A 57671-nucleotide genomic window follows, 5' to 3' on the forward strand; every position below is an offset into this window, starting at 1 on the left:
ATGACGGTATCCTCCCGCCATCTCCAGAATCACAATGCGCCGAGCCGAAGCAAGCAATTAATGGGTCCTGACCCTAGACTACGCTCCTAGCGTAGGCAGCTAAAGAGATTTGTGTGGACGAGGGGTCGCTTTACAGCTGCTCCAGCTCGGCCTTCGCCACGCGTCCCATCTGGTCCAGCTCCAGGTGGCAGCGGATGCCGTGGTCGCCTTCGCGCTGGATGAGGGCTGGTTCCTGAGTCTCGCAGATGGCGCCGATCTTGCGGGGGCACCGGGTGTGGAAGACGCAGCCGGAGGGCGGGTTCATCGCGCTCGGGATCTCACCATGGAGGCGCCGGGTGCCCTCGCTGTCGGTCTGCGCGGCGGCGGCGAGCAGGCTTTCGGTATAGGGGTGGTGCGGTCCGCCGAAGACCCGCTCGGCCGGGCCGATCTCCATCAGGCGCCCGAGATACAGCACGGCGATGCGGTCGGAGATGTAGCGCACGACACGCAGGTCGTGGGAGACGAAGAGGTAGCTCACCCCCTGCTCGGCCTGGAGATCGGCGAGCAGGTTGAGGATCGCCGCCTGGACCGAAACGTCGAGCGCGGAAGTCGGCTCGTCGCAGACGACGACTCTCGGGTCGCCCGCGAAGGCGCGGCCGATGGCGACGCGCTGCTTGAGGCCGCCCGAAAGCTGGCGGGGCCGCATCGGCAGATAGCGCTCGGCGAGACGGATATGGCCCATCAGCGCGGTCAATTTCGTCGCCAGCGCGGCGCCACGATAGCGGCCGAGCTTGCGCATCGGGCGAGACATGATGCGGCGGATGGTCTGGCTGCGGTTGAGCGCCGCGTCTGGGTTCTGGAAGATGATCTGCAGCGCTTCGAGTTCGGCGGGCTGGCGCTTCACGGCGGCGGCGGCGAGCTTGTTGCCGTCGAGTTCGATGACACCGTTGAGATCGGGCGCGGAGAGGCCGAGCAACAGCTTGGCGAGAGTGGTTTTTCCGCTGCCGGATTCGCCGACCAGACCGAGCGTCTCGCCCGGCCAAAGCTCCAGCGAAATGTCATGCAAAGCACGGATCGGGGTGAGCGCGCTGCCGAAGGTCTTGCTCACCTCGGCGGCCCTCAGTACGGGGCGCAGGGCGGCGCGGCTGGCGGTGCTTTTCGGCGGCGAGGGCGGGGTCGCCCGCGGCAGCGCCGGCGCCTCTTCGTGGAAGTGGCAGCGGCTGAAACGGCCGCCGGGGAGGGCGATGAGCGGCGGCTCCTCCTGCCTGCATAGGTCGCGGGCGAGGCCGCAGCGGTCGGCGAAGACACAGCCTTTGAGACCCGCAAGGGATGTCGGCAGGAATCCCGGAATGGTATCGAGCCGCGTCTCATGTTTGGAGAGGCCGGCTTGCGGCAGGCAGCGCAGCAGTCCCACAGTGTAAGGGTGCCGTGGCGCCGCGAAGACTTGCCGCGTGGGTCCTTCCTCGACCAGCGTTCCGGCGTAAAGCACTCCGACGCGGGCGCACATGCGGCTGATGACCGCCAGGTTGTGGCCGATGAACAGCACGGAGCTGCCGAATTCCTGGCGGAGTTGCTGGATGAGGTCGAGCACCTCCGCCTCGACCGTGGCGTCCAGCGCCGTCGTCGGCTCGTCGAGAATGAGCAACGTGGGATCGACGGCGAGCGCCATGGCGATCACCACGCGCTGCAGCATGCCGCCCGAAAGTTCGTGCGGGTAGCGGTGCATGACACGCCCGGCATCGACAATGCGAACGCGTTTGAGCATCGCCTCGGCACGGTCCAAGCGTTCGGCGGCGGGCACGCCCGCCACCTCGAAGACCTCGGCGAGCTGGCGGCCGATGCGTAAGGAGGGGTTCAGCGCCCGGCCGGGGTCCTGGTAGACCATCGAGATACTGCGCGTGCGGAGGCGCCTGAGTGCGACGGCATCCATCGCCAGCGCATCCTCGCCCGCGATGCGGATGGCACCGGCGCGCACGCGGCCGTTGCTCGGCAGATAGCGGGTGACCGCGAGGGCGACGGTCGATTTGCCGCAGCCGGATTCGCCGACGAGGCCGAAGGTTTCGCCGCGGCCGATGCGGAAGGAGACGCCGCGGATGACTTGCCTGTCCCGGCCACGCACCCGATAGGCGATGTCGAGATCCTGCACGTCCAGCGCATCAGCGGCCGCTGCGGAGGTGCCGAGGGTTGTGGCGTCAGGCATCGACCACCCCATGGATCCCTTCAGCGGCCAGATTGACGCCGACAACAAGCGAGCCGATGGCGAGGGCGTCGAACAGCACCGTCCACCAATAGCCGCCACCGATCAGCCCGTAATTCTGCGAGATGGCGAGACCCCAATCCGATGAAGGCGGCTGAATGCCCAGGCCGAGGAAACTCAGCGAGGCGACGGTAAAGATGGCGTAGCCAAGGCGAACGGTCGCTTCCACGAGGATGGGCGGCAGGACGTTCGGCAAGATTTCGACGGTCATGATGTAGAGCGGATTTTCGCCGCGCAGATTGGCGGCGGCCACGTAATCGAGGTCGCGTTCGCTCAACACGGCGGCGCGTACTGTGCGAGCGATGACGAGACCGAAGGACAGGCCGATGACGATGATGACCGTGGTATTCGAGATGCCGAGCGCGGTGATCACCAGCATCGCGATGATGAGCAGTGGCAGCGCGAGAAACGCTTCCATGATTCGGCTCACGACATCATCGGTCAGGCCGCGCGCATAGCCGGTGAGCAGGCCCAGGAATGTTCCGACTATGGTGCCGAGCAGCGTCGCGAGCGGGGCCACAATCAGGATGTCACGCGAGCCGACGATGACGCGGGAGAGCACGTCGCGGCCATATTGGTCGGTGCCGAACCAATGATCGCCGGAGGGTGGTGTGAGGGTATTGAGCAGGTCGGTGTCGTTCGAGCCGTAAGGCGCGATGAACGGTCCGGCGATCGCCATGACGATCCAGAAGATAAGGATGACTGCGCCAATAACGAAAGACGGCGAGCGCAGCAGCAGTCCGAGGCGTTGGCGGCGGATGACGCTGGGCGTGTCGAGCGAGGGTGCGTTCGGCGGAACGGGCGCGGCCTCGACGTCCGGCGTGAGGGCCGTGCTCATTCGCGTCGTCCGAAGGAAATGCGCGGATTGAGCGCGGAATACAGCATGTCGGCGACTAGGTTCGCGACGATGTAGGTTAGACCGATGACCAGGATGCCGGCGGCGAGCATCGGGAAATCCTTCGCCTTCGCCGCCGCGAAGATCAGGCCGCCAATGCCGTGGTAGTTGAAGAGCGTCTCGACCACGACGAGTCCGCCGATCAGATAGCCGCTCTGCACAGCGACAACGGTGATGGTAGGCAACAGCGCATTGCGTAACACGTGCCGCCAGATCACTTGGCGATAGGTAAGCCCCTTGAGTACGGCGGTGCGCGTATAGTCGGAGGCGAGGGCTTCGACCATGCCGGCGCGCGCCATGCGAGCGATATAGCCGAAGATGATCATGAAGAGCGGGATTGCCGGCATCAGCAGGTAATAGAGTTGGGTGAGTCCTCCGGCGCTGTTCGGCGCCGTTGCTGTAAGCGGGAAGACGTGCAGCCAGATGCTGAACACCATGATGAGCACAATGCCCGACACGAATTCGGGCACTACGGTCGCCGACAATCCGGACAGCACGATGGCGCGGTCAATCCAGGTGCCGAGCCGCAACGCCGCCACGACACCGCCGAGGATGCCGAGCGGCACGACAAAGACGAAGGCCACGCCGGCTAGTTTCAGCGAATTGACCAGCGCATGGCCGATGAACGGGCCGACCGGCGCGCGGTAGGTATAGGACATGCCCATATTGCCCTGCACCATGCCGCTGACCCAATGCCAATACTGGAGGAGAAGCGGCTGATCGACGCCGAGCTGGTGGTTCAAAACGGCGACCGCCCGCGCATCGGCGAGCGGTCCCAGAATGGCGCGGCCCACATCGCCGGGCAGCACCTGGCAGCCCGCGAAAACGATGATGCTGAGCAGCACAAGGGTAATGACCGCGAGCAATAGACGGTAGGCGAGGGCCTGTGCGAATCTCATCCTGCCTGCGGTCTCCCCTATGGTCAGGTTTTCGCGATGCTCACACGATCGAGGAACGGACGGTCCGCCACGGCAGGCAGGCCCGAGACGTTCTTCGAGGTTGCATAGAGATAGTTGTAGAAATAGCCGAAGATGATCGGCGTCTCGTCGAGCAGCAGGCTCTCGATCTTGCCGGAAACGGCGCGCTGCCCGCTGAGATCCAGCGCCTTCACATAATCGACAACGAGGCCGTCATAGGTCTTGCTGTTGAAATGCGCCGCGTTCCACGGACCGCCGGTTACCAGCGGCGCACCAAGGAACACATTCGGCACACCACGATTGCCGTAATCGGTTATGCCGAGCGGGCTGTCGAGCCAGTCGGATTGACCGAAGACCGCCTTGCCGTAATAGGCGCCCTGATCCTCGACATGCAGCTTGATGTCGATGCCGATCTTCTTCGCGAAGCTCTGGATGAGCACGGCGTAATCGGGAATTTCGAGGAACTGTTCGGTGGTCAGCGTGACAGAGAAGCCGTTGGACACTCCGGCGGCGCCTAGCAGCTCGCGCGCTTTCTTCAAATCCTGGTCGCGCTGCGGAATCGAGGTGTCGGTCGATGGGAAAGCGGGGCAGAAGGGACTGTCATTGCCGACATCCGCATGGCCCTGGAACAACCCGCGCACGAGCGCCTTGCGGTTGATCGAGAGCGCGAGCGCCTGACGCACGCGCTTGTCGCGGAACGAGCCCTGGTCGCAACGCATATGCACCTGCTGATGCGCGCTCGACTTGCAGCTGACGATCTTGAAATCAGGATTGTTGAGGATCGCGCGGCCGGCGGCGACGGGCATCTGCGCCAGCATATCGACCTGGCCGCCCTGCAACGCCAGAACCTGAGGCTGCATGTCGGAGTAGAAGGTGAATTCGAGCCGGTCGGGAAGCGCCTTCGGCCCCCAATAGCTGTCGTTTCGGGTGTAGGAGCAGCCGACCTTCGGGATGTATTTTTCGAGCTTGAACGGCCCGGTGCCGATGAAGCTCTGCTCGAACCCGCCCGTGTAATTCGCCGGCAGGATGTAGCAGTTATAGTTGTCGGAGGAGAGAATATAAGGGAAGTTTCCGCTGGGCGCGTCGAGATGGAATTCGACGGTCAGATCGTCAACCTTGTGCGATGCGCCGACCGAGAGCACGCCCTTGAAGGCGGATAGCGCGTTGGAGGCGTTCTTAGGATTGGCCAGCCGCTCCACGCTCGCGATCACCGCATCCGCGTTCATCGGTTCGCCATTGGTGAACTTCACGCCCGAGCGCAGCTTGAAGGTCCAGACCGAGCCGTCCGTGTTGGGAGACCAGCTCGTTGCCAGAACCGGACGGAGGGTGAAGTCGGGATTGAGGGCGCAGAGGTATTCGGCGCTTTGCATCGCAACCATCAACCCGCCATCGTCGGCGATTGTAACGGGATCGATCGCGCCGGCCGGCATCGTCATGGCGACGCGCAAAGTGCCGCCCGAGGTTCCATCCGCTCGCGCACCGCGGCTGCCGGCCATGCCCATGGCGCCCGCAAGCGTTCCGAGCAGCGGCAGGGACAGGCCGAGGCGCGTGCCGTGAATGAGAAACCCGCGGCGATCGACCCGCCCGGCCAGGGCGTTGTCCATCAGGTCGTTGTCGACTTCCGACAGGTTGCGCCGAATGGCGGAGATCAGGCTATCGCGCTGGGACATCATATCCTCTTTTATTGTGGCCGCGTGGCAGGAAGGGGCCGATCCTCTAAAGTGGCCGCCGGTGTCCCCGGCCATTGGGCGAGCCACAGGCATACACTCCACGGCATGAATGACGGACGGAAAATCTAGCTTTGTCAAATCCCGCGGACCCGCCAATCCGGATCTTTTGGCGTTACAACTTACGATCTTGCCTAGTTGCCGGGCAGGTGGTGCTTATCGAGGCAATCCGGCCGGAGGAACGCGGGAGATGAGCGGGCGATCGGGACGCATCGATCGGCGCTGGCTGCCGCTGAACGCGTTGCGCGCTTTCGAGATGGTCGGGCGCCATTTGAGCTTCACCGGCGCCGCGCAATCCATGCATGTTTCGCAGAGCGCACTTAGTCGTCATGTCGCGATGTTGGAGGATCTGCTCGGCCAACCTTTGCTTTCGCGCCGGCCGCACGGGCTGGCGTTGACGGAAGCCGGGGCAGCGCTGCTTCCCGCGATCGGCAAGTCCTTCGATCGGTTGGAGCAGGTGCTGAACGATATCGTTCGGCGGGATGGGCGGCAGCGCCGGCTGCGCGTTCATATGGCGCCGTCGTTCCTCCATCAGGTCGCACTACCTATTTTGGCTGAATTTCGCCGCGACTTCCCCGATGTGGTGATTGACCTGTCCAGCGCCTTGGCGGCCGGGCTGCCCGCGACGGAGGTGGATGTCGCGGTGGTCTATGATCGTCCGCAGGCCGGGGACACGGTGCGGGACCTGTTGTGGCTGGTGCGGGTAACGCCGGTTTGCGCGCCTTCGGTCGCGGCACGTTTCGCGGGTCGTGCGCTCGGCGAGTTCCTGGCGGAGAACGAGTTGCTCCACGTCAAGCTTCAGGGCGAGCCGACGGGCGCGCCCTGGGCGCGTTTCGCGCGGCAGACGGGGCTGGCGCTGGATGTTGGCGGCGGCATCGCCTTCGAAACGGTCACGCTCGCGGCGCAATATGCAATGGGCGGCCAGGGTATCGTTCTGGCGGATGTCGAGATGTTCGCCGCCGAACTGGCCAGTGGACGGCTGGTCGCGCCCTATGATGCGGTGACCGAGGATGGCTATGGCTACTACCTCGCACTGCATCCCGAGGATCTTGCGGATCCGGCGATCAGTCTTTTCCGCTCGTGGATGATTGGGCGGCTCGGGCGGCCCTCGAAACCCAGGGAACTGCCCGCGGGGACGGTGGACGCGGTCTCGCCCTAGCCGCTTCGTCGCCCGCCGCCTATTCTGCCGCCTCATGATGGGGTGCAGCGTCAATGCCTGAGGCCTTGCGGGTCGCGGTCCAGATGGATCCGATCGAAAGCATCAATATCGACGCGGACTCGACCTTCGTGCTGATGCTGGAGGCCCAGGCACGCGGCCACCAGCTATGGCACTACGAGGTCCGGCACCTTTCGCTGTCGGGCAGCCGCACCGTCTCGGCGCGGGGGCGGCCGGTGACCTTGCGGCGTGAGAAGGGCAACCACGTCACCGCCGGGGCGTTCGAGCGGATCGATCTCGGCACCATGGACGTGATCCTGATGCGGCAGGACCCGCCCTTCGACATGAGCTATATCAGCGCCACTCACCTGCTGGAGCATATCCACCCCAGGACGCTGGTCGTGAACGACCCGGCCTCAGTGCGCAACGCACCCGAGAAATTGCTGGTGACGAGCTTCCCGGAGCTTATGCCGCCCACCCTCGTCACCTGGGATCGCGCCGCGATGATCGCCTTCCGGGCGGAATATCGCGACATCATCATCAAGCCGCTGTTCGGCAATGGCGGCACCGGCGTCTTCCGCCTCAAGGAAGACGACGAGAATTTCAGTGCGCTGGTCGACACCCATTTCGCGCGCTCGACCGAGCCGCTCATGCTGCAGCGCTACGAGCCCGCGGTGCGGGCTGGGGACAAGCGCATCATCCTGGTCGATGGCGAGCCGATGGGTGCGATCAACCGCGTGCCGGCCGCAGGCGATGCGCGCGCCAATATGCATGCGGGTGGCCGTGCCGAGGGCAGCGTCATGACGGCGCGGGATCGCGAGATCTGCGAGCGTATCGGACCCTATCTCCGCGAGCATGGGCTGCTGTTCACCGGCATCGACGTGATCGGCGACTACCTCACCGAGATCAACGTGACCTCACCGACCGGCTTGCAGGAAGTTGCCCGCTTCGACGGCGTTCAGCTTGAAAAGCCGATTTGGGACCGGATCGAGGCACGGCTTGCCGGGCGATAGCTGCTCAGCTCCCTCACCGCGCCGATGAAGGCTTGGCGCGGCGCGAAGCCTTGGCCGAGGCCGCTGCCCTTGGATGGCCCATGGCCTGGCCCGAAGGCTCTAACCGGCCTCGGGCGTGTGCTGATGCGAACAGGCGCTTTCCTGCTCTGGACGGCGATCTGCGTGCCGGTTCAAGCGCTGTTTCTGGTGTTGCCGGGCCGAGGAAAGGCCTGGTTCACGACAATCTATTGGTCGGGCGTCTGCGTGCTGCTCAGTTTGCGCGTGCGGGTTATCGGCACGCCCGCGACCGGACCGGAGCCTGTTGTCTTCGTCTCGAACCATTCCTCCTGGCTCGATATCCCGGCGCTGGGCGCCAAGCTCCAGGCCTCCTTCATCGCCAAGAATGAAGTAGGGCAGTGGCCGGGCGTTTCGGTGGTCGCGCGGCTGGGGCGCACGATCTATGTCAGCCGCCGCATGACGGGCGCGCGGCGGGAGAACCTGGAGATCCGCAACCGCATCGCGGCCGGCGATAGCCTCGTGCTGTTTCCGGAAGGCACGACCTCGGACGGCGCCCGCGTCATGCCCTTTCGCTCTGCCTTCCTGGCGATCGCCGAGACCGACCAGCCGCACATCATCCAGCCCGTCTCGATCGTCTATGACGAACTCGACTATCTGCCGGTCCGGCGGGAGCAGCGGGCCTTGTTCGCCTGGTTTGGGGATATGGAGCTCGCCTCCCATTTCGCGCGCATCGGGCGGCATCGCGGCCTTCGTGTCACCATCCTGTTCCATCCGCCCTTCGACGCAGCGCATCGGCCTAGCCGCAAGCGCCTGGCTCAGGAAAGCTGGCGCCAAGTCGCGGAGGGTGCCGCCATGCTCCGCCATAACTGGCGCGACCCTGAGCTGCTTTCGCGAATAGAAGAGACGACGTCCGCCGCCGCCGCTGGCGCGGGCAGCTAAAGAGAAGCGCGGGAGGACCGGCACCATGCATCCCCAGCATCTCGAAACCAGAATCCAGACCATCGTCGCCGCTGGCCCGAGCTGGCTGCCCCCTGCGGTCTGGAGCACCGTGATACTCCTTGTCGCGGCGGGGCTTGCCTTGCTGCTGCATGGCGCCAGCCTGGAAGTGTTCAAACACCTCTCGCCGCCGAGGAAGGTTCGCAGCTTCTGGGAAGCGCTGATCGAGAACACGATCGGACCGAGCCGCCTCGCCTACGTCGTCTTCCTGGTCGGCGCGGCGCTTCCCTCCACCAATTTCACGCTGCCGACGACTCTCGCCATCGCCCATGGCCTGCTGGTCGCCTTTATCTTGCTCGTTGGCTGGAGCTCGATGCGCAGCCTGGAAATCGCGGCGACACTCTACCTCCACCACTTCCGCACGGATGTGGACGACAATCTGCGGGCGCGGAAACACCTCACCCAGATCCGCATCCTCAAGCGGGCCGGCGATATCCTCATTGGCGTTGTCACTGTCGCGGTCGCACTAATGACGTTCGACCAGGTGCGGCAATACGGGCTGAGTCTTTTCGCCTCCGCCGGCGCCGCGAGCCTTGTTCTCGGCCTGGCGGCCCGGCCACTGCTGACCAACCTTATCGCCGGTGTGCAGATCGCGATCACCCAGCCGATCCGGTTGGAGGACGCGGTGATCGTGGAGGGTGAATGGGGCTGGGTCGAGGAAATCACCAGTACTTATGTTGTGGTGCGACTATGGGATTGGCGTCGGATGATTCTGCCGATCGCCTATTTCCTGGAAAAGCCGTTCCAAAACTGGACCCGCGAATCCGCCTCGCTTATCGGCTCCGTCTATCTCTATCTGGACTACAGCGTGCCGGTGGAAGCGGTGCGCACCAAGCTCTCGGAGATTGCCGCCGAGAGCAAGCTTTGCGACGGCAAAGTCATCAACCTTCAGATGAGCGACGCGCGCGAACGGGTGGTGGAGTTGCGAGCGCTGGTGAGCGCCCGGACGGCGCCGCAATGTTGGGACCTGCGCTGCGAGGTGCGGGAGAAGCTCGTCGCTTTCATTCGCGAAAACTACCCCGAGGCGCTGCCGCAAACCCGCGTGCAACTGGACGCCATCGCACAGCCCATCTCCCAGGGCAATCCTGCCATGCGCGGGGCGATGATGTAGGCGGCCCTGCCCAGGTCGAAGGTAATTCGGTAATTTGACCAAATATTTGACGTTCCGCTGGAATGGCCTGAAGCAGTAGGGATTAACAAAAATGAGCGTCGCCGCCTCTTCACAACCGAGCGGCACCGCCGCACGCAATAAAGCCGCCTTCACCGCGGGAATGGCGGCGCTGGCCGGTCTCATGTTTGGCCTTGATATCGGGGTCATTTCAGGCGCGCTCAGATTCATCGGCGATACCTTCCACGCTTCTGATCAGGCGAAAGAGTGGATCGTCAGCAGCATGATGATCGGCGCCGCGATCGGGGCTTTGGGGGCAGGCGTTCTGTCCTACCGACTTGGCCGCAAAGTCTCGCTTATTCTTTCCGCACTACTCTTCGTTATTGGATCATTGCTCTGCGCCTTCGCCTGGTCGGTCTTGACCTTGATCATCGCGCGGATCCTTCTTGGCCTTGCCATCGGGACGGCGAGTTTCACAGCGCCGCTCTATATCGCGGAGATCGCGCCGCCCAAGAAACGCGGCTCGATGATCGCGACCTATCAGCTGATGCTTACCATTGGCATTCTCGCGGCCTTTATCTCGGACACTCTGTTCGCCTATGGCGGCCACTGGCGCTGGATGCTTGGAATTGTCGCGGTTCCAGGCGGCATGTTTCTGGCCGGGGTGTTCCTGCTGCCGAACAGTCCGCGGTGGCTCATGATGCGGGGACGCAAGCCCGAGGCGCTGGTGGTATTGCTCACTCTGCGCGAGAGCCGGCACGAGGTCGACGAGGAAGTGCGCGAGATCGAGGAGCAGCTGGGGCGCCCGCAAGTCGGCTGGGAGCTGTTTCGCGCCAACTCCAATTTCCGCCGCTCGGTCGGCTTCGGCCTACTGCTCCAGGCGGTTCAGCAATTCACCGGCATCAACGTCGTGATGTATTACGCGCCCCGCATTTTCGAGGAGGCCGGCTTTGGCCTGCACGCCTCGTTGTGGGGCACGGCGATCGTCGGCTTGGTCAATGTTCTGGCGACGTTTATCGCGATCGGCGTTGTCGATCGTTTGGGACGGCGGCCAGTGCTGCTGATTGGCTTTGCGGTGATGGCGGTGGGCCTGGGTGCTCTCGGGATCCTGCTCAATATCGGCACGCATGACCTCACCATGCGGCTGATCGCGGTGGCCACGCTGCTCATCTTCATCGCTGGCTTCGCGATGTCTGCGGGGCCGCTGATCTGGATCCTGTGCTCGGAGGTGCAGCCCACGCGTGGACGGGACTTCGGCGTTTCGGCCTCCACCTTCATGAACTGGGCGGCGAATTTCGTGGTCGGGCTGACCTTCCTCTCGCTGCTCAACGGTCTGGGCACGGGCGCTACCTTCTGGCTCTACGCGGCGCTGAATGCAGCTTTCATCGTAATGACATTTTTCCTCGTGCCGGAGACCAAGGGCGTTTCGCTAGAGGCGATCGAAGCGAATTTGATGGCGGGCAAGCCGCTGCGGCGTATTGGCGCGTAGAAACACGGCTTGACCAAGAAGGCGGCGGATCGTCTCTGGCGGCGGCAGATAGGGGATGGTTCATGAGCGGTGCTGAGCGGCGGAGTGCGATCCGGCTGGTGGTGAGCGACATCGACGGCACGCTGGTGCGTCATGACAAGACCCTCCATCCGGAGACGATCGCCGCCGCCCGGCAACTGCGCGAGGCGGGGATCCTCTTCTGCCTAGTCAGCAGCCGGCCGCCGCGCGGGATGGACATGTATCTCGCGCCCCTCGGCATCGACACGCCACGCGCCGGCTTCAACGGCGGCGCGATTGTGGGCGCCGATGACGCGATGCTGGAAGAGCTGGTCATTCCGGGCGACGCGGCGCGCCAGGCGGTCAAGGATATGGAGAGCGCCGGGCTCGATGCCTGGGTTTTCGCCGGCAATGGCTGGTACGTGAAAAGCGCCAATGGGCCTTACGTCGCGCATGAGGCGGAGGTGACGCGGAATACCTTCGTGGTGGTGGAGGATTTCGGCGAGCATCTGGACCACGCCAATAAGATCATGGCCTCATCGAAGAACTTCGATGCCGTCGCGGCGGTGGAGAGCGATCTCCAGGCGCGGCTGGCGGGCGTGGCCTCGGTCAACCGCTCCTCGCCCTATTACGTGGACGTGACGCATCCCGACGCAAACAAGGGCCACGCAGCTTTGGCCTTGGCGAAGATCGTCGGCGTGCCGCCCGAGGCGATGGCTTGCCTGGGCGACATGCCGGTCGATATCTCCATGCTCAAGATCGCCGGCGTCTCCATCGCGATGGGCAATGCACCTGATAGCGTGAAGGCGGCGGCGAGGTTCGTGACGGGCACGAATGACGAGGCGGGATGGGCGGATGCTGTGCGACGGTATGTGTTGAGTCCGACGGATAGCTAGCTCCATCCGCCGAGGCGCTTGTCTTTCATAGGCTCAGATTTTTGCGACGAGCCAGCCCGTCGTGTTGGTGTCCGGTGTATCAGGGGAAGTCTGCATGTAATGCGCGAAGTTGGGTCGAGTCAGCTCGGGCATGCTTCCGTAGCCAATCTGATAGTTGCTTTGCTCGGGATTGAATCGTGTTGGCGGTCGCCGGTTCACAAGCGTTAGCGCTACAGGTTGCGGTTCCTCGACAGAGGGCCTGGTTTGACCGAGCTGGACGATTGCGAAGCTGGCGCGTGGGATTGGGCCCAGGGATTCGACTGAAGCAGTATGGCGAATCGGGAAAGGCGGGTGATTTGATGTCTGCTGATCAGCATACCATTGTAGATCCGACGCACTAAAACTGCGAGTTATCTGTGACACATTTGACTCCATCTGCGGGTCGAAACAGAAGATTGCAAAATCCGATTAATATCAGCTTTGCACGCATCATCGTCGACTCTGTCTCTGAAGCTTCGGCTGAAGCGGGCCGACTGGCCTATGCTGGCAAGCGCGTCTGAGCAAGCACGACTTAGCCACCCACGCATTGACCAAATGGATTGAGTTGTAACTAATTGCGAAAGGTCTGATCATGATCACGAGCATTGGATCGCGTTCACCGAGATCGGCTACAATCGGCTAATGCTAGCCGCACTATTCTGGCTTACGGCCTATTGCGGAGCCGGGAGGAAGTCCATTGGGCCTGCAAATATAAATGAATCAAGATCCGGAGAATCTCTTCCTGCATTTTCGTGGGACGGTTGGGAGGGCTGCCGATGCAAGGGCAGTGTTATTTTGAAGATGGCGTGCGTTAATGCATCGACATTGAACGCATCGGCTTTGGGCAGAAGCGGGTTCTGGCCGTTCCACCAAGTCGGCTCGTCAGGCCCCGCTTGAAACCCGTAGGGCTGATAGCCTGGAGGCTGGTAAACAAAATTTGCTCCGTTTGGGAATCTGGTTACACTCATAGCCGCTCCTGTTTGTTGCCTCGCACGTTTCCCACAAAGGAGCGGGCGAGAAGAGAAGCTACAGAAGCAGGAAATGTCTTGAAGGCGCCTAATCAAACCACGATCAAAGGACTAATGTCGATCGCCTACCGTCGCGATTCGGATCGCGGATGCGGGGTAGTGAGCCACCCGGACTCAATACCTGGATCGACCAAGGCTATCGCCGCAGCGCTAATTCGCGCGGCGGCGTAGGCTCGGCTTGGCGCTGTCGCCATAGCTGCGCGGCTTGGTGCTGCGGTGCGGGCGATCCTCGCGCCGCGCATGGGTCTGCGCGGGCGGTGGGCCGTCGGCGGCTTCGATGCGAATTTCGTTTTCGCCCGCATTTCCGAGTGCGGCGGCGAAGGCCTCGGACGCCGTCTCGGTGATCTGAAAGCGCGTTTCGTGCTCGGAGATGCGGATTGCGCCGACATCCTTTTTCGTGACCTGACCCAGGCGGCAGATCAGCGGCAGCAGCCATTTCGGATCGGCCTTGTTCTTGCGGCCGACGCTGGTGCGATACCAGACCATCGGCACATCCTCGGCGCGGAAGCTCTCGCGTGGAACATAGGGACGCTCCGCACGCTCGGCGCCTTCGCTGCGGGTGCGGGGCTGGGACTCGTCCGGCGTGGCGCGGGCGCCGGCGATCTCGACCGGGCTCGGCAGCAACTGGCGGCGCAGGCGGATGAAGGCGGCGGCGAGAGCTTCCGCGCCATGCCGCTCGGCAAGCTGATAGGCGAGTTCGACATCGCCATCCGAGGGCGGCGCGCTCAGCATCGGGTCGGCGAGCAGATGGGCACGGTCCTGGGCACGGATTTGCTCGGCGGTGGGTGCCGTGCCCCAGCTTGCCGTCAGCCCGGCCCAGCTCAGCAGCAGCTCGGCTTTGCGGCGGCGAGGATGCGGCACCAGCAGCACGGCGATGCCCTTGCGCCCCGCGCGGCCAGTGCGGCCCGAACGATGGAGCAGCGTGTCCTTGTTGGTCGGCAGATCGGCATGGATAACCAGGCCGAGATCCGGCAGGTCGAGCCCGCGCGCCGCGACATCGGTCGCGACGCAGACCTGCGCCCGCCCGTCCCGCACCGCCTGGAGCGCCGTATTTCGTTCGTGCTGCGACAGCTCGCCGGACAGGGCGACGGCGGTGAAGCCGCGGGCGATCAGCGCATCGGCCAGGCCGCGCACGCTCTCGCGCCGGGCGCAGAAAATGATGGCGCTGCGCGGGGAGATGAGGCGCAGCGTATTGACGATGGCGCCCTCGACCTGATCGGGATCGATGCGCATCGCGCGGTATTCGATGTCCTGATGCGGCTGGTTGCGATCGACCGTGTCGATGCGCAGCGCATTGCGCTGGTAGCGCTTCGCCAGCATCGCGATGTCGCGCGGGATCGTCGCCGAGAATAGCAGGGTGCGCCGCTGGCCGGGCGTCGCGTCAAGGATGAACTCAAGCTCCTCGCGGAAGCCCATGTCGAGCATCTCATCCGCCTCGTCGAGCACGACGACGCGGAGGGCCGAGGGGTCGAGCTGCTTGCGCTCCAGATGGTCCTTGAGGCGGCCGGGGGTGCCGACGACGATATGCGCGCCCTGGGACAACAGCCGGGCCTCCCGCCGCGCATCCATGCCGCCGATACAGGCGACGACCCGCGCGCCGGCCTCGGCATAGAGCCACAGCAGCTCGCCATGGACCTGAAGGGCGAGTTCCCGGGTCGGCGCGATGATGAGAGCGAGGGGCGGGCCGGCTGGCGGCAGCCTGTCCTCCTCGCTCATCAGGGTCGGCGCGAAGGCGAGGCCGTAGCCGACCGTCTTGCCCGAACCGGTCTGTGCCGACACGAGGAGGTCCCGATCCACGGGGGCGGCGAGGACCTCGGCTTGCACGGAGGTAGGCTCGGAATAGCCTCGTGCGTCGAGGGCGCGCGCAAGAGCGGGGTTGAGCGTCGGAAACGGCATTTTTGAGGAAGGTCCGGTCAAATATAAAGGACAGCGGTCCTCTTAGCGCAAAAGAGTCGGGTTTCGCGAGCGGAGACAGGGCAGGGGTGGGCTGCGCCGAGCACGACGACTGCGAGATGAGGCGCTTGCCATGTCCTCGCCTCGCCTTCATGGGTCTTTCGGGCGCGGCCTGTGCCGCATGCTGCCGAGAGCTGTTGGGGCGGATGCCGTGTCGATCGTTCCGGGCTTCGACTTCAGCGATAGCGGCGGCCTGGCCCTCAGCCTGCTGCGGGGTGCCACGGATGGCGCCGTGCTGGGGACCTTCGGGACCTTGGTGCTGACGTGGCTGGTGGCGCCGCCGGCCTTGGCTGTGGCCGAGACGCCCGGGACCTTGCGCCTCGGCTTGCGGCGGCAGGGCGTCTGCTGGGCGGTGGCGGCGATCGGCCTGGTGCTGGTCTGGCTCGTTTTCGTCGCGAAATCCTTGAGCGAGGCGGCCGATCTGCCAGCTCTCGCGGCGGCCGTCGGGACCGTGGCGGCGCAAACCCAGTTCGGCCACCTCGTTCTGGCGACGCTGGCCTGCCTGCTGCTGGTGATCGCGGCGAGCGTTGCGCCTCTTTGTCGGGACCGTCTTGCGTGGGCGGTGATGCCGGCGATCGGGGCGGTGGTGTTGCAGGCCCTTCACGGTCATGCGCTCGGCATGGGGATGCCGCTGATGGTTGCCTCGGAATGCGCGCATCTGCTGGCGGCCGGGGCGTGGATCGGCGCGCTCCCGGCCTTCTGGCTGCTGGCGCGGCGGCTGCCGCCCGAGGGGCTGTCGATCCTGGCGAGGCGGTTTTCACCGCTGGGCGTCGCCTGCGTGCTGGTGCTTGCCGCGACGGCTTTCGCTCAGGGCTGGGCGCTTATCGGCAGCTTCGGCGCGCTGGGCGGGACCGCCTATGGCTGGATGGCGCTGCTCAAGCTGCTGTTCTTCGTGTTGCTGCTGAGCCTCGCGGCGCTGAACCGGCAATTGCTGACACCGACCCTGGCGGGTGCGGTAACGGCGGAGGCGGCGCGTCGCCACTTGCTCGCAAGCGTCGCTATGGAGGTTGTGCTCGGTTTGGCCGCCATCCTCGCTGCCGGATTGCTGGCGAGCCTGGAACCGACGATGCCGATGTAAAAGCTGGCGGCGCCTTCACGATAAACTAAGAAGCCCCTGTGTAAGACACCTCCGAATTAAGCGTTGTTGCCGGTTCGCAACATGAGCGCCACGCCGTTCCGCGGAGCGGCCGGGGCGCACGGGGGCTGCCATGGCGTTCGCGACCCATTTGCAGAAGACGGAGGCCGAGCTTGAAGGTTTGGAGCGCCCGCAGGCAATAGATCTCACGGCTCAAGCAGCGCCACTCTTGGCGGGGCTCAACCGCTTCCTTCATCCGCGGCGCCTGCGCCAGTATCAGTCGGCAATCTTCGACCGTGGCCATTTCGTGATCCGGGATCCGCGCGATGGGCAGGAGCGCATCTGCGACGGCACGCTGTTCGCGCCGATGAAGGCTTTCGCCTGGCGCTTTCCGGCGCCGGCCGGCGATCTGTGGCTCATAAGCTCCGGCCCCGATCGCGGCTACGAGATTGATGGCGTCTATGATCCGGCCCGGCGATGCCTCACGCTGCCGTCGGGCCATGACAGCGCTGTGGCGATCTTTCTCGTGCGCCATATTCGGGCGGTGGCGGACGCGCCGTGCGGCAAGGGTCAAAGGGCCAAACTGGTATTGGGCCACCCAAATTTCGCGCATTTCTTATGGAACGAAATGCCCGCGCTGCTGGAGCTCGAAAGCCGCACTGCTTCAGGGATCGCCGGCATCCTGCTCGCACATGAGCCGATCCTGCCATTCGGAAAACTCTTCGACTGGGCCTTGGCGTCTCCGGTCTCCACGATCACCCGCGAAGCCTCGCACGGTCATAGGGCGCGCTTCCATCCCGGCACGCTTTTCGCGGCCGGATCGACGCGAGTCAGCCTCGCGGCGAAGGCAAGGGTCACGCAGCGCTGCCGGAACGCGAGCGGCACCGTCGCGGCACCAGAGCCCGGCGCTATCCGTTTGTGGCTCAGCCTGCGTGCGCTCTACCGTCGCCCCGTCAATCAGATCGAGACCTTTGTCGCTTTGTTGCGGAGCTTAAGTCGTTGTGGAACCCGCTTCGAGGTTCTGCTCGATGGCTATTCACTCCCGCATGACATCGAGGTTCCGGGCCGCTACGACATCGACCGGGAACGCGGCAATCGCGCCGAGGTTATCATCATGGCGCGGGACCTAATGGCGCGCTGCCGCGGATGGGTCGGAGGACCGGCGCTTATCGACATTACTGGCTGCGGCCTCGTCGAGAGCATCGCCTATGCCGCGACCGCGCAATACTACATCTGTCATCACGGGACGCAGCAGCACAAGATCGGCTGGCTGTACGATACACCGGGCCTCATTCACGCAGGCCCCAGCATCGTCGCGACGCAGCCTGCCGGCTGGATGGCCGATCAATGCGAGGGCGCGCTTCCGCCCGTCTATTTGGCGGAACATTTCGTCGCGGAAGCGAAGACGGAGAACGAACGGCCCGGGCAACCCTATTTCGCGGATTATCTCTTCAACGAGCCGAAGCTTGCCGCCGACGCGATGATCGCCGCGCTGCGCCAGACGCTGAACCTCGGATGACGTCACCGCGCATTGCTCCGACCATAGGCAAGCCCGATGCCGCCCGCTTGGTCGCGGCGGCGGCGGGACTTCCCGAGCTTGACCCCTATTGGGGCCCCGTCGCGCAGAGTCTGGAGCAGGCGGAGCGGTTGTGCGGCATCGGCTGCAACGAGGACATTGCTTTCGTTACCTCGGCGCCCGCGCTGCAGGAGATTGTTCTCGCGCGCGGTCACGATCGGCTCTTGCCGCCCCCCGGCTATCTCAACGGGCGGCCGGATTGCTTCCCGGGCTTTCCCGGAATGTGGCCGAGCGGTGCCGCGGCTCTGAGAGGTTTCGTGCTGCCCAACGCCTACTACGGCTTGGTCGCGGACGCACCGGTGGCGATCAGCGCGGAGCGGAAAGCTGTCGCATCCGCTAGTTCGAAGTTCGCACGCCTGCTGCATTTTTACGATTATCCACTTGAGCCGCTGTTGTCCGATGCGCCTTTCATCGACGGCACTGTGCTCGCCTTGGTCGATGATGTCTTCGGCCTCAACTACTGCCATTGGATCTGCGACTGGTTGAGCCGGCTCGCCCCGTTCAAGAATGTCCTCGGCCGCGATGATTTCTTTGTCCTCACCTCGCCGCTCACCACTGATTGGCAGCGCCGAACGTTGGAACTTTGCGGCGTCTCACGCGACCGAATGATCGCGGTGCAGCCATGGCAAGCGGTTCGGGCGAGAGAACTCATCACGCTCTCCGACATCAGCGATATTCACCATCCGATGCAGAAGGGCGCGGTTTGGGCGATGACTTTCTTGCGGGACCGTCTCCTCGCGCCGGTCGCGACGGAGATGGGGGCGGGGCGCCGCGCGGCCGGCCGCAAGATCTACGTCTCGCGGGGCGATGCTGGCGGACGCCGAGTGCTCAACGAGGATGCGCTAATGGCGCTTCTAGGTCGTCACGGCTATGAAAAGGTTGCTCCAGGCGAGCTCGATTTCGATGCGCAGGCAGTGCTATTCGCCGAGGCGTCTCATATCGTCGGGATCCACGGGGCGGGGCTCACCAATATCATCTTCGCACCGCCCTACTGCCGGGTCATCGAGATCCTGCCGCGGAGCTACGGCACACCGGCCTTCTGCGTCCTGGCGGGCGCGCGGGGGATGCCGTACTACACTTATGTCGAGGGCGCGGTCACCGCCAGCAGCGATAGCCAAGCCGACGACATCACCATCAACGTCGCCGACTTCGCCCGATGCGCGGAGGTTCTGCTTTGAGGTGCGGCGCTTTCACGAACGGGCATTGACGATGACCCTCTCGCGTCATCCTCGGCGCAGGCCGAGGATCCACGCCTTACTCGCGGCACGAAGGCAAGGCGTGGATGCCCGGCCAGCGCCGAGCATGACGAGCGATTTGCCTGATCAGTCGGTATCCGCGCAATCGGTATTACACAATCGGCTCGCGAAAGCGGAAAAAGTGACGCTGGGTCTCGGCATCATTCTCGGTCTTGAATTGGTGAAGATCCTTGAGCCCCAAAGCACGCTGCGCGGCGGGACGCTCGGTGATCGTGTCCAGCATGCGTTTGAGATGCGGCAGCGTGTCCCACACGCCTTCATCGGCGAGCATGAAGGGAACCAGTCTCGCCCAGCCCCAGACGGCCATATCGACAATCGTGTAGGTGTCTCCCAGCATGAAGCGATTCTTCGAGAGATGCGTGTTGAGGATGCCGTAGTGACGCTTGGCCTCGAATTCGTAGCGGGTATTGGCGTAGTCCTTGGGCTCGGGCGCGTAATGGCGAAAGTGCACGGCCTGGCCTGAATAGGGGCCGATCCCCGTCGCCACAAACATCAGCCATGACAAAAACCTGCCACGCGCCTCCAGCGTGTCCTCGGGAAGGAACTGTCCAGTCTTTTCGGCGAGGTAAAGGAGGATCGCGTTGCTGTCGAAGACCGTTACGCCGTCATCGACAATACAGGGCACCTTGTTGTTGGGATTGAGGGCCGCGAAGGCGGGGTCGAACTGCTCGCCCTTCCGGGTGTCGACCGGAATCGGCTCGTAAGGCAGCCCCGATTCTTCCAGGAACAGCGCCACCTTCATGGGGTTTGGAGCGGTGTTGTAATAGAAGCGGATCATTTGAGTTCCTCCTTGGTCCGGAGAGCATAGGCTGCCCAGTCGGGAGCCGCAAAAGATCAGCGCGAGTCGCATGCTTTTGCGTTCCGCCGCTCCCTGCGCGGTGTTACAGATCCCGCATTCCGGCGCGGTGCCGGGAACAGGAGAGCGACATGGCTAAAGGTGAGCAGAAGAGCAACCGTGAGCCTAAGAAACCGAAGGCATCGAAGAAGCCGGCCGCCGGTGCGCCCGCGTCGAGCAGCGGCAAGGGCTCGCCCAAGGGTAAGTAGGCCTCAGGCTGGGCGGCGCCAGCCGCCCAGCCACATCGCCAGCCGCTCGAAGGCGACATCGAGCAGGATGGCGAGAAGTGCCAGCAGGATCGCGCCCTGTAGCACATAGGCGGTGTTCGAGCCGCTTAGCCCCAGGATAATTGGCGACCCCAGCGTTTTCGCCCCGACCGTGGAGGCGATCGCCGCGGTGCCGACATTGACGATGACGCTGGTGCGGATACCGGCGACAATGATCGGCGCCGCGAGCGGCAATTCGATCCGCGCGAGCATCTGAAACCGGCTCATGCCGATGCCGAGCGCCGCCTCCCGGGTATCCGCCGGCACCGTCTCGATTCCCGTTATCGTGTTGCGGACGATGGGAAGCAGGCCATACAAGGCGAGCGCGATCAAAGCCGGGCTTTCGCCAAATCCCATGACGGGCACTGCGATCGCAAGCACGGCGACGGGCGGGAAAGTCTGCCCCATCGCGGCGACGGTCTCGACCATGCCACGGAACTCGGCACCAGCCGGGCGCGTCACGAAGATACCCAGCGCCACGCCCACGATTGTCGCCACCAGACTGGCGACTCCGGCCAGCCAGAGATGCGCGAGCATTAGCGCGGTGAAGCTGTCCTGCTCGTACATGGGCCGGTCGAGCGCCGGGAACATCGCATGGAACAGCGGCTTGGTCGCCGGCATGCCAACAGTCGCGACGACCAGCAGAAGCAGCAGCCAGGGCAGCGGGCCGCGCAGGATCCTCACAGCCGCACCAGATCGTCGAGGTAGAGTTCACCGACGACGCGCCCCGCTTCCTCCACGCGTAACGCGTGCTGGCCCGTCGCCAGCATCTCGGACAGTGCTTGCCGCAGGTCGGAACCGGCCGCGATGGCGGGCGTCTCGGCGGCGAGGCCGTTGACGGGGCGCATGCGGCTCGCGGCGGTCTCGATCGCAAGCAGCCGCAAACCGCGATCCTCGGCACCCAGGAAGCCGCGCACGAAGTCATTGGCGGGCGCGTGCAGCAGCTCGCGCGGCGTGCCGAGCTGGACGATGTGACCGCGATCCATGACGGCGACCTGGGTCGCGAGGCGCAGCGCCTCGTCCATGTCATGCGTCACGAAGACGATGGTCTTGCCGGTCTCCTTGTGGATGCGAGCGAGCGAGGCCTGCAGGGCATTGCGCGTGATGGGGTCGAGCGCGCTGAAAGGCTCGTCCATCAGCAGCACGTCCGGATCGGCGGCAAGGGCGCGAGCGATGCCGACGCGCTGTTGCTGACCGCCAGAGAGGCGATGTGGATATGCCTTGCGGAAGCGATTCGCGTCGAGCTGGAGCAGCGCCAGGAGTTCCGTCACGCGATCGCGGATGCGCTCAGGCTTCCAGCCGAGCAGCACCGGCACGGTCGCGATATTCCGCTCGACCGTCCAATGGGGAAACAACCCGCCGGATTGGATGACGTAGCCCATGCGGCGGCGGAGGGTTTCCTCGCGGAAGCTGCGGATCTCCTCGCCGCTGATGCGGATCGATCCCTCGTCATGTTCGATGAGGCGATTGATGAGGCGGATGGTGGTGGATTTGCCGCAGCCGGAAGGGCCGATGATGGCGAGGAAGGTGCCATGCGCGACGCTGAGCGAGACATCATCGACAGCACGTACGCCGCCGTAAATCTTGCTGACATGGTCGAGCTGGATGATCGGCGGGGCGTCGGTCATGCGGACCACCTTGCGGTGAGGCCGGTCGCGACCCTGAAGATCAGATCAACGAGAACGGCGAGGAAAATGACGGGCAGTGCGCCGAGCAGCACGAGATCGAGCGCATTGGCGAAGAGTCCGTCGAACATGATGGCGCCAAGACCGCCCGCGCCGATCAGCGCCGAGACCGCGGCGAGCCCGACGGCTTGCACGGCGGTGATGCGGAGGCCCGCCAGGATGACCGGCAGAGCGAGCGGGATTTCGACCCGCCAGAAGGATTGCCGGCGCGTCAGGCCCATGCCGCGCGCGGCTTCCTGCACTGTGGCCGGAACACCGGCCAAGCCTTCTGTTGTGTTACGCACGACGGGCAGCATCGAATAGAGCACCAGCGCGATGATGGCGGGCGCCACTCCAACCCCCGAGATGCCGAGGCGCGGCAGCAGCGGGATGGCATCCGAAAGGCTCGACAGCGGGGCGATCAGCAGGCCGAAGAGTGCGATCGAGGGGATCGTCTGCACCACGTTCAGGATTGGGAAGGCGATGCGGCGCACGCTCTCTCGCCGCCAGGCGGCGACGCCGAGCGGAATGCCGAGCAGCACGGTCGGGATCAGGGCGCCGGCCACCAGCAGGATGTGGCGCAACAGGGCCGCCATGAAGACATCGTGCCGCGTCGCAAATTCCTTGAGGATCGAAAGCTGATTGAGTTCGCCTAGGCCGAGCAGCAGCACGAAAGGCCCGAGCATGAGGAGCGCCGTCAGCCAGATCAGCGATAGGGGCAGGCGCAAGCGTTGCGCGGCGTCGCCCGCCGCCAGCAGCGCCATGACGGCGGCGATCCAAAACCCAGCGCCGAGGCTGGTGCGGGCGGAGGGCGAGCCCGTCAGGGCAAGACCGATCGCCGCTGCCCCGGCAACCCAGCCGAGACCGCCGAGCGTCAATCCGCTCCCGAGCAGGCTGAGCCAGCGCCCGGCGCGCGCGGGAAACAGGAAAGGCGCCAGCAGCAGCAGTACGCCCGCCGCGAGCAGGGTGACGGGCGCAGTGTGGGCAAGTTGCGCCGCCTGGATGAACCCGACGGGCTTACCGGAGACCAGGCGGTTGCGGGCATGGCTGACGAAGGCAAGGCTCGCGATGCTGACGGCGCCTACCGTCAGGAGCAGCAGCAATACGCGGTTGGCGCTGAGCCTCTTCCGCCCCACTTCCGTCATCCCGCGCGGCCCGTCAGAGCAGCTTCTTGCTTTGCAGCCAATCGGTCGCGACCGTCTTGGGATCGCCGCCATCCACCGCGATCTTCGAGTTCAGCGCGCGCAGCGTCGGGCCATCGAGGGCGGCGAAGGCTGGGGCGAGGATGTCCTTGATCTGCGGATAGGCCTCCAGCACCGATTGCCGGATGATCGGCGCCGGCTCGTAGACCGCCTGCGCGTGCTTGGTGTCCTCGAGCGCCACGAGGTCGAGCGCGGCGATGCCGGCATCGGTTCCGTAGGCCATGGTGCTGTTGACGCCCGACGTGCCATCCGCCGCCGCGCGCTCGGTCGCCGCCGTGTCGCCGCCGGCGAGAACCAGCGTCTGGTCCTGGGTGAGCTTGAAGCCATAAGCACTCTCGAAAGCGGGCAACGCGAGCGGGCTTTCGACGAACTCCGCCGAAGCCGCCACGCGGACCTTGCCGCCGCCATTCACCCAATGCGCGAAGTCATCCAGCGTCGCGAGCTTGTTCTGCTTCGCGGTGTCGCCATTCACCGCGATACCCCAGGTGTTGTTGGCAGGCGCCGGGGCGAGCCAGACGATCTTATTCTTCGCGAGATCGAGGTTCTTAACTTTTTCATAACCGGCCTCGGCATTCTTCCAAACGGGGTCGGTATCGATGTTGAAGAAGAAGGCGCCGTTGCCGGTGTATTCCGGATAGATATCGATCTCGCCCGAGAGCAGCGCGGTGCGCACGATCTTGGTGTTGCCCAGCGAGACGCGATTGACCGTGGGAATCTTATGCGCCTTCAGCAGCGCCAGGATGATGTTGCCAAGCAGGCCGCCCTCGGTGTCGAACTTCGAACCGACACGAACCGGATCAGCCGCGCGTGATGTTATGGGTGACAGCAGGATGGCGAAAGCAGCGGCGGCCGTCGTGGCGAGTAGAGTGCGGCGGGAAACTGAGGTCATGTCTCGGAAACCTTTCCAGATCGACGCTTTGCTAAACAACTCCCGCGTTCGCGTAAATGCGAATATTTTACCTTCTCATGATCGTGATTTTGGCGTCGTGGACACGTCCTGGTTGAAGAGCCTGCCGCCTTGCGGCATGACTGCGCTAATTCTGGAGGAAACAAGGTCATGACACGGGTCACCAAGGCTTGTATGCGCGTGACCTTATTTCTCGGCTTGGGCGCGATGCTGTCGCTGGCGCCGCTGCGTCTCGTGCAGGCGCAGGATGACGCCGCGCCGGAGATCGACTTACCCGGCTTGCAGTCAGACGCAGAAGCCTTCGAGGCCAAGCTGCGCCAGGCCTACCCCGCAGGCGCGACCGACGATCAGCGGAAACGCGCGGCCGATGCCGCAAGCACCGCGCTGAAGACGGAGAGCTGGGCGCAGGCCTTGCCGGCGCTCCAAACCCTTGTCGGCGGCAATGGCCCGAATGCCACATCGAGCTGGAACAACTGGTATTTGCTCGCCCAGGCGGAGATGGGCGTGACCCCGCCGCATCCGGAGCTGGCCTTGCAGGCGGCTTGGATGGCCTTCACCCGGATCGACCAGAACAGCGACACATCGGCGGCGGATCAGGCCTCGGCGCTGAAGATCATGGACCGCGCCTTGGTGGCGCTGAACCGGCCGCTGCCGGAGATCGAGGTTCTGCAGGCCATCGCGCGCCGGCTGCCCAACGATCACGACGCGCAGGTCGCCCTGACGCAGCGCCAGCAGCAGCTTGGGCTGCTCTTCAAGGGGCTGGCAACGGATGCGGAGGCCTTTCCGGCCCGCGCCTGCCTCAGCTTCCTCGGCGACCCGTCGAATTCGCCTGATTTCCATCCGGCGGATTGGGTGAAGCTCGCGCCGGCCCAGAAGGACGCGGCGGTCACGCTCGAATCGCGCCACATCTGCGTCACGGGCCTGCCCGCGGGCGCGACGACAACCGTGACGGTCCAGCATGGGATGCCGGGAGACAACGGCCTCACACTCAAGCAGGATTTGGTAGTTTCCGTCGCCATGCCGGATCGCCAGCCGCGCCTCGTTTTCGATGGCGCGCGCTATATCCAGCCACGCGATGCGCAGGCGACGGTTGCACTCGACAGCGTCAATCTTTCGGCAGTGAAGCTGTCACTGGTGCGCATCGCCGAGCGCAACTTGCTCCATGTCATGCAGACCTACCCGCCAAGCCAGGGCGCCATCGCATCCTATGGCGCGACGGATCTGGCGCAGAACCAGGGCCGCGTGGTGTGGACCGGCAGCGCGGATGTCGCGGGTTTCGCGCGCAATGCGCTGAACCATACGGTGCTGCCGTTGCCGGCCGCTTTGTCGTCGCCGGGACTCTATGCGCTGATCGCGACGCCCGGCGACGGGACGCCCTTCGCGGAGGGCAGCGCGCCCACCGCTGTGCAACTCGTGCTCCGTACCGATCTGGCGCCGACCGTGTGGCATGGCGCTGAAGGCGATACCGTGCAGGTGAGGAGCTACGCGAGCGGGCTGCCCATACCGGATGCGAAGATCGATCTGCTCGCGACGGATAACGAGATCCTCGCCAGCGCGACGACGGATACCGATGGCGTGGTGCATTTCGCGCAGCCATTGCTGGCCGGACAGAACGGGCTGGCGCCCGCATCGCTGCATATCCGTGGCAAGGATGGTGACTTCACGCGCCTCGATCTCACAGCGCCCGACTTCGATCTTTCGGATCGCGGCGTCACGGGTACCGCGCAGCCCGGACCGGTCGACCCGTTTATCTGGACCGATCGCGGCATCTACCGCCCCGGTGAGACGGTGCAGGTGATGGCACTGCTGCGCGATGAAAGCGGCGCGCCAACGGATCTGCCGCTGCATCTGATTGTGACCCGGCCGGACGGCCGGGTGTTCCAGGACACGGTGCCGCCGCGCTCGGCGGATGCCTCCATCCACAAAGCCGTCACGCTGTCGAACGGCGCGCAGTTCGGGACTTGGGACATCGCGCTCAAAACCGATCCCAACGGGACCGCGATTGCCGACCAGAGCTTCCAGGTGGATGCCTTCGTGCCGCCCCGCCTCGCGGTGGAGTTCACCCAGCCGCCGGCGATGCTGGAACCTGGGCGCAGCACGGATCTCCCAGTCGCGGTCCGGTTTCTTTACGGCGCGCCAGGCGCCGATCTGTCGGGCTCCGGCACCATCACGCTGACACCGAACCCGACACCTTTCGCTGACTTTGCCAAATACAGTTTCGGCCTCGCGGAAGAGACTTTCACCTCGAAGCAGCTGCAGGCAGATCTTCCGGCGACCGATGCGGATGGCAAAACGACACTGTCGGTGGATCTTTCCGCTCTGCCGGATGTGAGCGGCGCTTTGCAGGCCTCGCTCTATGCCTCGATCAACGATCCCGCCGGGCGCAGCGTCGGCACCTCGACGAACCTGCCGATCCGTCCTGCCGCGCCGCTCATCGGCATCGGCGAGGATTTCGCCGACGGCACGGTGGATGCCGATGCCAAGGCCGGCTTCCGCATCGTCGCGGTGGCGCCCGATGGCAAGCGCGTCGCGATGCCGGTGCAGATCCGCATCGTGCGGCAGGAGCCCGATTGGCGCCTCGCGGTGAAGGACGGCCAGGCGCGATACGAGACCGTTTGGCGCGACGAGCCGGTGGATAGCCGGGACGTGACATTGCCGGCCGATGGCGCGCCCTATGTCTTCTCCCGCCCACTGCCCTTCGGCCGCTACCGCCTACAGGTCTTGCAGGCGAGCGGCGGCATGGCGGCGAGTTCCGTCATCTTCTATTCGGGCTGGGCGGTCGGCGATAATCCCGACGTGCCAGCGCGGGTCTCGGTCCGCGCCGATCACAAAACCTACAAGCCCGGCGACATCGCGACGATCCATGTCGAGGCGCCCTATGCGGGTCCGGCGACCGTGCTGGTGATGACGGATCGCGTGAAGCGGCTGATCGACTTGCCGGCGGCGAGCGCATCCTTCGACGTTTCCATTCCGGTAACGGCGGATTGGGGACCGGGCGCCTATGTCGGCGTGCATGTCTTCCGTCCCGGTGGGGCGGATGGCAAAACCGCGCCAGGGCGGGCGATCGGCTTGACCTGGGTCGCGCTGGACCCCGCGCCGCGCACGCTGCCGCTCAGCATCACGACCGACACCATCTATCGCCCGCGCACGACGGCGACTTTCGCCGTGCATACGACTCCCGGCGCCTGGGTGACGCTGGCGGCGGTGGATGAGGGCATCCTGTCGCTGACGAATTTCCAGACGCCTGATCCGCTCGGTCACTTCTTCGGCCAGCGCACGCTCGGCGTCGGCATCCATGACGACTGGGCGCGGCTGCTGCCGCCGGCGGGCGCCGCCAATACGATGCTGCGCCAGGGCGCGGGCGGTGACGACGATACGCAGTCCAATCCCATTCCGCAGATGATCGTCTCGCTCTTTGCGGGACCGGTGCAGGCGGGGCCGGATGGCGTGGCGCAATTCCCGCTCGCGCTGCCGGATTTCGACGGCACTCTGCGCCTCATGGCGGTGGGCTGGGATGGTGCGAAGACGGCAAGCGCCGCACAGGACATCACCATGCGCGATCCGCTCATCGTCGAGCCGCTCTTGCCGCGCTTCCTGGCGCCGGGCGATCAGGCGCGTATCGGCGTCATGTTGCAGAATCTGGAACTGCCGGCGGGGCAGGTTTCCGTTCATCTCACAGCCAGCGGCACGCTCGGACTATCCGGCGGCGATCCGGCGCCGGTGACCCTCGCCAAGGAGCAGCGGCTGGTTCTGCCGGTCGAGCTGATGGCGAACGGCACCGGGCTCGGCACGCTAACGGTGGCGGCCGATGGACCCTCGGGCTTCCACGTTACGCATAGCGCGACAATTTCGGTTCACGCGGCGCGTGGCATGATCGCGCAGGTGACGCCACTGACTTTGGCGCCGGGCGCCACGCAAAGCTTCGCGCCCAATAGCGGTGCCTTCGTGCCGGGGAGCTGGAAGGCGAGCGCCAGTTTCGGCCTCGGTGTTCGCTATGATGCGGCGGCGCTGGTCCGGGCGCTGGAAGCCTATCCGCTGGACTGCCTCGAACAGCTCACCAGCCGTGGCCTGCCGCTGGCGATGCTGTTGCAGGGCGACACCGCCGGACCGGATCGCGCCGGACGATTGGAGCAGACCACCGAGGCGGTGCTGGACCGTCAGCGTTATGACGGCTCCTTCGGACTATGGTCCTCGGCGGGCGATGCGCAGCCCTGGCTGACCGCATATGCGACCGACTTCCTCATGCGTGCCCGCGCCGCAGGAGCGGCGGTGCCGTCAACCGCCGTCACCTCGGCTTTGGGCTGGCTGACGACGGAGGTGGCGACGCCGCCGGGCAGCCCGACCGACCAGGCGGCGCAGGCCTATGCGCTTTACGTGCTGGCATTGTCCGGCCAGGCGCCGGCTGGAGCCATTCGTGTGGCGGCGACCAATCTCGATGCCGAACCCACACCACTTGCCCGCGCGCAAATCGCGGCGGCGCTGGCGAGGCTGGGTGAGACGGCGCAGGCGCAAGACATCTTCGCGGCTGTGCTCAAGGATCCAGCGCGCGACTATTGGTATGACGATTACGGCTCCGCGCTGCGCGACCAATTCGCGACGGCTGTGCTGACGCAGGAAAGCGGCGTCATGGCGCCGCAGCTTGCTGGTATCCGGGCGGCGCTGCCGGGGGCCAATCTCGATCCGGATGCGCTGAACACGCAGGAGCAGGCATGGGGCGGCGCGGCGGCGGCGGCGGCGGGGGCGAACGCGAAACCCGTGTCGGTCGTGATCGACAACAAGACGCTCGGCCCGGCGCCGACGCTAAGTTTGCCGGTCGCCGGCAAAGTGACGGTGCGGAACACCGGGCGCGCGTCTTTGCCCGGCAGTCTGGTGGTGCAGGGTGTGCCGTTGCAGGCGCCGGCCGCGGCGCGGAACGGCATGGAGATCCACCGGCACTTCTTCGCGCAGGACGGTTCGGCGCTGGATCCGGACAAGCTGGCGCAGAACACCACTTTCGTCATGGAGGTCGATGGCCGCGCGACGGATGGGCAGGGACATCAGGCGATGATGCTGGCCGGTCTGCCGGCGGGGTGGGAGATCGCGGGCCATTTCTCGGGTGGGACCGTGGCCGGGATGGATTGGCTCGGCACGCTGTCGGACACCGATAGCGAGAAGGCCGCGGATGACCGTTATGCCGTGGTGCTGAGCCTGACAGCGGATCATCCGGACTTCCGCGTCGCGGTGATGCTGCGCGCGGTGACGCCGGGCACCTTCGAATATCCGGGCATGACGCTGGCGGACATGTATCGCCCCGCCATCTTCGCGCGGCAGGGCGCGGTCCGCATTTCGGTGACCCCGGCGACGCCGTGACTCTGACCGGGCGCAAGGGGCGCCTGTTCGCCACACTCGCCGTCGCGCCAATCGTGGCGCTGGCTGGGGTGGTGACGTTGGGCGCCGTGTGGCCCGCGCCGACGCCGCGCGCGGAATGTTGGGGAACGCGGGTGGTGGATCGGGGCGGCGCATTGATCGCGCTTTCCCCGGTACCCGGCGGCGTCTGGCGATTTCGCGTTTCGCCGGAGCAGGTGTCGCCATTCCTCGTGCAACTGCTTGTGGCGGTGGAGGACCGGCGGTTCGCCACCGAGCCGGGGGTCGATCCTCGCGCTGTTTTGCGCGCGGGATGGCAGTGGCTGCGCGCTGGGCATGTCGTATCCGGTGGCTCGACGCTGACGATGCAGGTCGCGAAGCTGCTCGATCCCCGGCCGCGTGGCCTATCCGCCAAGGTCATCGAGGCGGCACGGGGGGTGGACCTGTGGTGGCGGATGCCGCGCCGGGATGTTCTTGGGCTGTGGCTGTCGCTCGCGCCATTTGGCGGCAATCTGGTGGGGGTCGAGGCCGCCTCCTACGCGTATTTTGGCAAGCCGCCGGGCGCGCTCGACGCCGCCGAGGCGGCACTTCTGGTGGCTTTGCCGCGCCGCCCCGAGGCGCTGCGCCCAGATCGGCATCCCGAGGCCGCGCGGCGGATCCGCGACCGCATCCTCCGTCTCGCCGAGACGCGCGGTCTCCTGACGCCGGAGGAGACGCGGGCCGCCATAGCGGAAGCGCTGCCGACGGCGCGGCAGCCGATGCCGCGCGCTGTGCCGCAGCTTTTCGCGCGTGTGCATCGACCGCCATTGCTCACGACGACGCTGGATGGGCCGACCCAGGCGGCGCTTCAGCGATTGGCCCGCGCGACGCTTGCCAAGCTGCCGCCGGATGTTTCGCTCGCCGTGATGATCGCGGATCTACCGAGCCGGCGTTTGCGCGCGGTCTGGGCCGGTGATTGGGGCGACGCGCGTCGCGCTGGGGCGATCGATCTGACCTCAGCCGAGCGCAGCCCGGGTTCGGCGTTGAAACCGTTTCTCTATGGCCTCGCCTTTTCGCAAGGACTCGCCAATCCGGACACACTGCTTGCCGATAGTCCGGCGCGGTTTGGCGGCTATGCGCCGGAAGATTTCACCGGGCGGTTTGCGGGAAATGTCAGGGCGGCGGATGCCCTTCGGCGGTCGCTCAACCTTCCCGCGGTTAGGCTGCTGGCGCAGTTCGGCGCGGTGCGCTTCGCCGCGGCTTTGTCGGCGGCGGGTGAGCCTTTGCGCTTGCCGCGTGGCGCGGTGGCGTCGCTTCCAGTGGTGCTTGGCGGCGCCGGTCAGACGATGCGCGGGATGATGGCGCTCTATGCGGCGCTGGCGACGGATGGGGCGGTTTCGCCGCTCGGCTGGCGCCCTAGCGGCGTGGCCGCTGCCTCCAGGCTGCTTTCGCCGGCATCCGCGCAGACCATCGCGGCGATCCTGACGCGGGCTTTACCGGGCGCTCCGGAAGGTCAAGGGATCGCGTGGAAGACGGGAACCAGCTGGGGCGATCGCGACAACTGGGCTTTCGGGTTCGATCGCGCGCAAGTCGTGGGCGTCTGGGTCGGACGGCCCGATGGCACGGCGATGGATGGTGGTGCGGCGGCCGATCATGCGCTGCCAGTTCTGGCGAGGGTCTTTGGTCTTTTGCCAGCGTCGCCGCGTTCAGCCGCCGAGGCGATGCACCTGTTATCTTTCGCGGTCACGCCCGACCCGGATCCGCTGCGCCTACTATTCCCGCCGCCGGGCGCGGTGATCGACGGCGCCGGCGCCTTGGACCTCAAGGCCATGGGCGGCATTCGGCCCCTAAGCTTCCTGGTCGATGGCGCGCCGGTGGCTTCCGTGGGAGCCCTCCGCACGACGCAATGGACGCCGCCCGGCCCGGGCTTTTACCGGGTCACAGTACTCGACGCACACGGCCGCGCGGCCCAGGCGGCGATACGGATTAAGGCCGCGGAGTAGAACAGTATCGAGCGGCGTTGGCGCGAAGCCTCCCCATCGTCATCCTCGGCGAAGGCCTAGGATCCACGCCTTGCTTGTGGCGGCGAAGACGAAGGCGTGGATGCCCGGCCTTCGCCGAGCATGACGGTGGTAGCCGTCCGATGGACCGATCTGATCCAGTAGGTTTGCCCTCAGGCAACCGCCTCCGCATCCGGATGGGCTGGTGCCGTGGCCCAGGCCAGTTCGACCAGCGTGACGCTGCGGCGGCCGAGGCCGTCGGTCTGGCAGACGATGAGGCCGCGTTCCTCCATATAGGCGAGTAGCCGCCGTGCCCGGCCGAGCGAGCGCGTGCCATAGGCGCGGGCGAGGGTTTCGTCGCCAGGACAGGGCGCATGGTCCCGCGCCGCGCGGGCGAGCATGAGGTAGATGCCCTGCATATCCTCGGGCAAGACGCCGGCGCGCGCGGTGATGTCCTGCCAGGTGGCATCCTCGGATTCCGCGGCGCCAATTCCGGCGCGGGCATGGGTGAGCATGCGGCGGAAGGTGGGAAGATCGGGCGGCGTGGCGCGCAAACCCTCGATCCGGCACCGGACCAGGAAGTCCTGATACAGCACGCCGATAGCGCGGAACCCGGCCTCCGGATCGGCCAGAATCGCGGCGAGGATAGCGTCGAGCCGCGCGCGCCGATCGGCCAGCGCCTCCGGCGTCGGCGTCTCGGGCGTTTCCGCCACACGGGCGACGGCGGCGGGAGAGTAGGCGATGAGCTGGCTCAACAGGTCGGGCGGCGCCGGTGCCGGCGCGCGGCGAGGCGTGCGAGCGGCTTCAGGCGGTGGTGCCGCGAGGATCACGGTGCGGGCGTCATCCAAACCGGCGGAGGGCATCGGCATCAGGCGGGGGCTTTGGCTCCGCGCCTCCGTCTCGGTCGCGGCGATGCGCAGGCTCAGCGGCCGGCGTGACAGAGCGGGGCCGAGGGCGATAAAATGGCCCCGCTCCAGATCGCGGAAAGCCTCAGCCTGGCGGCGCTCCATGCCGAGCAAATCGGCGGCGCGCGCCATGTCGATATCGAGGAAAGTGCGACCCATGAGGAAGTTGGACGCCTCGGCCGCGACGTTCTTGGCAAGCTTCGCCAAGCGCTGCGTCGCGATGACACCGGCGAGCCCCCGCTTGCGGCCCCGGCACATGAGATTGGTCATGGCGCCCAGGCTGAGCTTGCGGGCCTCGTCGGAAACCTCGCCGGCGACGGCGGGGGCGAAAAGCTGCGCCTCATCCACGACCACGAGCATCGGATACCAGTGATCGCGAGGCACCTCGAATAGCCCGCTAAGAAACGCCGCCGCATGCCGCATCTGGCCCTCGGCATCGAGGCCCTCGAGGTTGAGAACAGTCGAGACGCGATGCTCCCGCGCCCTTTCACCCGCGAGTTGCAACCCCTGCTCGGTCTGAGACTCGGCGTCGATCACCAGATGGCCGAAGCGTTCGGCGAGGGTCACGAAATCGCCTTCGGGATCGATCACCGCTTGCTGCACCCAGGGCGCGCTCTGTTCCAGCAGCCGGCGCAGGAGGTGGGATTTGCCCGAGCCGGAATTGCCCTGGACCAGCAGACGGGTCGCCAGCAGCTCCTCCAGGTCTAGCGTGGCGGGCGCGGTGACGCCGAGGCTGGTGGTCTCCCCCATCGCGATCGCAACCGTCATCCCGAGTCCCGCTCTGTTGCCGGCGGAGGGCTTATCAACGCCGCTCCAGCCAGTCGAGCAGTCCGGTGGCTGCTGCCACACCTGTCGCCATGCAGGCTTGCAGGAGATAGCCGCCGGTTGGCGCCTCCCAGTCCAGCATCTCGCCGGCGACGAAGACGCCGGGCAGGCGGCGGAGCATGAAGCTGTCGTCAACCTCGTCCCAAATCACGCCACCGGCCGAGGAGATGGCGCGGTCGAGACTTTGCGCTGCAGTCAGGCGCAAGGGTATCGCCTTGATGCGGGCGGCGAGGGCAGCGGGACCTCGTGGCAGCGCGATCTCCACTTCCCGCAGCAGCCCGATGGCAGCGGGGGCGAGGGCAAGCGTGCGGCGGAGGCCGGTCGAGAGACTGTCGCGCGGACGCAAGGCCGCGAGGCGCTTCGCGACTTCGCCTGCTGGCAGATCGGGCCGCAGGTCAAGCTGCAGAATGGCATGACCCTCGGCCGCGATGGCGTCCCGCAAGGCAGCGGCGAGTGCATAGACTGGCCCGCCCTCGATGCCGTAGCTCGCGATGATGGCGTCACCACGAGCCTGCTGGCCGTGAAACCGCAGGGCGATCGATTTGATCGGCTGGCCGGCATAGCGCTCCCGGAAATGCTGAGACCATTGCAGGGTGAAGCCGCAATTGGCTGGCCGGAAGGGTGCGAGCGCGACGCCGCGCTCGGCGAGCGTTTTCGCCCAGCCACCATCGCTGCCGAGGCGCGGCCAGGCAGCACCGCCGAGCGCCAACAGCACCGCGTCGGCCCCGGCGGGCGGCAGGCCCGCGAAGCTCAACGCACCATCCTCGGTCCAACCGAGCCAGCGGTGCCTCGGCATGACCTTGACGCCCTGCGTCTCCAGCCGTCCGAGCCAGGCGCGCAGGAGCGGCGAGGCTTTCATCGTCTTGGGAAAGACCCGCCCGCTGCTGCCTGTGAAGGAGGGCTGGCCGAGGCCCTCCGCCCACTCCCGCAGTGCTTCGGGCGGGAAGGCATGGATCACGGGGGCCAGGCGCTCCTCCGCCTCACCGTAGCGGCCGAGGAACTGCGGCAGGGGTTCGGAATGGGTCAGGTTGAGGCCGCCCCGCCCGGCCATCAGCAGCTTGCGGCCCGGCGCGGGCTTGTGGTCGTAGAGTGTGACGGCATGGCCGGCGGCACTCAGGCGCTCGGCCGCCATGAGACCGGCGGGACCGGCGCCAATAACAGCGATGCTTGTCACGAAAGGCCGGCGCGAATGGTCTCGTGGGCAGCGCTGTAGTTTCGCTCGAGCGTTTTGAGGTGGGGGCGGAGCAGGGCGTGGAGTTTCGGCAGAGCGTGGAAGGGCACGCCGGGCGCCCAATGGTGCTCGATATGAAGATTGGCATTCCAGAACAGCAGCCCGAAGGCGCGGGAGGCGAGGGTGGTGCGGGTATTGGCCATGCGGTCGTTGTTTTCGGGGCAGCCGCGATGCTCCGCCATCAGCACCGCCCGCAGCACCGGCTGGCCGAGCAGCATGGGCACGACCCAGAGCAGCAACGCGAGCGGCGACCAGATCAAGGTAAGGGCGGTGAGGAGGTAGAGCGCGAGGTAGACTCGCGCCTCGCGCACCACCGAGGTGCGGGCGGCGGCTGGAATCCAAGGCACGTCGGCGTTGCCGAGAGCCGTCACGAGAAGGCCGCGAACCTGGTTCGCCCAATAGGGCAAGCCGGTCAGCAGCCAGACGTAGCCGAGACGCGTGAGAGGGCGGGCGCCGATCAGTTCGGGATCGCGCTCGGGGTCCTGTGTGTGGCGGTGATGGGCAAGGTGGAACAGCCGGAAACCCTCCGGCGGCAGCACCAGCACGAAACCGCCGAGCCAGCCGGTAGTGCGATTGAGCCAGAGGCGGCGGAAGGTCGTGCGATGCGTGCTCTCATGCAGCGGCGCGAAGAGCGCAACCTCCAGGACCCCAAGCAGCGCCATCGCGGGCAGCAAGGCCCAGCCGTGGCGCGCCGCGATCACCAGCCCGAGCGCCAGAGCGATGGCTCCGAGATGGCCGCTGAACTGAATCAGGCCACGCCCGTCTGAGCGCACGGCCAGCGCCTTCAGTGCTTCGGTGGAGACGGGTGGGCGCGCGGAAGAGTGAAAGCCGTCCATGGCCCGCACTCTACCAGGATTTTCGCCGCGGTCGTCAGGCCGAGACCTTCACGCCTTTCCAGAACGCAACGCGGTCGCGGATATTGGCGGCGGCTTCCTTGGGCTCGGGGTAATACCAGGCCGCGTCTTCGTTGCGCGTGCCGTCCACCTCCAGGCTGTAGTAATGCGCCTCGCCCTTCCAGGGGCAGCGACTGGTCAGGGCGCTCGGCTTGAACAGGTCCCGGTTGAGACTGCTGGCGGGGAAATAGGCATTGCCCTCGACGGTCACGATGTCGTCGCTTTCCGCGAGAACCGTGTTGTTCCAGGTGGCTTTCATGCGTCGGATCCTTCCTTCGTTGTTTCCAGATCGCCAGCGTCGAGTGCGTCGATGCGGGCGGCGAGAATGAAGTCGTTGCGGTGCAGGCCCCGGATGGCGTGGGTGTGGAGGGAGATCGCGGCGTAGCCCCAGCCGAAGGCGATGTCCGGGTGGTGGCCGGACGCCTCGGCGACGGCGGCGACCTTCTCGACGAAGGCCAGTGCGGTCGCGAAGTTCTTGAAACGCCAGCCGCGTTCGATGCGCGATGGTTCCGCGGCCAGTCGCCAGCGCGGCACTTCCGCCAGCAGGCCCTGAGCCTCGGTCTCCGTCAGCGGGGTGACGCCGCCATGGCAGGGTATGCAACGCTCCTTCGCAAGTCCTGTCATGCCCCATCCTTTCTCGCCAGCCGCCGGTCGAAGCTGTGGCCGCGCGGGCTTCGGCACAAGGGCCGGGTGGCCTTCTCGGACGCCCGCGGCATCGGGGCGCGAGAGTTTCGCACGTGGGCCACTCGGATTTCACTATAGCTGGGTAGTGCAAGATGCGTCCCGGCCTCCAGATTGGCAGGACCCGCCGCGAAAGGTGCCATCATGCCCAAGGCCGTGATCTTCGACGTCGACGGAACTTTGGTCGATTCCGTAGACCTCCATGCCGAGAGTTGGGCGGTGACCTTCGACCATTTCGGCCATGCCATCCCGGTCGAGAAGGTGCGCTTCCAGATCGGCAAGGGCGGCGACCAGTTGCTGCCCGCGATGCTCGGGCAAAAGGAGGCGGATGCGCGGGGCAAGGAGATGGAGGACTGGCGCGGCGATCTTTTCAAGCGGCACTACCTGTCGCGGGTGCGCGCCTTCCCGGAGGTGGTGGCGTTGTTCCGGCATCTCCGTTCCGACCGTAAGCGCGTTGCGCTTGCCTCATCCGCCAAGTCGGAGGAGTTGCAGATTTACAAGCGGATCGCCGGCATCGAGCATTTGATAGACGCGGAAACGACGTTGCAGGATGCCGAGAGATCCAAGCCCCACCCTGACATCTTCGCCGCCGTGCTGAAGAAGCTGCACCTGCGCCCCGCGGATGTCGTGGTGGTAGGCGATACGCATTACGACATCGAGGCGGCGGGCGCCCTCGGCATCGATGCGGTCGGGCTACTCTGCGGCGGCTTTCCTGAGGGCGTGCTGCGCGCGGCGGGAGCTGTGGCGATCTACCGCGACCCGGCGGATCTTCTGGCGGAATATGCGAGTTCACCGCTGGCTTGAAATGACCGCGAGGAGGAGCCCGGTTTTTACCGAGCGAACCCTGGCTGCGAGACCGCCTCAGAAATGGCGGGCGCCCTGTCTCGCCGCTCCCGCCTCCCCCTGGCCTCCTCAGACATCCGGGTCTAGGCTTCCGCTAACGGGGCGGTTGACGTCTCGATGGTCAGGAAACGGACAGGACGAAGATGGCGGAGCTAGCGGAACTTGGCGTGCTGGGCCTGGCGGTGATGGGCGCGAACCTCGCGCGCAATGCCGCCCGAAAAGGCTTCGGGGTCGCCCTCTACAACCGCAATCATGAGCGGACTGACAAGCTCATGGCCGAGCACGGCAAGGAAGGCCGCTTCGTGCCGACCAAGAGCGTGGCCGAGTTCGTGGCGGCGCTGAGCAAGCCGCGCGCCCTCATCATCATGGTGAAGGCCGGCAAGCCGGTGGACGACATGATCGAGGAACTGCTGGGTCATCTCGATCCGGATGACATCATCATCGACGGCGGCAATTCGCTGTTCACCGATACCAATCGGCGCTTCAAATACTGCCAGGAGAAGCGCATCCGGTTCATCGGCATGGGCGTTTCGGGCGGCGAAGAAGGGGCGCTGGAAGGCCCCAGCATGATGCCGGGCGGCGAGCGCGCTGCCTATGACCACATCGCGCCGATGGTCACCAAGATGGCGGTCTCGGTCGACGGCACGCCCTGCTGCACCTATATCGGCCCGGAAGGCGCCGGCCATTACGTGAAGATGGTCCATAACGGCATCGAATACGCCGATATGCAGCTGATTACAGAAGCCTACGACCTGCTGAAGACTCTGTATGGCTTCGACGCGCCCGCCATGGCGGAGATCTTCGCCGATTGGAAACAGGGCGACCTCGACAGCTATCTCATCGAGATCACCGCCGCCGTGCTGCGCAAGACGGACGGCACCGGCAAGCCTCTGGTGGATGCCATCGTCGACGAGGCCGAGCAGAAGGGCACCGGCCGCTGGACAGCGCAGAATGCGCTGGACCTCGGCGTGCCGGTCACTGCTATCACCGAAGCCGTCTATGCCCGCGCGCTATCGGGCCGCCGCGCCATGCGGGGCGAGGCGGAGAAGAAATACCCCCATCCCAAAGTGCCGACCAAGAAAGCCGGCAAGGCCGAGATCGAGGCGATCCGAGACGCGCTCTATGCCTCCAAGATCGTCGCCTATGCCCAGGGCTTCGAGCAGATGACCGTCGCCGCCAAGCAATTCGGCTGGGAGCTGCATCTGGGTGAGATCTCCACCATCTGGCGCGGCGGCTGCATCATCCGGGCGCGGTTCCTCAACCGCATCAAGGAGGCCTATGACCGCAACGCTTCGTTGGAAAACCTGCTGCTGGACGACTATTTCCGCGATGCCCTGGTGAAGGCGGAGGACGCCTGGCGCCGGGTCATCGTGCTGGCGGTGGAGAATGGTGTTGCGGTGCCGGCCTTCTCCTCGGCACTGGCTTATTATGACGGTCTGCGCCGGGCGCGCGGGCCCGCCAATCTGTTGCAGGGTTTGCGGGATTATTTCGGCGCCCATACCTATCGGCGCCTGGACAAGGACGGCAGCTTCCACACGCGCTGGAGCCAGGACGGCAGCGAGATTTCCGCCTGATCGTCACGACTGCTTGAGATCAAAGACGCGCGGGGGCAAATCTCCGCGCGTCTTAAAGACATAATCCAAAACACGGTTTGCCCGCAGCGCGCTCGGCTCGCGGGATCGTGGACGCCAGGAGGAATTTCCCGATGACCGCTGAGACCGCCGACGTTCAAATCGCCACATGGGTAGAGGCCTTCGGAGCCGCCCTGTCACGCGGCGATATCGTAGGCACCGCCGAACTCTTCGCGGAGGAGAGCTATTGGCGTGACCTCGTCTCCTTCACCTGGAACATCACGACGAGCGAGGGCCGCCCGGCCATCCGCGCCATGCTGGAGGCGAGGCTGGCCGACACGCAGCCAACCCAATTGACGCCAACCGATGAGGCGACTGACGTCAACGGCATCGTCAGCGGCTGGTTCACCTTCGAGACGGCGCGCGCTCGCGGCATTGCCTATGTCCGGCTGCGGGAGGGCCGCGCCTGGACGCTGCTGACCTCCATGGAGGAGCTCAAGGGCTTCGAGGAAATGAAGGGACGCCGCCGTCCCTTCGGCGCGGAACACGGCGTCCATCAGGGCCGCAGCACCTGGCTGGAGCGCAAGCTGGAAGAAGAAGAGGCGCTCGGTTTCACCAAGCAGCCCTATTGCGTGATCGTCGGCGGCGGCCAGGGCGGGCTGGCGCTCGGCGCCAGGATGAAGCGGCTTGGTGTGCCCACGCTCATCATCGAGAAGAATGCGCGAGCGGGCGATTCCTGGCGCCATCGCTACAAGTCGCTGTGTCTGCACGATCCGGTTTGGTACGACCACATGCCGTATCTGCCGTTCCCGGATGACTGGCCGGTGTATTCGCCCAAAGACAAGATCGGCGATTGGCTCGAGATGTATGCCCGCGTGATGGAGCTGAACATCTGGACGTCCTCCGAAGTCACTGGCGCACATTACGACGAGGCGAAGGGCGCGTGGGAGGTCGTGGTCGATCGCGACGGACAGTCCATCACGCTGCACCCGACGCATCTCGTGCTCGCCACCGGCATGTCCGGGATTCCCAATGTCATCGACGTGCCGGGTGCGACAACATTCCGTGGCACGCTGCATCATTCGAGCCAGCATCGCGGCGGCGAGGGCTATCGCGGCAAGCGCTGCGTTGTCATCGGGTCGAATAATTCCGCCCATGATATCTGCGCCGATCTTTGGGAGCATGGCGCGGCCGAGGTGACGATGGTGCAGCGCTCATCGACGCATGTCTCGAGCTCGGAGTCGCTCTTCAAGTTTGGCACGAGCACGCTCTATTCCGAGGATGCGCTGGATCGGGGCATCACCACGGCGAAAGCGGATCTGCTGAACGCGTCGGTGCCTTATGGGATTTTGCACCACTTCACGACGCCCACCACCGAGGCGATCCGCAAGCAGGATGCGGACCTCTATGCCCGGCTCGAGAAGGCCGGCTTCCTGCTCGACTTCGGCGATGACGGTTCCGGCCTGTTCATGAAATATATCCGCCGCGGCTCCGGCTATTACATTGATGTCGGAGCTTCCGAACTTGTCGCCAATGGCAGCATCAAACTGAAAAGCGGTGTCGGTGTGGAGCGCATCACCGAGAATTCCGTGATTTTCAGCGACGGCAGCGAATTGACGGCGGATCTGGTGATCTACGCGACCGGCTATGGCTCGATGAACGGCTGGGCGGCGAAGCTCATTTCGCAGGACGTCGCGGATCGGGTCGGCAAATGCTGGGGAATTGGCTCAGACACCACGAAGGACCCGGGTCCCTGGGAAGGCGAGCTGCGCAATATGTGGAAGCCGACGCAGCAGAAGGATTTGTGGTTCCACGGCGGGAACCTGCATCAGTCTCGCCATTACTCGCAATATCTGGCGCTACAGATCAAGGCGCGGATGGAAGGGCTGCCGACGCCGGTCTATGCATTGGCGCCATCCCACCATCGCGAGTGAGCGGCGAGCGAGAGAACCACGCTCTGTCCGCTTCCGTCATGCTCGGCGAAGGCCGAGCCTCCACGCCTTGGTGCCTGCCCAAAGCTAGGGCGTGGATGGCACGGGGTGCCCCGCACGCCTTCGCGTGCCATGACGGATCTTTTGGACCGCGGCTCTGTTAGCGCATCACGCCCTACTTCTTCAGGGCGTCGGCGGCCATGCGGCAATCCGGCGGCGGGGGCGGCCCCATGTAGCGGGTCCAGATGCGCTTGGCGCCGAGCGCCGGGAAGAAGAGATAGCCGCGCAGCCGCAAGACGTTCTCGCTCATCACGCGAACCTTGGCGTTGTATTTATGGCCATTCTGCGGATCGACGATGAAGCCGCCCCAGGAATGCCGGCGCGGCATGAGCTGGGTGATAAAAGGGAAGCGGCATTGCGGCTTGTTGTTCCAGGTCATCGGTGCCGGGTCGGTGGGGTGATCGAAGGGGAAGCCGACAAGCGCGCCGCAGAGCGTGCCGCCGGTGCCGCAGGGGTAGATCTGCACCACGGCATCGCGGCCGTTGGTGACCCAAAGTCCTGCCGGATTCGGGGCGTTGGTCTGGGCCACCGCGGAGGCGGCTGACCCCAAGAGGAAAAGGCACAGGACGAGGAACTTGCGCATGAGACGCGATATGGCGCGGCGGGCGCGCCCTGTCGATGAGATTCATGCCGCAGGCCGAGCCGAGCGGGCATAATCGAACATGTGGCCCGGCCCCAACCTTCGGCGGCCAGAGCGCCCTCAGGGTTAACAGAAGAGCGTCGCCGGTTGACCGTTGCTGGGACGCATGCTGCATTGGATTTATGAACGTTTCCCGCAGCCTATCGGTTCTGATGATCCTTGGACCCATGCTGGGTGTAATGAGCTGCGCCAGGCAGCAGGCGGCGCCCCTGCCGGTGGCTTTCCCGCCCGAGGTGGCCCTGGCGACGGTGCCCGATGCGGCACACGAGTTTGCCGCGCGCGCGGTGGAGCGGTCGGTCCCGGTGGCGCTGCGTGATCAGGCTCATGCCTATATCCGGAGCCTCCTGAAGCACCCGGCGGACGCGAGGTTCAAGCATGAATATGCCACGAGCGGGAAGAAGAGCCTCGCCGTCTGCGGCTTGGTGACAGAGCTGAACGGGTCCGGCGAGCACGGAGATTACCAAGCCTACTACGTGGAGAGTGTCGGCGGCGTGGTGACGAGCGGCGCGATTGGCCCCTTCGGCGCGGATGTCCGCTTCGCCAATGTCTGCGGCAGCGGCGGCAGTCCCGATCCGGCACATTTCGCCTTCTAGCGCTGGCGGCGCCCGCTCCCTGGCCCATGGGGGACGGCGCGTCTCGGCCGATCGGGTCAGGGACTGGGCTCAGATCGATATGGCAGGAAAGTCTGCTCCAATTCCGGTAGTTGCATATCCGCGACCGGCTGTGTCCGCGCGATAAAGCCATGCCTGATGAGCAAGAATCGAGCGAGTATGACCATTGAAATCGTGGTCGCGACCGCGCCCGCGGCGATTGCGAAATAGGTCGGCAGGTTCTCGGTGGTGAAAGGCGGCAGGCCAGCGCATTCGGCTTCTTCCTCAGCCGAGCGTCCGATCCGACCGCGGCTGAGGTGTCTGACAAGCTGATTGGTGCACCGGTTTATAAAATTCGGGTTTGGGCAGATCCTGGAGGATGGTGAGGCCCGTGTCGTGGGAGTGAAGGAAGGCATGGCCTGCACAGCTGTGTCTGGGCCGGCTAGTGGTTGAGCGACAACGAAGGGGCTATAGCCAGGGAAGAGGGCGTTCGGCACCTTTGCCTCCTGAGATGGTTGAGCTCTATTGAGCCGTCCGATCATTTATTTGTTGGCAGCTTGCCAAATCCTTAAGTCGCGCCATGTGGCGCCGTCATCTTTACCTTTGGTGCCTTAAACTCCCCCCGTGTTACGTGATGACCTCGCTCCCGCAAGCGGTGTGCGATCGTGGCGGAGCGGTGCGGATCTAGCCTGTCCATCTCGCGTGAAAGCGTGTCAGCTTCGCGCCATGGATACGGACGAGGATGACGACGGACCGCCCCGGCTGCCGGATGGCAAATACCACATGACACCGACGGGCCACGCGCGCCTTGAGGCGGAACGCGCTCAGCAACGCAGCGAGCGGCATCGCGTTGTGGAGATTGTGTCCTGGGCCGCGGGCAATGGCGATCGCAGCGAGAACGCGGATTACAAGGAAGGCAAGCGCCGGCTGCGGGAAATCGATCGCCGCCTGCGCTTCCTGAGCCGCCGCCTCGCTTACGCCGAGGTGGTGGATCCCAGCACCCAGCGCCAGCGCGACCGGGTCTTCTTCGGCGCGACCGTGACGTATCTCACCGAACGCGAAGAGTCTGTGACGGTGACGATTGTCGGCGCCGATGAGGCGAATATGGCGGAGGGCAAGATCAGCATCGGCTCTCCGGTGGCGCTTGCCCTGCTGCGCTCAACCGTAGGTGACGAGGTCGTGGTGCGGACACCGCGCGGAGCGGAGACGCTGGAGGTTGTGGAGATTAGCTATCCGGAGCCGGAGTAGGCCCGGTTTGCACCGCACCCAATTCGCCACGACAGAAGCGGCGCAACGCGGGATGGGTAGCCGCAACCGCCCATCCCGTCCGCGATTAGTCTTCGGTCGTGCTCACCTGAAGACTTCTCAGCGCCTGACCGATGCCGAAAGTCGCGGATGGCTGTCGCGGCGGGTATTGTTTGAAGGTCGCCAAGAACTTTCCAACGATACCCTGTGCTGGAACCAATAGAAACAGATGGCGAATACGCCAGTCGTCGTAATAAGACGATTCGTGGTCCGCGCGCTCATACGGATCGCCGCGCAGATCGAATAGTTTTGGCACGCGCAACGGAATCAGCGGCGTTTCCCAGACAGCGAAGCCATCCGCTTTCTGCTCGGCGAACACCAATTTCCAGCGATCGTAGCGCAGCGCCATGAGATCGCCGTCGTCGCTGAAGTAGAAAAATTCCTTGCGTGGCCAGGTCGTATTGTCGCCGCGAAAAGCCGGGCCGAGATCATAGCCATCCAGATGAACCTTGAAGTTCTTCTCGCCAGCTTGGTAGCCGGTCAGAAGCGTCTCGGTCACATTCACAGCCCCCGCTGCCGCCGCGAAAGTCGGGAACCATTCCAGAGCGGATGTCGTATCGTTGATGATCGTGCCGGGCTTCACGGTTCCGGGCCAGCGTAGAAGTGCCGGAACGCGAAAGCCGCCTTCCCAATTGGTGTTCTTCTCGCCGCGGAAGGGCGTGGTGCCGCCATCCGGCCAGGTCATGACCTCCGCGCCGTTATCTGTGGTGTAGAGAACAATCGTGTCGTCGGCGATGCCGAGGTCATCGAGTTTTTGCAGAAGCTGACCGACATGCCCGTCATGCTCGACCATACCATCGGCATAAATGCCAAGACCGGTCTTGCCTTCCGTGTCGGGCTTCAGATGCGTGAAGATATGCATTCTGGTGGGGCAGAACCACAAGAAGAACGGCTTGCCGGCGGCGTGGGCGCGATCGACAAAACTCAGGCCCGCCTCAAGAAACTCCTCGTCGATCGTCTCCATACGCGTGCTCGTCAGCAGCCCCGTATTCTCGATCTTCTGCGTGCCATCAGGATTGGCGTAGCTGTGGATGACGCCGCGCGGCCCGAAGTTTTTCAGGAATTCCGTATTCTTCGGATAATCCGGATATTCCGGCTCCTCCTCCGCATTCAGATGATAGAGATTGCCGAAGAATTCGTCGAAGCCGTGGTTGGTGGGCAGGAAATCATCGGTATCGCCGAGATGATTCTTACCGAATTGCCCGGTGGCGTATCCCAGCGGCTTCACGATCTCGGCGATCGTCGGATCCTTTCCGCTCAATCCGAGATCCGCGCCGGGCAGGCCGACCTTTGTCAGCCCAGTACGGAAAGGACTTTGGCCGGTGATGAAAGCGGCGCGGCCGGCTGTGCAGCTTTGCTCGCCGTAGTAGTCGGTGAACAGCGCGCCTTCCTTGGCGATCCGGTCGATATTGGGCGTGCGGTAGCCCATCATGCCCATGTTGTAAGCGCTGATATTCGACCAGCCGATATCGTCAGCCATAATGACGAGGATGTTCGGTCGCTTGCCGGAACCAGCGCCCGTCGTCACCGAGGCCGTGGTGCTCTGAGCCTTGGCCACGCCGCCCGAGGTTCCGGCCACCAGCGCGGCAGCGGCGGACAGCATGGTGCCGCGCAGCAGCAATCCGCGGCGCCCGACGCCTTTGGCGGGTGCGTCGTCAGTCTTCGGGGTCTCGTCGCTCATCAGATGTTCCTTTTTGATGACATTTTTGGCGAACTCCGGGGCGGCGAGACGGACCCCTCTCCGATAGTGCGCTGCATCGGCCCGGCCGGGCCCTGGTGGACAATCCAGCCGAAAAGCCGCATTTTAGAGGCAGCAAATATTTGAAATCGCCTCGCCGTGCGCATCCGCCGGGCGAGGATATCGGGTCGTCCTACAATGGGGCGGCGGGTCAGTTTAGGCTTTCTGTCTCGACCCTGGGCGTCACGTGCTCATCACCTGCCTCGAAAGGAACTTCAATGCAACTCGGTATGATCGGGCTTGGACGGATGGGCGGCAACATGGTCGAGCGGCTGATCGCCGCCGGCCATAACCTTGTCGTTTACGACAACCACGCGGATGCGGTGCAGAACCTCGTCGGCAAGGGTGCAACCGGCACCACGAGCCTGCCCGAATTCATCGCCAAGTTGAGCAAGCCGCGCGCGATCTGGATGATGCTGCCTGCCGCGATCGTGGACACGATCCTGGATCAGGTTTCCGCGCATCTCGAAGCCGGTGACATCGTTATCGACGGCGGCAACTCTTATTACCATGACGATCTCCGCCGCGCGCATGCGTTGAAGGCGAAGAACATTCATTATGTCGATGTCGGCGTCAGCGGCGGCGTGTGGGGGAAGGAGCGCGGCTACTGCCATATGATCGGCGGTGAGGATGACATCGTCGCTCATCTCGATCCGATCTTCCAGTCACTCGCACCCGGCGTTGGCTCGGCGGAGCGGACCCCTGGGGCTGCTGGCACGCCGACACAGGCCGAACACGGCTATCTGCATTGCGGCCCGAACGGCGCTGGGCATTTCGTCAAGATGGTCCATAACGGCATCGAATACGGAATGATGGCGGCCTTGGCGGAGGGCTTCAATGTCCTGAAAAAGGCAAATGTCGGATTGCAGACTCAGGTGCACGACGCGGAGACAACACCGCTACGGAACCCCGACCTGTATAAATACGACATCAATGTCTCAGACGTCGCGGAAGTTTGGCGCCGGGGTAGCGTGGTTGGATCCTGGTTGCTGGATTTGACGGCGGCCGCTCTGCGGAAAAGCCCGGAGCTTGCGGAATTCCGCGGCCATGTTTCCGATTCCGGTGAGGGTCGCTGGACTTTGCAGGCGGCCATCGATGAGGGCGTGCCTGTGCCGGTGATGAGTGCCGCGCTGTACGACCGTTTCGCGTCACGGGGACAGGCTGATTTCGCCGACAAGCTGCTCTCCGCCATGCGCCTCGAGTTTGGCGGTCACCTGGAGAAGTCTTCCTAAACAACGCTCGTCGGGCTGATGGCTCCGGTGGATGGCACCATGCCATTCACCGTGAAGCCAAATTCACGAGCGCCGTATCGATGCGGAGCAGCAGACGCGCCGCTCGATTCGCGATCTCTCCGCGCGGCGTCGCACCCAGATCCTCTGCGGGTTCGCTCGGAACCTGCGTGAAGGGCGACGCCGTGGCCCATCGGTCGATGAGGTCGGCTAAGGTCTCGTCGATATGGGCGGCTGTTTCACGAACCGAGCGGATGAGGGTGGGATCATCCAGCTCGGCTGGCTGCAAAGCGAGATTACCCAGCTCGCTCGCCCACTCCTCGATCGGTTCAAGCAGCAGAATGCGGTCGCGTTCTGTCTTCTCTCTGGGAGAGGCCAGTCCGGCGGGTCTGTAGCCGCCATTTTGGCTGAGCGCGATCAGATCGTGGAAACGCTGCGCCGCGGTCAAAATCTGCGCGGCCAAGCCGAGCTGGGATTTGTCGTCGAGCAACGCGCCCGAAGCGCTGCGCAGTAATTCGCGAAGCGCGCGAAGGAATGCGAGCCTGGCTTCCAAGGCCGCGGTGCCATCTCGCCGAACCATGACCAGGGTTGCCACCAAGGCACCACAGGCGGCACCCGTCGCGGCTTCCTCCAATCGCATCAGCAGCAGGTCGGGCGTGAAGTAGCCGAGCATTCCGAAGAGCAGGCCGAGGATGACGGTGATCCAGAACATCATCACGACATAGGCCGCGGCGTTCGCCTGGAAGGCGAGGAAGACGGCGACAATGATTGCCGCCATGCTGAGCATCTCATGGCCTGACAGCAGAGTGGCCGCCAGCATCCCGAAGACGACACCTGCCAGGGTGCCGATCATGAACTGCACGCCCTTCTTGAGCGATTCCCCGCGCGAATGCGTGCCCTGAAACATCACGAAGGCTGCGAATGCCGCCCAGTACCATCGGTTAGGCGAGACGAGATTGCCGCCCAAAATGGCGAGGCCGGCGGCGATCGCTGTCTGCAGCGCGGGACGCAGGCCGGACCTCGCGCTTACCGACGGCGGAGTGCTTGCGGTGACCATTTCTTCCGGCGGGTCGTGCATGACTTGGCTGAGCAGGCCGAGTGTGGCGGAGAGGCGGGCGGTCGACTCGGAAGGCGCCGGGGTTTCGCCGCGCCGCACAGCCTGAAGGCTTGCGAGTAGCGAAGTCTGGTCAGCTGGCGTCCCCAAGTCCCGCAAAGCAACGCGCGCGGTGCGCTCGGTCGCAAGCTCAATCTTCAAAAGCTGTCTGACATGGGCTTTCTCGGCGGAAGCCTCGCCAGAGAGTGCCGCGACCCGGCCTTGCGCCAATAGGATCGTCTCGCTGAGGCGACGGAGATCATGCTGCAGATCGGCACGCGCTCGTTCGGTCCAAGCCCCGCTGGTGATGGCCGCCGCGATCTTATCGAGCACGTTACGGATGCCGGCATCGATCGCGCGGCTCAGGCGCGCCAGCTCCGCTTGTGGTTTTTCCGGAAGCAGGACGCGCCGGATGACGGCGGCATTGGCGGCCGCGATCATCAGCACGACGAAGCGCATCGGCAGCGTGTCGGGCGGCAGTCTCGTGACCAGGCCAATCGTATAGGCGATCACCGCGACAGTTCCGAGCGAGGCGTAACGCGGCCCGCGCGACGCTCCGTAGGTGGCGGCGAACATGATGAGCGGGATGACGGCGGCGGTGGCGATTGGTTGGTCAAGCAGCAGCGCGGCGAGTGTGGCCGCGGCAAAGGCGGCGAACGGGGCGATGGCGGTGGTGATCAACTGCTGGCGCGGCGTGCCATCGCGAACGGTCGCGGTGATGAAGAGCGCGAGGGCGAAGCCGAGAATGCGATCCGCGTCCGGTATCGTGGCAACGGTGCCGAGAAGCATGACCAGGAGAAAAGTCAGCACCCCGGCCAAAGTCGCACGCAGGGCGGCGAGAAGGCGCAAGGCGCCCGGATCCGGCGGAAAGACGAAGTCGAGCAATTGGCGAAGGCGCCTCGTCCCCATGTGTCTACTAAGTCCCCCCGCGTGATCCATAGCCGATTTCGACACCCGGCGATGGTTCGCTGGCGCCGCGCGCCTCGGCGGGTGCTATCCATCGTATGCAATGGACCGCCCGAGTTTCACGGATTAGATTGGCACATGGACCTTGGGGTCACCCTCTTCCGTTGCGGGCATCTCGGCAAACTGCCGCGGGTGAGCATGGTGGCGAAGATGGATGAGGGCCTCGGATGATCGCCCGGCGCAACCCGTTTGAGGTCCTTATCGGCGCCATTGTTATTGTTCTGACATTGGCCCTGGTGCTCTACCTGGTCGCCAGTCTGAGCGCGTCCGGCGCGTCCCGCTACATCCTACGGGCGGAGTTCGGGCGCATCGACGGCATTGCCGCCGGTTCTGACGTCAGAATTGCCGGGGTCAAGGTCGGCACCGTTGTCGGCACCTCGATCGATCCGAAGACTTACAAGGCCGTCGTCCGGCTGGCAGTTCGACCCGACATCCGGCTCCCGACCGACAGCCTAGCCGAGATCACCAGTGAGAACCTGCTTGGCGGCGATTACATCTCGCTTGTGCCCGGCCAGGCGGGCGCGAAGATCAGCTCCGGCGGCCAGGTGGCGGGAACGCAATCTTCCGTCGATCTCGAGAGTCTGTTGGGCAACTTCATCCTGAGCGTTACGAATCTGGTTTCGATCGTGCAGAAGCGGGAGACGGGGCACTAAGGTGGGATGATCTAATATTGAACCGCGATCACAAGATCCGTCATGGCACGCGAAGGCGTGCCATCCACGTCTTGCTTTTGTCGCGCAAGCAAAGACCTGGATGCTCGGCCTTCGCCGAGCATGACGAGGTGGAGCTCGCAAGGGTCAGCCAAAAACGTCCGGGACTAAATATCCAGGTTCGCCACCTTAAGCGCGTTGCCCACGATAAACTCCCGCCGAGGCTCGACCACGTCGCCCATCAGCGTGGAGAAAACCTGCGCCGCTTCCTCCGCATCGCCCACTTTCACCTGCAGCAGCGTCCGCAGATCGGGGTCCAGCGTGGTCTTCCAAAGCTGGTCCGGGTTCATTTCGCCCAGACCCTTGAATCGCTGGATCGCCAAGCCGCGACGGCCATGCGCCAGCACCGCGTCGAAGGTCGCATGCGGGCCGCCTGGCCGCTCCTCGCGGCTATCCAGCTTCAGCTGCGGGGCTTCCGTAAATCCAGCCGCAATGCGCGTGTGGCGTTCCGATAGCCAGCGCGCCTCGGCACTACGGAGCGCCGCCGCGTCCAGCGTATAGCGCTCGCCCACGCCACGAACGCGGCGGGTGAGCGTGATGCCGCCCGCGACCGAACCCTCGCCGATCCAGCCAGCCTCGCCATCCAACAAAATCGCATTGAGGCGCACGGCGAGTTCTTGCGCATGCAGCAGCGCGATCGAGTCATCCGCCGGCACCGCCAGCGTGCCGACGATCGCTGCCTGTTCCAGCACGGCGGCGGGCACCGTGGTCGCCATGCGGCGAACGCGGTTCCAGGCCTCGCGCAGGAAGCCGATCTCCTCGGTCAGGGTCTGGCCCTCCAGCACGCGGCCGTCGGCATAGGTCAGCCGCGCCTCGCCGAGCGCCTTGTCGAGCAGGAAGTCCTCCAGCGCGCGATCGTCCTTCAGGTAGCGCTCGTCATTGCCGCGCTTGGCGCGATAGAGCGGCGGCTGCGCGATATAGAGATGGCCGCGCGCGATAAGCTCCGGCATCTGGCGGAAGAAAAACGTCAGCAGCAGCGTGCGAATATGCGAGCCGTCGACATCTGCATCCGTCATGATGACGATGCGGTGGTAGCGCAGCTTCTCGACATTGAAGCCGCCGAGTTCAACCTCGCCCGGCCCGATGCCGGCACCGAGTGCCGTGATCAGCGTGCCGATTTCGGCGCTGCCAAGCATGCGGTCGAAACGCGCGCGCTCGACATTCAGGATCTTGCCTTTCAGTGGCAGGATCGCCTGGAACTTGCGGTCGCGCCCCTGCTTGGCCGAGCCGCCGGCGGAATCACCCTCGACGATGAAGATCTCGCATTTGCTCGCGTCACGCTCCTGGCAATCCGCGAGCTTGCCGGGCAGCGTCGAGACATCCAGCACGCCCTTGCGGCGCGTAAGTTCGCGCGCCTTGCGGGCGGCCTCCCGCGCGCTTGCCGCGTCCATCACCTTCTGGATGATGCCACGCGCTTCTTTGGGATGCGTCTCAAGCCAGTGACCGATGGCATCCGAAACAACCGCTTGAACCACGGGCGTCACTTCGGAGCTGATCAGTTTCTCCTTCGTCTGGGACGAGAATTTCGGGTCCGGTACCTTCACCGAAAGCACCGCCGACAGCCCCTCGCGCATGTCGTCACCGGTGAGCGCCAGGCTGTCTTTCTTGCCCATGCTCTCGGAGTATTTCGTGACCGCGCGTGTCAGCGCCTGGCGAAAGCCGGAGAGATGCGTGCCGCCATCCCGCTGCGGGATATTGTTGGTGAAGCACAACATCGTTTCGTGGTAGGAATCATTCCACTGCAACGCGAATTCCACGCGGATGCCGCTCGCTTTGTCCTCGAAATTGGCGGAGAGGGCAGGCGTGAATAGCGGCGCGCGGGCGCGATCCAGCCAATCCACGAAGGCATTCAGGCCGCCCTCGTAGTATAGCCGCGTCTCCACCGCCGGGACATGCCGCTCGTCGCGTAGGGTTACGTCGAGGCCGGAATTCAGGAACGCGAGCTCGCGCAAACGGCGCTCAAGAATCGCAAGATCGAAATCGATGTGGGTGAAGGTATTGGCGCTAGGCTTGAAGTTGATCTCGGTGCCATGCGCCCTTTCGCTCGGGCCGATCTCGGCAAGCGGAGCGTCCGGCTCGCCGTGCTGGAAGCGCATGTAATATTCGCGGTTCTCTCGCCAGATGCGGACTTCCATCCATTCGGACAACGCATTGACGACCGCCGCGCCGACGCCATGCAGTCCACCCGAAACCTTATAGGAATTCTGGTTGAACTTTCCGCCCGCGTGCAACCGTGTCAGCACCAGCTCGGCGGCTGAAATCCCTTCCTCGATATGAATATCGACCGGAATTCCACGACCGTCATCCCGCACGGTGACGGAGCCGTCACCATTGAGCATGACCTCGACTTTGGTGGCGTAGCCAGCCTGCGCCTCATCCACCGCGTTGTCGATGACCTCGAAGGCCATGTGGTGCAGGCCGGAGCCGTCATCGGTGTCGCCGATATACATGCCGGGCCGCTTGCGCACGGCATCCAGCCCCTTGAGGACGGAGATCGAGGCGGCGTCATAGACATTGGGATCATTGATGGCTTCGGGGGTCGCAACAGGCATAGGCGCGGCGGAATCGGACATGCCGAGAGTCACTCCGGAGATGCAGGGAATCAGACCCCTCCTTATAGCGAATTTCCGTTCGCGGGCCTAGCGAATGCCGGATCTGGCGCAAGCGTTCCTTCCATGCATCGAAGAAAATCCGCTTCACCCGCCAGCGCCGCGAAAGGCGCGGCATCGGTGCCGGTCAAAAACGCCTGTGCCGGAAGGCGTTGCAACGCCTCCAGCAGCGCCGCGCGATGCTGTTCATCCAGATGTACTAAGGGCTCATCCAAAAGCAGCAACGGCGCGAAACCACGCGCCTCGGCGATGACCAGCGCATGGCCGAGCACGACCCCGAGGAGCAGCGCCTTCTGCTGACCCGTGGAGGCGAGGCCCGCCGGGCGGCCGGTGGCGAGGTCGGCCAGCGCCATATCCGCCCGATGCGCGCCGAGAGAGGAGGAGCCGGAGGCCGCATCGGCCGCGCGTGACGCCGCCAAGGCCGCGCGCAGCCAGTCCTCCACGGCCAGCGCCGGCATTTGGTCCAGGCGCTCGGCTATCGGGCAAAGAAGGCTCATGCGGGCGGCGGGGAAGGGCGCGACCGCACCACTGGCGAGTGCCGCGTTCAGCCTTGCCACCAGAGCCCGCCGGCCGGCGGTGGCGGCAACGGCGTGGCGGGCCATGCCATCCTCCAACCCCGCGAGCCAGGCGGGGTCGGCGCGACCGTCGCTTAACAGCCGGTTCCGCCGCACCATCGCGGCGTCATGTGCCGCCACCTCCCGCGCATGGGCGGGGTCGAGCGCCCAGACCAGCCGGTCGAGGAAGCGGCGGCGGCCGGAGGGGCCTTCGCCGAACAGCCGCTCCATCTGCGGCGTGATCCAGGACAGCGTCACATGGGCCGCGAGATCGGTTTGGGATGCGGGCGCGCCCGCCAGCCGGACGACGCGGCGATCCGGCGCTCCGCCCTCAGGCGGGCTGCCGGTGCCGATTTCGAGCGGCATCCCGGGCGCGCTGGGTGCCGCGAAACGTGCCGCTACCGCCCAGGGGCCGGGCGGCCCGTCAGGGCGATGGCGCGCGAATTCCGCCACCCGCGCCTGCCGCAGACCGCGGCCCGGACCGAGGAGGGAGATCGCCTCCAGCAGGTTCGTCTTGCCGCTGCCGTTTGGCCCGCTGATGACGGCCAGCCGCGCGGCCGGACGCCAGCTCAGCCGGTCGTAGCTACGGAAGGCGGTGAGGTCGAGGCGAAGGAGGCGGAGAACCGCGGCCTGGTCAGACACGCATCGGCATGAGCACGTAGAGCGCGCTCGGGTCGCCGGCGTCACGCACCACGGTCGGTGCCGAGCCATCGGCGAAGAGGAACTCGACCTCGCCGCCAATCTGGTCGGTGATGTCGTTGAGGTAGCGAGCCTGGAAGCCGATCTCCATCGGCGTCGAACTATAGGTCACGCGGCCGCCATCCAGCTCTTCGGTCGCCGAACCCTGATCAGGACTCGCGGCGGAGAGCGTCAGGAGATCGCGGTCGAGCGCGAGCTTCACCGGGCGCGAACGCTCGGTGGAAATCGCCGCCACGCGCGCGACCGCATCGGCGAAATCCTTCTTTCCGACGCGCAGGATCTTGTCGTTGTCGCGCGGGATGACGCGTTCGTATTCGGGGAAGGTGCCGTCTATCAGCTTGCTGGTGAGCTTGAGCGTGCCGAGGCTGAACTGGATGCGCGTTTCGGACAGGCCAATTTCGATATCATCCGAGGTTTCGTCGATGAGCTTGCGCACCTCCGCGACGGTCTTGCGCGGCACGATGACACCCGGAATGGCCTCGGCGCCCGCCGGCAGCGTCTCCTCGACACGGGCAAGCCGGTGGCCGTCCGTCGCGACGGCGCGCAGCATCTTGTGCCCGTCGGCGCCATCGGCGGCATGGAGGTAGATGCCGTTGAGGTAATAGCGCGTCTCCTCGGTGCTGATGGCGAAGCGCGTGCGGTCGATCATGCCGCGCAGCGTCTGGGCCGGGAGGCGAAAGCTATGCGGCAGGCTGCCCGCCGTCATGGACGGAAAATCATCCGCCGGGAGAACCATGAGGCTCGTCGCGAAGCGGCCGGCGCGGAGGGCGAGTGGGGCATCGCCGCCGGGATGGTCGAGTTCGACCTGGGCACCCTCGGGCAGCTTGCGGACAATCTCGTAGAGTGTCGCGGCCGGAGCGGTCGCGGTGCCGTCCCGGCTGGTGGTGGCCGCGACCTGCTCGACGAGCGCGATCTCCATATCCGTCGCTGTCAGCGTCAGCGCGCCCTGGCGCACGCTCATCATGAGATTGGCGAGGATGGGAATCGTATTGCGCTTCTCGACGACGCTCTGCACATGCGCCAGCGCCTTGAGCAGGGTCGCGCGTTCGGCCGTGAACTTCATTGCCTGATCCTTGGGCGCGGCGCCGAGAAGCGCGGAGTCTAAAAAGGGTCGCTAGTCTACCAGCCCGGGCGCGCCGGGCAAGCGGCCCGCCCCGCTGAGACCGTTGGAGAACGAGCCTGCACCAGCCCTCACCCCCACGCGGCCACCCATCAGCATATTGTCGTGGGTGGCTGGGTGGGGGTGAGGGCCGGTGCAGACTCAGAAAATGCGCTGGCAGCACATTTCAACGGTCTCTCAGGACTCCAGCATACGGCGGAGCAGCTCGACATCCTCCGCGAAAGCCGCATCGCCCTCCATGAGGCCGCTCACGCGGGAGACGGCATGCATGACGGTGGTGTGATCGCGATTGCCGAATTTTCGGCCGATCTCCGGCAGCGAACGACTGGTGAGCTGTTTGGCGAGGAACATGGCGACCTGGCGCGGCCGAGCGACATTGCGCGCCCGGCGCGCCGATGACATGTCGGTGAGGCGGATATTGTAGTGCTCCGCCACCCGGCGCTGAATCTCCTCGATCGTGACGCGGCGGTCATGCGCGCGGAGGATGTCGTGCAGCACCTCCTGCGTCGTCTCCAGCGTGATCGGCCGGCCGAACAGCGCCGCATGCGCGACCAGGCGATTGAGCGCACCTTCGAGCTCACGCACGTTGCTGGTGATCTTGTGGGCGAGGAATTCCAGCACGCGCGGCGGCACCGCGACGCTTGCCCGTGACGCCTTCGCCTCCAGGATGGAAATGCGAAGTTCGAAGGTGGTGGCATGAAGGTCCGCCACCATGCCGCAGCCCAGACGGGTCCGCAGCCGGTCTTCCAGGCCGGAGAGGTCGGACGGCGACTTATCGGCCGAGACGACGATCTGCTTCCCGGCATCCACGAGCGCGTTGAAGGTGTGGAAGAACTCTTCCTGCGTGTTGTCCTTGCCGATGAGGAACTGCAGGTCGTCGATCATCAACACATCGACGCTGCGGAGCTGGTCCTTGAACTCGATCGTCGACTGGTTACGGATCGCCGCGATGAATTTGTACATAAATTTTTCGGCGGACATATAGGCGACCGAAACCGGCGCCGCATCCTGGCGCCGGAGCCCCTGTAGTTTCCAAGCGATCGCATGCATCAGGTGCGTTTTGCCTAGTCCGACCCCGCCATACAGGAAGAGTGGGTTGAAACCCTGAGAGGCGGGCTTGTCGGCGACTCGGCCGGCGCAGGCGAAGGCGAATTCGTTGGGTTTGCCGACGACAAAGGTGTCGAAGGTGAAGCGCTGATCCAGCCCGGCCGGGTCGCGGCCTTCCGTGCGGTCATCGATGCTGGCATCCGTGACGCTGTCGGCCACCGCGGCAGCGACACTATGTCCATTGCCGATGGGAGGCGTCGCCGGCGCCAAGCCTTCCTCTGCACGTCCCACGCGAATCTCGACCCGGCGCACACGGCGGTTTTCCGCCTGCCACAGGCTTGTGAGACGATCCCCGTAATGGCTGCGAACCCAGTCGCGCAAGAACCGCGTCGGCAGCAGGATCGTGAGTTCATCACCCTCTGCCTCACCTAGGCTCATTTGCCTCAGCCAAGTGCGGTATTCGACCTCTCCCACCTCGCCTTGCAAACGTGTTCGGACCCGGGCCCACTGCGTGGCGAGGTCGGCTTCGCTTGGGCGAACATGGGGAATTGCAGTCAGTTGATGCTCCATGCGCCGTTCACGCTTCCGCCCCGATCGACGACCTCCTCCTAAAGGCCAAGCAGACACCATGCTCCATCCCGCCGTTAAAGCGACGGATCGAAGTGGAGATGGCGAGGCGCGTATCGCCAGGAGGACGCCGCAACCTAGTCAGGGGCGGTATCCTGCGCAACCTGAATCAAGTAGATCCGACACGTGACAACGATCGAGCAAGTCGTTGACGAGTATAGATTGTCGAGGGATTACCGCCGTCTAAGCACATCATACCGGAATCGTAACGTTATGATGACAAACTAACCGCAATCAGTGACAGTAACTTGCCGCCTTTGCTGCGGGGGCGACAGAATTAAGGTCGCGGAGTTACCCGCGCCTCATTCAACTCAAAGATGTGGATTGACAGTCAGAGTTAAGCGGCGAGCGCTTTGATGCGGCCCGACATGCGGGACAGCTTGCGCGCAACCGTGTTGCGGTGCGTTACGCCCTTGCCTGCTGCACGCTGCAGTTGCGGCTGAGCCGCGCGGATTGCCGCTTGGGCTGCCACCTTATCGCCGCTCGAAATAGCTGTCTCGACCGACTTGATCGCATTGCGCATGCGCGTCTTGTTGGCCGCGTTGCGCGCGGTGCGCTTCACAGACTGGCGAATGCGCTTGCGGGCGGAGGCGGTATTGGCCATTGTCGATCGTCATCCATCAAAAAACGCGCAGTCCCGGACATGGTGATGTCCCGCCGCGCAAGAAGGCCTCTCTAGGCGGCGCGGCAGCCTGGAGTCAAGCGCGTGGTGGCTTGGCGTGGCATGTCCGGAAGTCTTGGCGTGCGACCTTATCGCTGCGTGCGAGGACAGAAAAATGTGCTCCGCCCAGCTTGCGTCATTTGGCGGATCCCGGGGCAGGGCGGAACGCCAGGGCAACGCTCGCAAGCCAACCCCTGCCGCCCATAGACTTTCCACGCGTGCTGAAAATAGCCGAGCTCACCATCCGGCTGCACATAGTCCCGCAGACTTGAGCCCCCGGCAGCAACCGCTTCGGTGAGCGTTGCCTTGATCGCCGGCACCAGCCGCTCGGCGCGCGCGCCGGGGATAGATGTTGCCAATCGACGCGGGCTTATTCCCGCGCGAAACAACGCCTCCGAAACGTAGATATTGCCCAGGCCGGCGACAACGTGCTGGTCGAGCAGCGCCGCCTTGATGGGCGTACGTTTGCCCGACAGAGCCGCACCGAGAACCGCTGGGGTAAACGCCGCATCCAACGGTTCCGGCCCCATTCCACGCAGCAGGGAATGCGCGTCCTCCTCGACCGTCGGCAGCAAATCGAGCAGCCCGAACCGTCGCGGGTCGATCAAGCCGATCCGCCAGCCGTCCTCGGTCTCGATGACCAAGTGCTCGTGCTTTTCGCCTGGATGGGCGGCGGATGACGGCCGGATCGCCATGCGCCCGGACATGCCGAGGTGCAGGAGCAGGCTGTCACCTCTGTCGAGGCGCATGAGGATATATTTCCCCCGCCGCCGAAAACTCGTGACTCGCGCACCGGTCAGTCTGGCGGCGAGGCCGGCCGGGATCACGCGGCGAAGGTCGCCACGGGACAGCGTAGCCTTGCGGATCACCCGGCCGTCGAGCCGTGCCGCCAGGCCACGCATCACAGTCTCAACTTCAGGGAGTTCCGGCATTGGCCGCACAGGCTATATCCTGTGCCTCATGAGCGAAACCTCCCGCGATATCTCCCCAGACGAGACGGACTTCGGATTCCGCGCTGTGCCGCGCGCGGAGAAGAAATCCATGGTGCGGGCCGTGTTCCAGAGCGTGGCGCCGCGCTACGACCTCATGAACGACCTGATGTCGCTCGGCATCCACCGGGCCTGGAAGCAGATCTTCACAAGCCTGCTCGATCCCCGGCCGGGCAGGAGGCTGCTCGATCTGGCAGGCGGCACGGGTGACATCAGCTTCGGCTGGCTGCGCCGTGGCGGGGGGCCGGCGATCCTCTCGGATATCAACCTCGCGATGCTGGAGGTCGGCCGTGACCGCGCGATCGATCGCGGCCTGATCGGCGACCTTCGTTTTTTGGTGGCGGATGCCGAGGCGCTGCCGATTCCGAGCGGATCCATCGATGTCGTCACCATTGCGTTCGGTCTGCGCAATTGCACGGACAAGGCGGCTGTTCTGGCGGAGGCGCGCCGGGTCCTGCGGCCGGGTGGCCGGTTCTTCTGCCTGGAGTTTTCTCGGCTGGAAGTTGCGGCGCTTATTCCGCTTTACGAGGCTTGGTCCTTCAAGGTCCTGCCGCGGCTCGGCAAGATGTTTGCCGGCGATGCGGAGAGTTACCGATACCTGGCGGAGAGCATCCGGATGTTTCCG

43 protein-coding genes (1 of these 43 running past the window's edge) are annotated in these 57671 nt (G+C 65.0%); 19 read left to right on the forward strand and 24 right to left on the reverse strand.

The genetic code is table 11. The features are described 5' to 3' along the window. Positions 1-130 precede the first annotated feature (130 nt). The 4 genes from GSQ92_RS22720 to GSQ92_RS22735 are packed head-to-tail and all read right to left on the reverse strand — an operon-like array spanning position 131 to position 5718. Positions 131-2179, reverse strand: coding sequence for an ABC transporter ATP-binding protein (locus tag GSQ92_RS22720; protein ID WP_158805949.1), 2049 nt, complete (start codon positions 2177-2179; stop codon positions 131-133). After that, positions 2172-3074, reverse strand: a complete 903-nt coding sequence (locus tag GSQ92_RS22725) for an ABC transporter permease (RefSeq protein WP_159014094.1) — start codon at positions 3072-3074, stop codon at positions 2172-2174. Before GSQ92_RS22725 ends, GSQ92_RS22720 begins: the two co-directional genes overlap by 8 nt. After that, positions 3071-4030, reverse strand: a complete 960-nt coding sequence (locus GSQ92_RS22730) for an ABC transporter permease (protein WP_158805951.1) — start codon at positions 4028-4030, stop codon at positions 3071-3073. Before GSQ92_RS22730 ends, GSQ92_RS22725 begins: the two co-directional genes overlap by 4 nt. Before the next feature lie 23 nt (positions 4031-4053). Then, positions 4054-5718: an ABC transporter substrate-binding protein gene (locus tag GSQ92_RS22735; protein WP_159014095.1), complete on the reverse strand. Its 1665-nt coding sequence runs from the start codon at positions 5716-5718 to the stop codon at positions 4054-4056. 247 nt (positions 5719-5965) lie between these two features. Between GSQ92_RS22735 and GSQ92_RS22740 the strand changes: the two genes are divergently transcribed. From GSQ92_RS22740 to GSQ92_RS22765, 6 genes are all read left to right on the forward strand, one after another. Next, on the forward strand, positions 5966-6934 hold the full coding sequence (locus tag GSQ92_RS22740; RefSeq protein WP_158805952.1) for a LysR substrate-binding domain-containing protein: 969 nt from the start codon (positions 5966-5968) through the stop codon (positions 6932-6934). A 53-nt stretch (positions 6935-6987) separates the two neighbouring features. Further along, positions 6988-7944: a glutathione synthase gene (gene gshB, locus GSQ92_RS22745; RefSeq protein WP_158805953.1), complete on the forward strand. Its 957-nt coding sequence runs from the start codon at positions 6988-6990 to the stop codon at positions 7942-7944. A 123-nt stretch (positions 7945-8067) separates the two neighbouring features. Continuing rightward, the gene (locus GSQ92_RS22750) at positions 8068-8880 is read left to right on the forward strand and encodes a 1-acyl-sn-glycerol-3-phosphate acyltransferase (protein WP_158805954.1); all 813 of its coding nucleotides are present in this window, start codon (positions 8068-8070) and stop codon (positions 8878-8880) included. Positions 8881-8905: 25 nt separating this feature from the next. Further along, positions 8906-10048, forward strand: a complete 1143-nt coding sequence (locus GSQ92_RS22755) for a mechanosensitive ion channel family protein (protein ID WP_159014096.1) — start codon at positions 8906-8908, stop codon at positions 10046-10048. A 91-nt stretch (positions 10049-10139) separates the two neighbouring features. Then, positions 10140-11534 carry a sugar porter family MFS transporter gene (locus GSQ92_RS22760; RefSeq protein ID WP_158805956.1) on the forward strand — a complete coding sequence of 465 codons (1395 nt, stop codon included), beginning with the start codon at positions 10140-10142 and terminating at the stop codon, positions 11532-11534. A 62-nt stretch (positions 11535-11596) separates the two neighbouring features. Next, a complete protein-coding gene (locus GSQ92_RS22765; RefSeq protein WP_158805957.1) occupies positions 11597-12427 on the forward strand; it encodes an HAD family hydrolase in 831 nt (276 codons plus the stop codon). A gap of 1196 nt (positions 12428-13623) precedes the next feature. Here the strand turns inward: GSQ92_RS22765 and GSQ92_RS22770 are convergent. Continuing rightward, on the reverse strand, positions 13624-15369 hold the full coding sequence (locus GSQ92_RS22770) for a DEAD/DEAH box helicase (protein ID WP_158805958.1): 1746 nt from the start codon (positions 15367-15369) through the stop codon (positions 13624-13626). A gap of 130 nt (positions 15370-15499) precedes the next feature. Between GSQ92_RS22770 and GSQ92_RS22775 the strand changes: the two genes are divergently transcribed. The 3 genes from GSQ92_RS22775 to GSQ92_RS22785 all read left to right on the forward strand — a co-directional run bounded on the left by GSQ92_RS22775 (position 15500) and on the right by GSQ92_RS22785 (position 19255). After that, complete coding sequence (locus GSQ92_RS22775; protein ID WP_158805959.1) at positions 15500-16504, forward strand: CopD family protein; 1005 nt, start codon at positions 15500-15502, stop codon at positions 16502-16504. Between the two features lie 130 nt (positions 16505-16634). Beyond that, positions 16635-18020: a hypothetical protein gene (locus GSQ92_RS22780; protein WP_158805960.1), complete on the forward strand. Its 1386-nt coding sequence runs from the start codon at positions 16635-16637 to the stop codon at positions 18018-18020. Further along, positions 18017-19255: a DUF563 domain-containing protein gene (locus GSQ92_RS22785; protein ID WP_158805961.1), complete on the forward strand. Its 1239-nt coding sequence runs from the start codon at positions 18017-18019 to the stop codon at positions 19253-19255. The genes GSQ92_RS22780 and GSQ92_RS22785 overlap by 4 nt, the downstream gene beginning before the upstream one ends. Before the next feature lie 169 nt (positions 19256-19424). Here the strand turns inward: GSQ92_RS22785 and GSQ92_RS22790 are convergent, their stop codons facing one another. The 5 genes from GSQ92_RS22790 to GSQ92_RS22810 all read right to left on the reverse strand — a co-directional run bounded on the left by GSQ92_RS22790 (position 19425) and on the right by GSQ92_RS22810 (position 24189). Beyond that, positions 19425-20111 carry a glutathione S-transferase family protein gene (locus GSQ92_RS22790; protein ID WP_158805962.1) on the reverse strand — a complete coding sequence of 229 codons (687 nt, stop codon included), beginning with the start codon at positions 20109-20111 and terminating at the stop codon, positions 19425-19427. Positions 20112-20380: 269 nt separating this feature from the next. Continuing rightward, complete coding sequence (locus GSQ92_RS22795) at positions 20381-21118, reverse strand: ABC transporter permease (RefSeq protein ID WP_174246740.1); 738 nt, start codon at positions 21116-21118, stop codon at positions 20381-20383. Further along, positions 21115-22062, reverse strand: a complete 948-nt coding sequence (locus tag GSQ92_RS22800; protein WP_305782233.1) for an ABC transporter ATP-binding protein — start codon at positions 22060-22062, stop codon at positions 21115-21117. The genes GSQ92_RS22795 and GSQ92_RS22800 overlap by 4 nt, the downstream gene beginning before the upstream one ends. After that, positions 22059-23234, reverse strand: coding sequence for an ABC transporter permease (locus GSQ92_RS22805; protein WP_254065934.1), 1176 nt, complete (start codon positions 23232-23234; stop codon positions 22059-22061). The genes GSQ92_RS22800 and GSQ92_RS22805 overlap by 4 nt, the downstream gene beginning before the upstream one ends. A gap of 22 nt (positions 23235-23256) precedes the next feature. Beyond that, entirely contained in the window at positions 23257-24189 is a 933-nt protein-coding gene (locus tag GSQ92_RS22810) for an ABC transporter substrate-binding protein (RefSeq protein ID WP_158805964.1), read from the reverse strand. Positions 24190-24357: 168 nt separating this feature from the next. Between GSQ92_RS22810 and GSQ92_RS22815 the strand changes: the two genes are divergently transcribed. Both GSQ92_RS22815 and pbpC read left to right on the forward strand, forming a co-directional pair. Then, a complete protein-coding gene (locus tag GSQ92_RS22815) occupies positions 24358-29556 on the forward strand; it encodes an alpha-2-macroglobulin (RefSeq protein ID WP_158805965.1) in 5199 nt (1732 codons plus the stop codon). Continuing rightward, positions 29553-31532 carry a penicillin-binding protein 1C gene (gene pbpC, locus GSQ92_RS22820; protein ID WP_158805966.1) on the forward strand — a complete coding sequence of 660 codons (1980 nt, stop codon included), beginning with the start codon at positions 29553-29555 and terminating at the stop codon, positions 31530-31532. Before GSQ92_RS22815 ends, pbpC begins: the two co-directional genes overlap by 4 nt. A gap of 170 nt (positions 31533-31702) precedes the next feature. On the opposite strand, the gene GSQ92_RS22825 is transcribed toward pbpC, so the two are convergent. The 5 genes from GSQ92_RS22825 to GSQ92_RS22845 are packed head-to-tail and all read right to left on the reverse strand — an operon-like array spanning position 31703 to position 36007. Beyond that, a complete protein-coding gene (locus tag GSQ92_RS22825; RefSeq protein ID WP_158805967.1) occupies positions 31703-33202 on the reverse strand; it encodes an ATP-binding protein in 1500 nt (499 codons plus the stop codon). A 34-nt stretch (positions 33203-33236) separates the two neighbouring features. Next, positions 33237-34433 carry a TIGR03862 family flavoprotein gene (locus GSQ92_RS22830; protein ID WP_158805968.1) on the reverse strand — a complete coding sequence of 399 codons (1197 nt, stop codon included), beginning with the start codon at positions 34431-34433 and terminating at the stop codon, positions 33237-33239. After that, complete coding sequence (locus GSQ92_RS22835) at positions 34430-35326, reverse strand: fatty acid desaturase (RefSeq protein WP_158805969.1); 897 nt, start codon at positions 35324-35326, stop codon at positions 34430-34432. The genes GSQ92_RS22830 and GSQ92_RS22835 overlap by 4 nt, the downstream gene beginning before the upstream one ends. A gap of 34 nt (positions 35327-35360) precedes the next feature. Further along, positions 35361-35642 (reverse strand): DUF427 domain-containing protein, encoded by a 282-nt coding sequence (locus GSQ92_RS22840; protein WP_158805970.1) that lies wholly within the window; start codon positions 35640-35642, stop codon positions 35361-35363. Then, the gene (locus GSQ92_RS22845) at positions 35639-36007 is read right to left on the reverse strand and encodes a 4a-hydroxytetrahydrobiopterin dehydratase (RefSeq protein ID WP_158805971.1); all 369 of its coding nucleotides are present in this window, start codon (positions 36005-36007) and stop codon (positions 35639-35641) included. Before GSQ92_RS22845 ends, GSQ92_RS22840 begins: the two co-directional genes overlap by 4 nt. Positions 36008-36208: 201 nt before the next feature. Here GSQ92_RS22845 and GSQ92_RS22850 point away from each other — a divergent pair, with 201 nt between their 5' ends. The 3 genes from GSQ92_RS22850 (at position 36209) to GSQ92_RS22860 (ending at position 40412) form a co-directional block, all read left to right on the forward strand. Then, positions 36209-36868, forward strand: coding sequence for an HAD family hydrolase (locus GSQ92_RS22850; protein ID WP_158805972.1), 660 nt, complete (start codon positions 36209-36211; stop codon positions 36866-36868). Between the two features lie 182 nt (positions 36869-37050). After that, positions 37051-38481, forward strand: coding sequence for an NADP-dependent phosphogluconate dehydrogenase (gene gndA, locus GSQ92_RS22855; RefSeq protein WP_158805973.1), 1431 nt, complete (start codon positions 37051-37053; stop codon positions 38479-38481). 131 nt (positions 38482-38612) lie between these two features. Next, positions 38613-40412, forward strand: coding sequence for an NAD(P)/FAD-dependent oxidoreductase (locus GSQ92_RS22860; protein ID WP_158805974.1), 1800 nt, complete (start codon positions 38613-38615; stop codon positions 40410-40412). Between the two features lie 172 nt (positions 40413-40584). On the opposite strand, the gene GSQ92_RS22865 is transcribed toward GSQ92_RS22860, so the two are convergent. Then, on the reverse strand, positions 40585-41052 hold the full coding sequence (locus GSQ92_RS22865; protein ID WP_158805975.1) for a DUF2147 domain-containing protein: 468 nt from the start codon (positions 41050-41052) through the stop codon (positions 40585-40587). A 179-nt stretch (positions 41053-41231) separates the two neighbouring features. Here GSQ92_RS22865 and GSQ92_RS22870 point away from each other — a divergent pair, with 179 nt between their 5' ends. Together GSQ92_RS22870 and greB are read left to right on the forward strand one after the other, a co-directional pair. Continuing rightward, the gene (locus GSQ92_RS22870; protein WP_158805976.1) at positions 41232-41702 is read left to right on the forward strand and encodes a hypothetical protein; all 471 of its coding nucleotides are present in this window, start codon (positions 41232-41234) and stop codon (positions 41700-41702) included. Between the two features lie 723 nt (positions 41703-42425). Continuing rightward, positions 42426-42947 (forward strand): transcription elongation factor GreB, encoded by a 522-nt coding sequence (greB, locus tag GSQ92_RS22875; protein WP_158805977.1) that lies wholly within the window; start codon positions 42426-42428, stop codon positions 42945-42947. Positions 42948-43032: 85 nt separating this feature from the next. Here the strand turns inward: greB and GSQ92_RS22880 are convergent, their stop codons facing one another. Further along, positions 43033-44685 carry an arylsulfatase gene (locus GSQ92_RS22880; protein WP_158805978.1) on the reverse strand — a complete coding sequence of 551 codons (1653 nt, stop codon included), beginning with the start codon at positions 44683-44685 and terminating at the stop codon, positions 43033-43035. Positions 44686-44960: 275 nt separating this feature from the next. Between GSQ92_RS22880 and gnd the strand changes: the two genes are divergently transcribed. Beyond that, positions 44961-45974 (forward strand): phosphogluconate dehydrogenase (NAD(+)-dependent, decarboxylating), encoded by a 1014-nt coding sequence (gnd, locus tag GSQ92_RS22885; protein WP_158805979.1) that lies wholly within the window; start codon positions 44961-44963, stop codon positions 45972-45974. 46 nt (positions 45975-46020) lie between these two features. On the opposite strand, the gene GSQ92_RS22890 is transcribed toward gnd, so the two are convergent. Then, a complete protein-coding gene (locus GSQ92_RS22890; protein WP_158805980.1) occupies positions 46021-47973 on the reverse strand; it encodes an FUSC family protein in 1953 nt (650 codons plus the stop codon). A 224-nt stretch (positions 47974-48197) separates the two neighbouring features. Between GSQ92_RS22890 and mlaD the strand changes: the two genes are divergently transcribed. Continuing rightward, positions 48198-48683: an outer membrane lipid asymmetry maintenance protein MlaD gene (mlaD, locus tag GSQ92_RS22895; RefSeq protein ID WP_254065935.1), complete on the forward strand. Its 486-nt coding sequence runs from the start codon at positions 48198-48200 to the stop codon at positions 48681-48683. Between the two features lie 164 nt (positions 48684-48847). Here the strand turns inward: mlaD and gyrB are convergent, their stop codons facing one another. The 6 genes from gyrB to mutM form a co-directional block, all read right to left on the reverse strand. Next, positions 48848-51313: a DNA topoisomerase (ATP-hydrolyzing) subunit B gene (gene gyrB / locus GSQ92_RS22900; RefSeq protein ID WP_159014098.1), complete on the reverse strand. Its 2466-nt coding sequence runs from the start codon at positions 51311-51313 to the stop codon at positions 48848-48850. Between the two features lie 41 nt (positions 51314-51354). After that, the gene (recF, locus tag GSQ92_RS22905; protein ID WP_254065936.1) at positions 51355-52545 is read right to left on the reverse strand and encodes a DNA replication/repair protein RecF; all 1191 of its coding nucleotides are present in this window, start codon (positions 52543-52545) and stop codon (positions 51355-51357) included. Next, positions 52538-53665 (reverse strand): DNA polymerase III subunit beta, encoded by a 1128-nt coding sequence (gene dnaN / locus GSQ92_RS22910; RefSeq protein ID WP_158805983.1) that lies wholly within the window; start codon positions 53663-53665, stop codon positions 52538-52540. Before dnaN ends, recF begins: the two co-directional genes overlap by 8 nt. A 234-nt stretch (positions 53666-53899) precedes the next feature. Further along, positions 53900-55339 carry a chromosomal replication initiator protein DnaA gene (gene dnaA, locus GSQ92_RS22915; protein ID WP_158805984.1) on the reverse strand — a complete coding sequence of 480 codons (1440 nt, stop codon included), beginning with the start codon at positions 55337-55339 and terminating at the stop codon, positions 53900-53902. A 394-nt stretch (positions 55340-55733) separates the two neighbouring features. Further along, on the reverse strand, positions 55734-56000 hold the full coding sequence (gene rpsT, locus GSQ92_RS22920; RefSeq protein ID WP_158805985.1) for a 30S ribosomal protein S20: 267 nt from the start codon (positions 55998-56000) through the stop codon (positions 55734-55736). Positions 56001-56146: 146 nt separating this feature from the next. After that, entirely contained in the window at positions 56147-56989 is an 843-nt protein-coding gene (gene mutM, locus GSQ92_RS22925; RefSeq protein ID WP_158806101.1) for a bifunctional DNA-formamidopyrimidine glycosylase/DNA-(apurinic or apyrimidinic site) lyase, read from the reverse strand. 28 nt (positions 56990-57017) lie between these two features. Here mutM and GSQ92_RS22930 point away from each other — a divergent pair, with 28 nt between their 5' ends. Next, on the forward strand, positions 57018-57671 hold the 5' portion of the coding sequence (locus GSQ92_RS22930) for a class I SAM-dependent methyltransferase (RefSeq protein ID WP_158805986.1). Its footprint extends 108 nt past the window's final position; the window shows 654 of its 762 coding nt (coding positions 1-654); it begins with the start codon at positions 57018-57020; its stop codon lies beyond the right edge, outside the window.

The organism is Acidisoma sp. S159 (genome assembly GCF_009766125.1).
GTDB lineage: Bacteria > Pseudomonadota > Alphaproteobacteria > Acetobacterales > Acetobacteraceae > Acidisoma.

Bases quoted from the DNA above. Each gene is read 5' to 3' on its own strand.
- GSQ92_RS22720 (WP_158805949.1), bottom strand. From the start codon at position 2,179: ATGCCTGACGCCACAACCCTCGGCACCTCCGCAGCGGCCGCTGATGCG.
- GSQ92_RS22725 (WP_159014094.1), bottom strand. From the start codon at position 3,074: ATGAGCACGGCCCTCACGCCGGACGTCGAGGCCGCGCCCGTTCCGCCG.
- GSQ92_RS22730 (WP_158805951.1), bottom strand. From the start codon at position 4,030: ATGAGATTCGCACAGGCCCTCGCCTACCGTCTATTGCTCGCGGTCATT.
- GSQ92_RS22735 (WP_159014095.1), bottom strand. From the start codon at position 5,718: ATGTCCCAGCGCGATAGCCTGATCTCCGCCATTCGGCGCAACCTGTCG.
- GSQ92_RS22740 (WP_158805952.1), top strand. From the start codon at position 5,966: ATGAGCGGGCGATCGGGACGCATCGATCGGCGCTGGCTGCCGCTGAAC.
- gshB (WP_158805953.1), top strand. From the start codon at position 6,988: ATGCCTGAGGCCTTGCGGGTCGCGGTCCAGATGGATCCGATCGAAAGC.
- GSQ92_RS22750 (WP_158805954.1), top strand. From the start codon at position 8,068: ATGCGAACAGGCGCTTTCCTGCTCTGGACGGCGATCTGCGTGCCGGTT.
- GSQ92_RS22755 (WP_159014096.1), top strand. From the start codon at position 8,906: ATGCATCCCCAGCATCTCGAAACCAGAATCCAGACCATCGTCGCCGCT.
- GSQ92_RS22760 (WP_158805956.1), top strand. From the start codon at position 10,140: ATGAGCGTCGCCGCCTCTTCACAACCGAGCGGCACCGCCGCACGCAAT.
- GSQ92_RS22765 (WP_158805957.1), top strand. From the start codon at position 11,597: ATGAGCGGTGCTGAGCGGCGGAGTGCGATCCGGCTGGTGGTGAGCGAC.
- GSQ92_RS22770 (WP_158805958.1), bottom strand. From the start codon at position 15,369: ATGCCGTTTCCGACGCTCAACCCCGCTCTTGCGCGCGCCCTCGACGCA.
- GSQ92_RS22775 (WP_158805959.1), top strand. From the start codon at position 15,500: ATGTCCTCGCCTCGCCTTCATGGGTCTTTCGGGCGCGGCCTGTGCCGC.
- GSQ92_RS22780 (WP_158805960.1), top strand. From the start codon at position 16,635: ATGGCGTTCGCGACCCATTTGCAGAAGACGGAGGCCGAGCTTGAAGGT.
- GSQ92_RS22785 (WP_158805961.1), top strand. From the start codon at position 18,017: ATGACGTCACCGCGCATTGCTCCGACCATAGGCAAGCCCGATGCCGCC.
- GSQ92_RS22790 (WP_158805962.1), bottom strand. From the start codon at position 20,111: ATGATCCGCTTCTATTACAACACCGCTCCAAACCCCATGAAGGTGGCG.
- GSQ92_RS22800 (WP_305782233.1), bottom strand. From the start codon at position 22,062: ATGACCGACGCCCCGCCGATCATCCAGCTCGACCATGTCAGCAAGATT.
- GSQ92_RS22810 (WP_158805964.1), bottom strand. From the start codon at position 24,189: ATGACCTCAGTTTCCCGCCGCACTCTACTCGCCACGACGGCCGCCGCT.
- GSQ92_RS22815 (WP_158805965.1), top strand. From the start codon at position 24,358: ATGACACGGGTCACCAAGGCTTGTATGCGCGTGACCTTATTTCTCGGC.
- GSQ92_RS22825 (WP_158805967.1), bottom strand. From the start codon at position 33,202: ATGACGGTTGCGATCGCGATGGGGGAGACCACCAGCCTCGGCGTCACC.
- GSQ92_RS22835 (WP_158805969.1), bottom strand. From the start codon at position 35,326: ATGGACGGCTTTCACTCTTCCGCGCGCCCACCCGTCTCCACCGAAGCA.
- GSQ92_RS22840 (WP_158805970.1), bottom strand. From the start codon at position 35,642: ATGAAAGCCACCTGGAACAACACGGTTCTCGCGGAAAGCGACGACATC.
- GSQ92_RS22845 (WP_158805971.1), bottom strand. From the start codon at position 36,007: ATGACAGGACTTGCGAAGGAGCGTTGCATACCCTGCCATGGCGGCGTC.
- GSQ92_RS22850 (WP_158805972.1), top strand. From the start codon at position 36,209: ATGCCCAAGGCCGTGATCTTCGACGTCGACGGAACTTTGGTCGATTCC.
- gndA (WP_158805973.1), top strand. From the start codon at position 37,051: ATGGCGGAGCTAGCGGAACTTGGCGTGCTGGGCCTGGCGGTGATGGGC.
- GSQ92_RS22860 (WP_158805974.1), top strand. From the start codon at position 38,613: ATGACCGCTGAGACCGCCGACGTTCAAATCGCCACATGGGTAGAGGCC.
- GSQ92_RS22865 (WP_158805975.1), bottom strand. From the start codon at position 41,052: ATGCGCAAGTTCCTCGTCCTGTGCCTTTTCCTCTTGGGGTCAGCCGCC.
- GSQ92_RS22870 (WP_158805976.1), top strand. From the start codon at position 41,232: ATGAACGTTTCCCGCAGCCTATCGGTTCTGATGATCCTTGGACCCATG.
- greB (WP_158805977.1), top strand. From the start codon at position 42,426: ATGGATACGGACGAGGATGACGACGGACCGCCCCGGCTGCCGGATGGC.
- GSQ92_RS22880 (WP_158805978.1), bottom strand. From the start codon at position 44,685: ATGAGCGACGAGACCCCGAAGACTGACGACGCACCCGCCAAAGGCGTC.
- gnd (WP_158805979.1), top strand. From the start codon at position 44,961: ATGCAACTCGGTATGATCGGGCTTGGACGGATGGGCGGCAACATGGTC.
- GSQ92_RS22890 (WP_158805980.1), bottom strand. From the start codon at position 47,973: ATGGGGACGAGGCGCCTTCGCCAATTGCTCGACTTCGTCTTTCCGCCG.
- mlaD (WP_254065935.1), top strand. From the start codon at position 48,198: ATGATCGCCCGGCGCAACCCGTTTGAGGTCCTTATCGGCGCCATTGTT.
- gyrB (WP_159014098.1), bottom strand. From the start codon at position 51,313: ATGTCCGATTCCGCCGCGCCTATGCCTGTTGCGACCCCCGAAGCCATC.
- dnaN (WP_158805983.1), bottom strand. From the start codon at position 53,665: ATGAAGTTCACGGCCGAACGCGCGACCCTGCTCAAGGCGCTGGCGCAT.
- dnaA (WP_158805984.1), bottom strand. From the start codon at position 55,339: ATGGAGCATCAACTGACTGCAATTCCCCATGTTCGCCCAAGCGAAGCC.
- rpsT (WP_158805985.1), bottom strand. From the start codon at position 56,000: ATGGCCAATACCGCCTCCGCCCGCAAGCGCATTCGCCAGTCTGTGAAG.
- mutM (WP_158806101.1), bottom strand. From the start codon at position 56,989: ATGCCGGAACTCCCTGAAGTTGAGACTGTGATGCGTGGCCTGGCGGCA.